The 57671-nt window shown below is 68.7% G+C and carries 52 protein-coding genes and 2 tRNA genes (2 of these 54 cut by a window edge); 12 read left to right on the forward strand and 42 right to left on the reverse strand.

Translation table 11 applies throughout. The features are described from left to right. From ACQP2E_RS35415 to ACQP2E_RS35425, 3 genes are all read right to left on the reverse strand, one after another. Positions 1–94 carry the 5' portion of a roadblock/LC7 domain-containing protein gene (locus tag ACQP2E_RS35415; protein WP_014447580.1) on the reverse strand. The gene continues 311 nt to the left of window position 1, outside the view, so 94 of the gene's 405 nt are visible here — the first part of the coding sequence; it begins with the start codon at positions 92–94; its stop codon lies beyond the left edge, outside the window. Beyond that, a complete protein-coding gene (locus tag ACQP2E_RS35420) occupies positions 91–3687 on the reverse strand; it encodes a sensor histidine kinase (RefSeq protein ID WP_433827317.1) in 3597 nt (1198 codons plus the stop codon). The genes ACQP2E_RS35415 and ACQP2E_RS35420 overlap by 4 nt, the downstream gene beginning before the upstream one ends. A gap of 483 nt (positions 3688–4170) precedes the next feature. Further along, positions 4171–5244 (reverse strand): adenosine deaminase, encoded by a 1074-nt coding sequence (locus ACQP2E_RS35425; protein ID WP_433827318.1) that lies wholly within the window; start codon positions 5242–5244, stop codon positions 4171–4173. A gap of 26 nt (positions 5245–5270) precedes the next feature. Here ACQP2E_RS35425 and ACQP2E_RS35430 point away from each other — a divergent pair, with 26 nt between their 5' ends. Beyond that, positions 5271–6077, forward strand: a complete 807-nt coding sequence (locus ACQP2E_RS35430) for a putative RNA methyltransferase (RefSeq protein ID WP_433827319.1) — start codon at positions 5271–5273, stop codon at positions 6075–6077. Positions 6078–6089: 12 nt separating this feature from the next. On the opposite strand, the gene ACQP2E_RS35435 is transcribed toward ACQP2E_RS35430, so the two are convergent. From ACQP2E_RS35435 to trpS, 12 genes are all read right to left on the reverse strand, one after another. After that, positions 6090–6770 carry a DUF4272 domain-containing protein gene (locus tag ACQP2E_RS35435; RefSeq protein ID WP_433827320.1) on the reverse strand — a complete coding sequence of 227 codons (681 nt, stop codon included), beginning with the start codon at positions 6768–6770 and terminating at the stop codon, positions 6090–6092. Positions 6771–6776: 6 nt separating this feature from the next. Beyond that, complete coding sequence (locus ACQP2E_RS35440) at positions 6777–8054, reverse strand: thymidine phosphorylase (protein WP_433827321.1); 1278 nt, start codon at positions 8052–8054, stop codon at positions 6777–6779. Then, a complete protein-coding gene (locus ACQP2E_RS35445; RefSeq protein WP_433827322.1) occupies positions 8051–8764 on the reverse strand; it encodes a cytidine deaminase in 714 nt (237 codons plus the stop codon). Before ACQP2E_RS35445 ends, ACQP2E_RS35440 begins: the two co-directional genes overlap by 4 nt. 41 nt (positions 8765–8805) lie before the next feature. Further along, positions 8806–10074 carry an ABC transporter permease gene (locus tag ACQP2E_RS35450; RefSeq protein ID WP_433827323.1) on the reverse strand — a complete coding sequence of 423 codons (1269 nt, stop codon included), beginning with the start codon at positions 10072–10074 and terminating at the stop codon, positions 8806–8808. Positions 10075–10077: 3 nt separating this feature from the next. Then, positions 10078–11334 (reverse strand): ABC transporter permease, encoded by a 1257-nt coding sequence (locus tag ACQP2E_RS35455; protein ID WP_433827324.1) that lies wholly within the window; start codon positions 11332–11334, stop codon positions 10078–10080. Continuing rightward, positions 11331–12902 (reverse strand): ABC transporter ATP-binding protein, encoded by a 1572-nt coding sequence (locus tag ACQP2E_RS35460; RefSeq protein WP_433827325.1) that lies wholly within the window; start codon positions 12900–12902, stop codon positions 11331–11333. Before ACQP2E_RS35460 ends, ACQP2E_RS35455 begins: the two co-directional genes overlap by 4 nt. Before the next feature lie 72 nt (positions 12903–12974). Next, positions 12975–14087: a BMP family lipoprotein gene (locus ACQP2E_RS35465; protein WP_433827326.1), complete on the reverse strand. Its 1113-nt coding sequence runs from the start codon at positions 14085–14087 to the stop codon at positions 12975–12977. 206 nt (positions 14088–14293) lie between these two features. Continuing rightward, positions 14294–14518 (reverse strand): SCO4848 family membrane protein, encoded by a 225-nt coding sequence (locus ACQP2E_RS35470; RefSeq protein ID WP_433834194.1) that lies wholly within the window; start codon positions 14516–14518, stop codon positions 14294–14296. Then, the gene (locus tag ACQP2E_RS35475; RefSeq protein WP_433827327.1) at positions 14518–14877 is read right to left on the reverse strand and encodes a hypothetical protein; all 360 of its coding nucleotides are present in this window, start codon (positions 14875–14877) and stop codon (positions 14518–14520) included. The genes ACQP2E_RS35470 and ACQP2E_RS35475 overlap by 1 nt, the downstream gene beginning before the upstream one ends. Positions 14878–14902: 25 nt before the next feature. After that, positions 14903–15823, reverse strand: a complete 921-nt coding sequence (locus tag ACQP2E_RS35480) for a YihY/virulence factor BrkB family protein (RefSeq protein ID WP_433827328.1) — start codon at positions 15821–15823, stop codon at positions 14903–14905. A gap of 21 nt (positions 15824–15844) precedes the next feature. Continuing rightward, complete coding sequence (locus ACQP2E_RS35485) at positions 15845–16375, reverse strand: 2'-5' RNA ligase family protein (protein ID WP_433827329.1); 531 nt, start codon at positions 16373–16375, stop codon at positions 15845–15847. A gap of 4 nt (positions 16376–16379) precedes the next feature. Continuing rightward, on the reverse strand, positions 16380–17405 hold the full coding sequence (trpS, locus tag ACQP2E_RS35490; RefSeq protein ID WP_433827330.1) for a tryptophan--tRNA ligase: 1026 nt from the start codon (positions 17403–17405) through the stop codon (positions 16380–16382). 135 nt (positions 17406–17540) lie between these two features. Here trpS and galE point away from each other — a divergent pair, with 135 nt between their 5' ends. From galE to ACQP2E_RS35505, 3 genes are all read left to right on the forward strand, one after another. Then, positions 17541–18515 (forward strand): UDP-glucose 4-epimerase GalE, encoded by a 975-nt coding sequence (gene galE / locus ACQP2E_RS35495; RefSeq protein WP_433827331.1) that lies wholly within the window; start codon positions 17541–17543, stop codon positions 18513–18515. After that, the gene (gene galK, locus ACQP2E_RS35500) at positions 18512–19642 is read left to right on the forward strand and encodes a galactokinase (RefSeq protein WP_433827332.1); all 1131 of its coding nucleotides are present in this window, start codon (positions 18512–18514) and stop codon (positions 19640–19642) included. Before galE ends, galK begins: the two co-directional genes overlap by 4 nt. A gap of 151 nt (positions 19643–19793) precedes the next feature. Further along, on the forward strand, positions 19794–20621 hold the full coding sequence (locus tag ACQP2E_RS35505; protein ID WP_433827333.1) for an ATP-binding protein: 828 nt from the start codon (positions 19794–19796) through the stop codon (positions 20619–20621). Here ACQP2E_RS35505 and cysN read toward each other — a convergent pair. From cysN to ACQP2E_RS35555, 10 genes are all read right to left on the reverse strand, one after another. Beyond that, positions 20605–21903, reverse strand: a complete 1299-nt coding sequence (gene cysN, locus ACQP2E_RS35510; protein WP_433827334.1) for a sulfate adenylyltransferase subunit CysN — start codon at positions 21901–21903, stop codon at positions 20605–20607. The two genes, ACQP2E_RS35505 and cysN, sit on opposite strands and share 17 nt — an antisense overlap. Next, on the reverse strand, positions 21903–22814 hold the full coding sequence (gene cysD, locus ACQP2E_RS35515; protein ID WP_433827335.1) for a sulfate adenylyltransferase subunit CysD: 912 nt from the start codon (positions 22812–22814) through the stop codon (positions 21903–21905). The genes cysN and cysD overlap by 1 nt, the downstream gene beginning before the upstream one ends. An 84-nt stretch (positions 22815–22898) precedes the next feature. Further along, positions 22899–23780 carry a 3'(2'),5'-bisphosphate nucleotidase CysQ gene (locus ACQP2E_RS35520; protein ID WP_433827336.1) on the reverse strand — a complete coding sequence of 294 codons (882 nt, stop codon included), beginning with the start codon at positions 23778–23780 and terminating at the stop codon, positions 22899–22901. 59 nt (positions 23781–23839) lie between these two features. Next, a complete protein-coding gene (locus ACQP2E_RS35525) occupies positions 23840–25498 on the reverse strand; it encodes a sugar transferase (protein WP_433827337.1) in 1659 nt (552 codons plus the stop codon). A 136-nt stretch (positions 25499–25634) separates the two neighbouring features. Next, complete coding sequence (pth, locus tag ACQP2E_RS35530; RefSeq protein WP_433827338.1) at positions 25635–26222, reverse strand: aminoacyl-tRNA hydrolase; 588 nt, start codon at positions 26220–26222, stop codon at positions 25635–25637. 98 nt (positions 26223–26320) lie between these two features. Continuing rightward, the gene (locus ACQP2E_RS35535; protein ID WP_433827339.1) at positions 26321–26920 is read right to left on the reverse strand and encodes a 50S ribosomal protein L25/general stress protein Ctc; all 600 of its coding nucleotides are present in this window, start codon (positions 26918–26920) and stop codon (positions 26321–26323) included. Between the two features lie 367 nt (positions 26921–27287). Next, positions 27288–28268 carry a ribose-phosphate diphosphokinase gene (locus ACQP2E_RS35540; RefSeq protein WP_433827340.1) on the reverse strand — a complete coding sequence of 327 codons (981 nt, stop codon included), beginning with the start codon at positions 28266–28268 and terminating at the stop codon, positions 27288–27290. Between the two features lie 111 nt (positions 28269–28379). Continuing rightward, positions 28380–29822 carry a bifunctional UDP-N-acetylglucosamine diphosphorylase/glucosamine-1-phosphate N-acetyltransferase GlmU gene (gene glmU / locus ACQP2E_RS35545; RefSeq protein ID WP_433827341.1) on the reverse strand — a complete coding sequence of 481 codons (1443 nt, stop codon included), beginning with the start codon at positions 29820–29822 and terminating at the stop codon, positions 28380–28382. 77 nt (positions 29823–29899) lie between these two features. Then, positions 29900–29970: transfer RNA gene (locus ACQP2E_RS35550), tRNA-Gln, on the reverse strand. Between the two features lie 37 nt (positions 29971–30007). Beyond that, positions 30008–30754, reverse strand: coding sequence for a resolvase (locus ACQP2E_RS35555; RefSeq protein WP_433827342.1), 747 nt, complete (start codon positions 30752–30754; stop codon positions 30008–30010). Between the two features lie 115 nt (positions 30755–30869). Between ACQP2E_RS35555 and ACQP2E_RS35560 the strand changes: the two genes are divergently transcribed. Beyond that, on the forward strand, positions 30870–31472 hold the full coding sequence (locus ACQP2E_RS35560; RefSeq protein ID WP_433834196.1) for a TetR/AcrR family transcriptional regulator: 603 nt from the start codon (positions 30870–30872) through the stop codon (positions 31470–31472). A 25-nt stretch (positions 31473–31497) separates the two neighbouring features. On the opposite strand, the gene ACQP2E_RS35565 is transcribed toward ACQP2E_RS35560, so the two are convergent. The 6 genes from ACQP2E_RS35565 to ACQP2E_RS35590 form a co-directional block, all read right to left on the reverse strand. Continuing rightward, positions 31498–31962 carry a DUF4383 domain-containing protein gene (locus ACQP2E_RS35565; protein ID WP_433827343.1) on the reverse strand — a complete coding sequence of 155 codons (465 nt, stop codon included), beginning with the start codon at positions 31960–31962 and terminating at the stop codon, positions 31498–31500. Between the two features lie 77 nt (positions 31963–32039). Continuing rightward, positions 32040–33836, reverse strand: a complete 1797-nt coding sequence (locus ACQP2E_RS35570; protein WP_433827344.1) for an ABC-F family ATP-binding cassette domain-containing protein — start codon at positions 33834–33836, stop codon at positions 32040–32042. Between the two features lie 7 nt (positions 33837–33843). Continuing rightward, the gene (locus ACQP2E_RS35575) at positions 33844–34791 is read right to left on the reverse strand and encodes a 4-(cytidine 5'-diphospho)-2-C-methyl-D-erythritol kinase (protein ID WP_433827345.1); all 948 of its coding nucleotides are present in this window, start codon (positions 34789–34791) and stop codon (positions 33844–33846) included. Then, positions 34788–35363: a Uma2 family endonuclease gene (locus ACQP2E_RS35580; RefSeq protein WP_433827346.1), complete on the reverse strand. Its 576-nt coding sequence runs from the start codon at positions 35361–35363 to the stop codon at positions 34788–34790. Before ACQP2E_RS35580 ends, ACQP2E_RS35575 begins: the two co-directional genes overlap by 4 nt. Further along, positions 35360–36247, reverse strand: coding sequence for a 16S rRNA (adenine(1518)-N(6)/adenine(1519)-N(6))-dimethyltransferase RsmA (gene rsmA / locus ACQP2E_RS35585; RefSeq protein WP_433827347.1), 888 nt, complete (start codon positions 36245–36247; stop codon positions 35360–35362). Before rsmA ends, ACQP2E_RS35580 begins: the two co-directional genes overlap by 4 nt. A 23-nt stretch (positions 36248–36270) precedes the next feature. Further along, positions 36271–37182, reverse strand: coding sequence for a TatD family hydrolase (locus ACQP2E_RS35590; protein WP_433827348.1), 912 nt, complete (start codon positions 37180–37182; stop codon positions 36271–36273). Between the two features lie 70 nt (positions 37183–37252). Here ACQP2E_RS35590 and ACQP2E_RS35595 point away from each other — a divergent pair, with 70 nt between their 5' ends. Then, the gene (locus ACQP2E_RS35595) at positions 37253–38287 is read left to right on the forward strand and encodes a hypothetical protein (RefSeq protein WP_433827349.1); all 1035 of its coding nucleotides are present in this window, start codon (positions 37253–37255) and stop codon (positions 38285–38287) included. 45 nt (positions 38288–38332) lie between these two features. On the opposite strand, the gene ACQP2E_RS35600 is transcribed toward ACQP2E_RS35595, so the two are convergent. Further along, a complete protein-coding gene (locus ACQP2E_RS35600; RefSeq protein ID WP_433827350.1) occupies positions 38333–39649 on the reverse strand; it encodes a hypothetical protein in 1317 nt (438 codons plus the stop codon). A gap of 144 nt (positions 39650–39793) precedes the next feature. Further along, entirely contained in the window at positions 39794–40741 is a 948-nt protein-coding gene (locus ACQP2E_RS35605; protein ID WP_433827351.1) for a hypothetical protein, read from the reverse strand. Between ACQP2E_RS35605 and ACQP2E_RS35610 the strand changes: the two genes are divergently transcribed. Further along, the gene (locus ACQP2E_RS35610; RefSeq protein ID WP_433827352.1) at positions 40710–41159 is read left to right on the forward strand and encodes a hypothetical protein; all 450 of its coding nucleotides are present in this window, start codon (positions 40710–40712) and stop codon (positions 41157–41159) included. The genes ACQP2E_RS35605 and ACQP2E_RS35610 overlap by 32 nt on opposite strands. A gap of 56 nt (positions 41160–41215) precedes the next feature. On the opposite strand, the gene metG is transcribed toward ACQP2E_RS35610, so the two are convergent. Next, positions 41216–43018, reverse strand: a complete 1803-nt coding sequence (gene metG / locus ACQP2E_RS35615; RefSeq protein ID WP_433827353.1) for a methionine--tRNA ligase — start codon at positions 43016–43018, stop codon at positions 41216–41218. Positions 43019–43150: 132 nt separating this feature from the next. Here metG and ACQP2E_RS35620 point away from each other — a divergent pair, with 132 nt between their 5' ends. Further along, positions 43151–44038: a hypothetical protein gene (locus ACQP2E_RS35620; protein WP_433827354.1), complete on the forward strand. Its 888-nt coding sequence runs from the start codon at positions 43151–43153 to the stop codon at positions 44036–44038. Positions 44039–44135: 97 nt separating this feature from the next. Here the strand turns inward: ACQP2E_RS35620 and rsmI are convergent, their stop codons facing one another. Beyond that, on the reverse strand, positions 44136–44987 hold the full coding sequence (gene rsmI / locus ACQP2E_RS35625; RefSeq protein ID WP_433827355.1) for a 16S rRNA (cytidine(1402)-2'-O)-methyltransferase: 852 nt from the start codon (positions 44985–44987) through the stop codon (positions 44136–44138). A gap of 75 nt (positions 44988–45062) precedes the next feature. Here rsmI and ACQP2E_RS35630 point away from each other — a divergent pair, with 75 nt between their 5' ends. The 3 genes from ACQP2E_RS35630 to ACQP2E_RS35640 all read left to right on the forward strand — a co-directional run bounded on the left by ACQP2E_RS35630 (position 45063) and on the right by ACQP2E_RS35640 (position 50885). Beyond that, entirely contained in the window at positions 45063–46646 is a 1584-nt protein-coding gene (locus ACQP2E_RS35630) for a dolichyl-phosphate-mannose--protein mannosyltransferase (protein ID WP_433827356.1), read from the forward strand. Between the two features lie 877 nt (positions 46647–47523). Continuing rightward, on the forward strand, positions 47524–48444 hold the full coding sequence (locus ACQP2E_RS35635) for a hypothetical protein (RefSeq protein WP_433827357.1): 921 nt from the start codon (positions 47524–47526) through the stop codon (positions 48442–48444). Next, entirely contained in the window at positions 48441–50885 is a 2445-nt protein-coding gene (locus tag ACQP2E_RS35640; RefSeq protein ID WP_433827358.1) for a bifunctional polysaccharide deacetylase/glycosyltransferase family 2 protein, read from the forward strand. Before ACQP2E_RS35635 ends, ACQP2E_RS35640 begins: the two co-directional genes overlap by 4 nt. Positions 50886–50977: 92 nt before the next feature. Here the strand turns inward: ACQP2E_RS35640 and ACQP2E_RS35645 are convergent, their stop codons facing one another. Further along, entirely contained in the window at positions 50978–52237 is a 1260-nt protein-coding gene (locus ACQP2E_RS35645) for a GAF domain-containing sensor histidine kinase (protein ID WP_433827359.1), read from the reverse strand. Between the two features lie 133 nt (positions 52238–52370). Between ACQP2E_RS35645 and ACQP2E_RS35650 the strand changes: the two genes are divergently transcribed. After that, complete coding sequence (locus ACQP2E_RS35650) at positions 52371–52892, forward strand: DUF2199 domain-containing protein (protein ID WP_433827360.1); 522 nt, start codon at positions 52371–52373, stop codon at positions 52890–52892. Between the two features lie 144 nt (positions 52893–53036). Here the strand turns inward: ACQP2E_RS35650 and ACQP2E_RS35655 are convergent. The 6 genes from ACQP2E_RS35655 to ACQP2E_RS35680 form a co-directional block, all read right to left on the reverse strand. Next, positions 53037–53110 (reverse strand) — tRNA-Ala (locus tag ACQP2E_RS35655). Between the two features lie 80 nt (positions 53111–53190). Beyond that, positions 53191–53949, reverse strand: coding sequence for a divisome protein SepX/GlpR (gene sepX, locus ACQP2E_RS35660; RefSeq protein ID WP_433827361.1), 759 nt, complete (start codon positions 53947–53949; stop codon positions 53191–53193). Positions 53950–54049: 100 nt separating this feature from the next. Continuing rightward, positions 54050–54685: a GNAT family N-acetyltransferase gene (locus ACQP2E_RS35665; protein ID WP_433827362.1), complete on the reverse strand. Its 636-nt coding sequence runs from the start codon at positions 54683–54685 to the stop codon at positions 54050–54052. Continuing rightward, entirely contained in the window at positions 54686–55999 is a 1314-nt protein-coding gene (locus ACQP2E_RS35670) for a molybdopterin molybdotransferase MoeA (protein WP_433827363.1), read from the reverse strand. Further along, positions 55996–56898, reverse strand: a complete 903-nt coding sequence (locus ACQP2E_RS35675; protein ID WP_433827364.1) for a UTP--glucose-1-phosphate uridylyltransferase — start codon at positions 56896–56898, stop codon at positions 55996–55998. The genes ACQP2E_RS35670 and ACQP2E_RS35675 overlap by 4 nt, the downstream gene beginning before the upstream one ends. Positions 56899–56944: 46 nt before the next feature. Next, on the reverse strand, positions 56945–57671 hold the final stretch of the coding sequence (locus ACQP2E_RS35680) for a diguanylate cyclase (protein WP_433827365.1). Its footprint extends 1247 nt past the window's final position; the window shows 727 of its 1974 coding nt (coding positions 1248–1974); the start codon falls outside the window, past its right edge — the gene reads right to left on this strand; it ends in the stop codon at positions 56945–56947.

Genomic DNA, 57671 nt, shown 5'->3' on the forward strand with positions numbered 1-57671 from the left:
GGCCGTCGGCGGAGACCGCGATCGCGTGCGCAACCCCGGGAACGCGGTCGGCGAAGTTGGCCAGGAGCCAACCGAGATCCTGCGTAGATGTCATGCCTCATGCTCCTTGCCAGCCTGCGAGGGCTGCTGCCCTCCCGGAGTCTCCTCCAGGTTGGTCGATTGTTCCTTGGTGCGACCGCGCGCCACACCCCGGTGGTACGCGGACAGCAGACCGCGGACCCCCTCGGGCGTACGGCGCTGGACGGAGTTACCGCCCCGGTCAACACCGCCGGGGACGAGTTGCGCCATCGGCGTGCGCTTGGGAAGGCCCGCCGTGGTGGTGATGTCGACCGGAGCCTCGGCTGCCGCACGGGCGGCCTGCCAGCCTTCATCGGCTGCGGTCTGCCACGGGTTGGACGCCGGAGCGCCGTTCCCGTTGCCGTAGGAGCCACCGGCCGCCGCGGATGCGCCGACCGAGGCCGTGTCGAAATCACGCGACTCGGGTGAGACAGCCTGCTGCGGCACACCGGCCGTGCGGGTCGGCTCGCCGGTGGGGATCCGGCGGGTAAGAACAACCGACTCGTCGCCAGGGGCCGGACCGGAGGAAACGGGCTTGGCCGCCTGGGCCGGGGGCATCTCGTTCGGGTGGGCCGTGGTGAACCACGCCGACTCGAGCTCCCGGAAGATCGGCAGTTCCATGGTCTCGTCCGCGAACGGGACCGCACCCTCACGCTGACGCGCCGAGGACTGCGCTGCCGCGATCTGCGCGGCTGCGGTGGCCTGAGCCTCCGCGGCCTGTGCGGCAGCTGCCTCGTGCCCGGCGCGGGCCGCAACAGCGGACGCGTCGTCGGCCACCGGGGCCGGCGGCGCCGAGGAGGGCACCGGAGCCATTTGCGGGTTGGTCGGCCGGGCCACCTGCGGCTGCGGCTCGAAGTTCTCCGGGCGGTAACGCGGAATCTCGGCCGTCATGTCGAGCGCGGCAGCCAGGTTTTCCGGCACGTGCGGAGTAGCGGGCTGCTCCCGGTCCGCGGCAACCGGCGGCCAAGCCGGCGGCGCTGCGGAGAACGGAGCAACAGGCGGTGCCGAGTACGGCGCTGCCGAGATCGGCTCGGCCGGAGGCGCGCTGATCGGCGCCGCGTACGACGGACCGGCGGGCATCGGAGGAGCCGAGACCGGAGGAGCCGAGACCGGCGGAACCGGAGGCGCGGAGACCGGCGGCATGACCGGTCCACGGCTCAGGTTTTCCGGGTTGGCCGGCAGCTGGCGCGGGATGGCCGCACCGAAGCCGTTGTGCTCCACCTCGGGACGCGTGAAGTCCGTGTTGCGGCGCTGCGCGAGCTCGTCGAGCCCGGCGAAGCCCTGCGGACCGGACGGCAGCGGCGGGATGACCTCGTTGCTGCGCGGGCCGTGGAAGCCGTTGGCGAAACCGTTGCCGTTGGCTGATCCACCGTTGCCGTTGCCGTTGAGGCCACCGAACCCGGTGGGCGCGGCGCCGGTCAGATCGGACCAGGCGGGAACGGAACCGTTCGTACCGTTGGCCGGCTCGAACGGACGGCCACCGCCGCCGTTGAACCCGCCACCGCCACCACCGTTGAAGCCCCCGCCGCCGTTGTAGCCGCCTCGGCCGCTTTCCAGCGCGAGGGGCTCACCGAAGGACGGCATCGCCGGAGGCGGGCCGGAGTCGAAGCCGGTGACCGACTGCACCCGGGCGGACGCGGTCGCGGCCAGGACCGAGGCGGGCAGGCCGACCTCGGCCACGGTGCCGCGCTCGCGGTCGGCGGGACGGAGCTCGACGCGGACGGCGTGGCGGTTGGCCAGCCGGGCGACCACGACGAGGCCCATCATCCGGGAGACCGCGACGTCCACCGTCGGCGGGTTCGCGAGACGCTCGTTGAGGTCGCGCAGCTGCTCCCGGCTGATGCCGATGCCGTGATCCTCGACGGTCAGAACGGAGTTTTCACCGATCTTGCGCGCCTCGACCACGACGTTCGAGTTCGGCGGGGAGAACGCGGTCGCGTTGTCGAAGAGCTCGGCGACCAGGTGGACCATGTCGTTGACGGCGTGCGCCGCCACCTCGATGTCCCGGTCGATCATGCCGAACTCGATGCGGGTGTAGTGCTCGACCTCGGACTGCGCGGCACGCAGCACGTCGATCAGAGCGGCCGGTTCCCGCTGCACACGAGTGGAGTCCGCGCCGGCGAGAACCAGGAGGTTTTCGTCGTTACGGCGCATTCGGGTGGCGAGGTGGTCGAGCTGGAAGAGCTCGGCCAGCCGGTCCGGGTCCTCCTCGCCGCGCTCCAGGCGGTCCAGGTGACCGATGAGCCGGTCGACCAGGATCTGGGAGCGGCGGGCGAGGTTGACGAACATCGTCGCAACCGACGCACGCAGCGCGGCCTGCTCGGCAGCGGTACGCACAGCCTCAAGGTGAACCGCGTTGAACGCCTCGGTCACCTGGCCGAACTCGTCACGGCTGCGAACCGGCAGCGGTTCGGCGATCTGGTCGGCGACCTGTGCCGGTGTGAGCGACGCGGAGAGCGCCGGGTCACGCAGCCGGCTAACCGCGTGCGGCAGGCCGAACTGAGCGACCGCGAGGGCGCCCTGACGCAGTTCACGCAGCGAGCGCGCCATCGAGCGGGCGACCAACCAGGCGAACAGGATGCCGAGCAGGAGCAGGGCGAGCAGCAGGCTGGTCTCGAGGAAGACTCGCTGGTTCGTGTCGTCGCGCAGATCGGTCGCGCTGGCCACGATGTCCTTGTCGAACTCGATCTCGACCTGACGGAACAGCTCGTTGTAACCCTGCATCGCCTCCTCCCAGGAGGCGGTGGTGAAGGGGATGTTCCCGACGTTGGTGCCCTGCAGCGCCATCAGCGGGGTGGTCAGGTTCGTCGCGGCCTGAGCCTTGAGACCACTGACCGTGTTGTCGAAGAGCTGCTTCTCACCGTCGGTGCCGGTGGCCTGCAGCGTCTTGATCGCGAGCTGGTAACCGGTCTGGGTGCTCAGGAACGCCTGACGCAGGGTGTTGTCCAGCGAGCCCTTGTTGAGGATCTCGTGACCGATGAACCGCTGCTGGGCGATGTAGTCCTTCGCCTCGGCGACCGCGGCCACCGCGCGCAGGTGATCGCTCAGGCTCGGGTCGCTGGCAAGCTGCGCCGATGAGTCACGGACCTGGAGGAGGTCGTCGATGAGGCGGTTGTACGCCTCCTTGACGTCGCTCTCGTCCACCTGGCCGTTCGCCACCTTGCTGCGGAACGCCGGAAGGTCCTCAAGGTTGTTGTCGAGGCGCAGCAGGAGTGTGCCGACGTTTGCCGGGACATCCTCCAGAGCGCCCTTCTGCTGAACGTATGGCGTCTTGGCGGTGTCCACCGAGTCGTGTTCACCGTTGTAGAGCTCGACGGCCGCATCAGCGGCCTTGTTGTTACGAGCGTCCTTGGCGAGCGCCACCATGATGCCGTAGGTCCGCTCGGACTGAAGGTGGTCGACAAGACCACCAGCAGCCTCGGACAGCACCGAGAGGGTCCGAGCACGCTCAGCGTTGCTCGCCTCATCGATGTGGTCCACGAGGCCTTGGACGCCGACGATGATCGTCGCCACCGTGGGCACCAGCATGATCAGGCCGAGTTTCGACCAGATCGGTAGGTCTCGCAGTCGACCAGCCGGTCGACGCAGACGCGACATGACGCCGTTCGCCGCATTGGGGCGCTTGCTCACGTCACCGTCCTCCTGATTCGGGCCCCGGCATTCGGCTCGCCGGCACCACGCACGACCGACTCGCCGGGTCGGGCCCCCGAGATTCCATCACGACAAGTGTCAAAGAGAAAGGGCAGGCGGACACGGACCGGTTGTGTGACGCGATGTTGCAACTTGGTAGTTGGACATCGCCGGTCCAATATCACTGGGTGTAGAGCTGCCTATCTCTCAAGGTCACTCACACGGCCGGCTGCATTTGGGGGGTGGGGCGCAGACCGGCCGGGTCCCGATCGTAGTCGATCGCAACAGAAGTGACGATGGCTCGCTTCGTCGCGAACGGCAAGGCGAGATGCCGGATTCTGCCGTGTTTGCAGGCGGCAGTCTAGCCGAACGGCGGACGCCGCAAGCCTGACCGTCGATTTCTTTTGACGTACGTTCGTCCGTTTCCGAGAAAAGGGCGAAAAGCCGGACTTGCCCGGCGGTGCGCACCGCCGGGCCCCGGTCTCAGCCGAGCAACTTCGCGTACGCCGGCTTGATCACCTCATTGATCAGCACCAGTCGCTCGTCGTACGGGATGAACGCCGACTTCATCGCGTTGATGGTGAGCCACTGAAGCTCCGCCCACCCCCAGCCGAACGACTCGGCGAGCAGAGTCATCTCGCGTGTCATCGATGTCCCGCTCATCAACCGGTTGTCGGTGTTGACAGTGACCCGGAACCGCAGATCGTGCAGCAGCTTGATCGGGTGCTCGGCGATCGACGCCGCGGCGCCGGTCTGCACGTTTGACGACGGGCAGAGTTCCAGCGGGATCCGCTTGTCCCGCACGTAGGCCGCGAGCCGTCCCAGCTCCGGCGGCGTACCAACAATGTCGTCGACGATGCGGACCCCGTGACCCAGCCGGTCGGCGCCGCACCACTGGATCGCTTCCCAGATCGACGGCAGGCCGAACGCCTCGCCCGCGTGGATGGTGAAGTGGAAGTTCTCCCGCTGCAGGTACTCGAAGGCGTCCAGGTGCCGGGTGGGCGGAAAACCCGCCTCCGCGCCGGCGATGTCGAAACCGACCACCCCGGTGTCCCGGTAACGGACCGCCAGCTCGGCGATCTCCTGCGAGCGCGCCGCGTGCCGCATCGCGGTCAGCAGGGTGCCGATCCGAATCGGGCGGCCGAGCGCCGCGGCCTCGGCGCAGCCCTCGCGGAAACCGGCGTGCACGGCGTCGACCACCTCGTCGAGGGTGAGGCCGCGTTCCAGGTGCTGTTCCGGGGCGTACCGGATCTCCGCGTAGACGACGCCGTCGGCGGCCAGGTCGAGCGCGCACTCCTTGGCGACCCGGTGCAGGCCTTCCACGGTCTGCATGACCGCGACGGTGTGGGCGAAGGTCTCCAGGTACCGTTCCAGCGAACCGGAGTCGGCCGCCGCGACGAACCACGCGCCGAGCCGTTCCGAATCTTGAGCGGGAAGTTCGTGGCCGACTGCTGCGGCGAGCTCGACGATGGTGGCCGGCCGTAATCCGCCGTCCAAGTGATCGTGGAGCAGAACCTTCGGTGCCTTGACGATGTCCGAGTGTGTGATGCCAGCCATCAGAAGAGCCTAGAGGGAAGCGCCCGATGATCGACGGAGCAATTCCGTTTCTGCGATGCCCGGTGTGCCGGGAGCCACTCGCCCGTCACGAGCGCACGCTGCGCTGCGCCCGCGGGCACAGCTTCGACATGGCGAAGCAGGGGTACGCGGACCTGAGCGCCGGACGGCTCCCGCACACCGGCGACACCGCCGAGATGGTCGCCGACCGGGCTGCCTTCCTGACCGCCGGGCACTACGGATTCATCGCCGACGCGCTGGCCGAACACCGTACCGAAGGCTTTGTTCTTGATGCCGGAACCGGGACCGGCGACTATCTGGCCCGGTTCCTGGATGCCTCTCCGGCCGCGACCGGACTGGGCCTGGATGTCTCCAAGGCGGCTCTGCGCCGGGCCGCGCGGGCGCACGAGCGCGCCGCCGCGGTGCTGGCCGACCTGTGGCGCCCGCTGCCGGTCGCGGACCACTCGGCCACCGTGATCCTCGATGTCTTCGCACCGCGCAACGGACCGGAGTTCCACCGGGTGCTGCGTCCGGACGGCGTGCTGCTGGTGGTCACCCCGGCCGCCGACCACCTGGCCGAGCTGATTGCCACGCACGGTCTGATCCACGTCGATCCGGACAAGGCCGCCCGCGTGACGAACAGCCTCGGCGAGCACTTCGAGCAGGTCTCGGCGACCACGCACCGCCGCGAACTGACGCTCTCCGCGACCGAGGTGCGCACCCTGATCGGGATGACGCCGAGCGCCCGCCACGTCGATCTCACGACCTTCGAACCGACAATGGTCACCGCAGGCGTCGACCTCACGGTCTACAAGCCCTTCTCGGGTACGCGCTGACGACGCCCGTTCTCAGACCGAGAGATCGACCTCTTCCCATTCCGGGGGCGCCTCGTGGTACGGCCCGGTGAAGGTGACCGCCCACTCCAGTGCCCACCGCCGCTGCCCGATCGCGTTGCTGTCCACCTCGCCGGGCAGTATCCGGCCGGCCTGCTCGGCCTCCTGGAACGCCCAGTCCAGGCAGTAGTAGAGATCAAGCAGCACGGCGGCCTCGGCCGCGTCCCGGGCCGCGACCAGCGAGCGTGAGCGCCACCGGCCGAACGTCTCACCGGCCGGCAGGTCCGGCATCTGTGTCATCAGGCCGTCGTCCGGCGGGACGGTCGGATCCAGATGCCGGCTCAGCCCGAGCAGCCAGGCCAGCGCGAAGACCGCGTCGTGATGCAGCACGAAGGACCGGTGGTCGCCCTTGGCCCCGATCACGAACTGCCACTCCGGCGGGGTGACGAGGTCGACCAGGTGGGAGCCGAGCAACCAGCTCATCGCCGCTTCGGTGGGCATGCCGAAACAGCGGGCGACGACGACGTGCAGCACCGCGGCCCGCGCCTCGATCTCGGCGACCGGGCGCAGCTCGACCATGTCGCCGGGCTCCCAGACCAGTGGGAACGCCAGCGGCGGCAGGGGCAGGCCCAGTCGCGCGAGCTCGTCGAGGCTGGCTTCGCGGACCGCGCGGGGATCGGGGGCGGCCTTCGTCATGGTCGGTCAGGCTATGCGGTCGAGGAGCAGCCCGGGAGAGGTGGGCGGCTCGGAGCCGATCCGGATCGCCTCGGCGGCCTCGTCCCGCGCCACCGGAATCCGGGACTCATCGTCCGCGCGCAGCTCCAGCAGCACGTCACCGGCCTTCACCCGGGCGCCGGGACGCACCTTGAGCTGGATGCCGGCGCCGAAGCTGACCGGGTCCTCCTTGCGCGCCCGCCCGGCGCCGAGACGCCAGGCCGCGATGCCGATCCCGTACGCGTCCAGCGAAGTGACCACGCCGTCCTGGGTCGCACGCAACACCTCGGTGTGCGCCGCGGTGGGCAGGGCCGCATCCGGGTCGCCGCCCTGTGCGCGGATCATCGCCCGCCAGGTGTCCATGGCCGCGCCGGACGCCAGCGCCTTTTCCGGGTCGGCGTCCACGCCGGCTGCCTCGAGCATCTCCCGGGCCAGGGCCAGAGTGAGTTCCACCACATCGGCCGGGCCGCCGCCGGCGAGCACCTCGACCGACTCGGCGACCTCGTTGGCGTTGCCGACCGCCAGGCCGAGCGGCGTGTTCATGTCGGTGAGCAGGGCGACCGTGGTGACCCCGCTGTCCTTGCCCAGCTGGACCATGGTGCGGGCCAGCTCACGGGCCATCTCCAGGTCCTTCATGAAGGCGCCGGAGCCGACCTTCACGTCCAGCACCAGCGCGCCGGTGCCCTCCGCGATCTTCTTGCTCATGATCGAGCTGGCGATCAGCGGAACGGCCTCGACAGTGCCGGTCACGTCGCGCAGCGCGTAGAGCTTGCGGTCGGCCGGCGCCAGGCCGTCACCTGCCGCGCAGATGACCGCGCCGATGTCCTGGAGCTGCTTCTTGAAGGCGTCGTTGGAGAGCCGGGCCTGCCAGCCGGGGATCGACTCCAGCTTGTCCAGCGTGCCTCCGGTGTGCCCGAGGCCACGGCCGGAGAGCTGCGGCACGGCCACCCCGCACGCCGCGACCAGCGGGGTCAGCGGCAGCGTGATCTTGTCGCCGACGCCGCCGGTGGAGTGCTTGTCGGCGGTCGGCCGGGAAACCGAGGAGAGGTCCAGTCGCTCACCGCTGGCGATCATCGCGGCGGTCCACCGGGCGATCTCACGCGGCGTCATGCCGCGCAGCAGGATCGCCATGGCGAGAGCCGACATCTGCTCGTCCGCCACGACACCCTTGGTGTACGCGTCGACGACCCAGTCGATCTGAGCGTCGCTCAGCTGGTGCCCGTCCCGCTTGGCCCGGATCACGTCGACAGCTGCGAACCCACTCATGAATTTTCCTCCCACCGCTGGGCGATGCCCTCCGGCGTCTCACCCTCGCCGGCCCAGGAAAGGCCGCCTTCGGCGTCCACAACCACAACCCTTGGGGTACGCACGAGGCCCCACGCCACCGCGGCGGACGCGACCGGGAAGTTCGGGCCCTCCTCCAGGATGCCCTTTTCCTCGGCACTGCCGGGCTCACCCGACGAACGTTCCCAGTACGCGGTCCAGATCGTCTCGCCACCGGAGATGTCCGGGTGGACGAAGACCGAGCCACGGCCCCGCCACTTCGCCAGCTCGGGCGGAACCTCCGCGCCGCTGGCGCCGCCGGTGACGCGTTCCATGTCCTCGTACCCGAACGCGTGCGGGAGCAGCTCGGTCATCCGCAGCGGCCGGGGCAGCGCCTCGACCAGCAGTTCCGGGCCACCGTGCTCCCAGAGCAGCTGACGGCAGCGGCCGCACGGCATCAGGGGCGCACCGGTGGCGTCCACGCAGGAGATCGCCACCAGACGACCGCCGCCACTCGCGTGCAGCGAGCTGACCAGCCCGCACTCGGCGCACAGGGTCATCCCGATGGACGCGTTCTCCACGTTGCAGCCCACGATCACCCGGCCGTCGTCGACCAGCCCGGCAACTCCGACCGGGAAGTCGGAAATCGGCACGTATGCGCGACGCATCGTTTCGATGGCGGTGGCGCGCAGCCCCGCCCAGTCGATTTCCATGATTTTGATTCTGCCTGACTGTTTCGCTCTTGATGTACGGGTCAGCTCTTGATGTAGGGCACACCGTCGGCTGCCGGCGCACGAACCCGGCCGACCAGACCCGCTACCGCGATGATGGTCGCGATGTACGGCAGCATGTTCAGGAACTGACTGGGAACCGGGCTGCCGACCGCGCTCAGGTACGTCGCCAGCTTCTGGGCGAAGCCGAAGAAGAGTGCCGCGCCCAGGGCGCCGAACGGCGTGAACCGGCCGAAGATCAGCGCGGCGAGCGCGATGAAGCCGGCGCCGGCCGTCATGTTCTTGGTGAAGCTGCCGGTCGCCACCAGCGTGAAGTACGCGCCACCGAGACCGGCGACGACTCCACCGAGCAGCACGTTCATGTACCGCAGGCCACGAACCCGGATACCGACCGTGTCAGCCGCCGTCGGGTGCTCACCGACCGCGCGGGTACGCAGACCCCAGCGCGTCCGGGTGAGACCGAAGTGGATCAGGACGACCAGGCCGAGCGCGACCCAGACCAGCAGGTTGGTGTCGAAGAGGACCGTGCCGACCACCGGGATGTCGGCGAGGCCGGGGATCCGCCACTCGGGCAGCCGGGGCGGCTCGTTGTACTTGCTCGCGTCGTTCTGCATCAGCCGCTCGTAGAGGAAGCCGGTGACGCCGAGCGCGAACAGGTTGAGCACGATGCCGACCACGGTCTGGTCGACCAGGTACCGGATGGAGAGCACCGCCAGGATCGCCGCGATGATGACGCCGCCGACGGCCGCGCTGATCAGACCCACCCAGACGCTTGTCGCCATCGTGCCGACCAGGGCGCCGGCGAAGGCGCCCATCAGGAACTGGCCCTCGATCGCCACGTTCACCACGCCCGAGCGCTCACCCAGCACCCCGGCCAGCGCGCCCAGGATCAGCGGGAGCGCCAGCTGCAGCGTGCCGCTGGTGGTGTCCACGAGCGGCAGGAACTTGCCGGCCACCTGCCAGCAGAGGAACGACAGGACGAAGGTGAGGATGCCGAGCGAGAGCAGCAGGTTCTGCCAGCGCTTGGCGAAGCTGGTGAAGAGCAGGCCGCCGGTGATGATCGTCACGATGCCGAAGAGGACCGCGCCGAACTGGCCGTTGATCGACAGTGCCGCGCCCTCGGCGTCCTCGCTGAGGGTGAACCGGGCTGCCTCGCTCGGCGCGAGCGAGCCGAAGAGGGCCGCGGCCAGGACACCGATCAGGACGAGAGCGACGCCGAGGCGGCGCTGCCGGGTCCAGAACGGCTCTGGCGCCGTGACCTCGCCGATCTCCTCCACTGTTGCCGTCGACATGTCTCAGCCCTTCGCCAGCGAGGCGCCCGGCCGCACGAGGCGGGTGGCGCGAAGTCGGAAGATCGCCTTAACCAGGGCGGGGGCGGCGATGAAGATGACGATCAGCGCCTGCAGCACGGTGACCAGTTCGAGCGAGATGCCGGAGTACGACTGCATCCGGTTGCCGCCGGCCCGCAACGCGCCGAAGAGCAGGGCGGCCCACAGGGTCCCCCACGGCTTGTTGCGGCCGAGCAGAGCGACCAGCAGGCCGTCGAACCCGATGTTGCCGGCCACCGAGGGGGTCAGCGCGTACGCCGTACCGAGGACCTGTGTCGCGCCACCGAGTCCGGCCAGACCACCGGCGACGGCCATGAGCAGCGCGTACGTCTTGGCGACGCTGATGCCCGCGGTCTTGGCCGCGTGCTGGTTGGCGCCGACGGCCCGCAGCTCGAAGCCGAACGACGAGCGGTTCAGCAGCCAGGCCACACCGGCCGTGACCGCCACCGCGAGCAGGATGCCCAGGTGGACGCGGAGCACGCCGCCGAACGACGGCAGCTTGGCCGACTCGGCGACCGCCTTGCTGATCGCGTCGGTGCGCTCCGGGTCCTGGATGCCCTTCTGCAGCACCAGCCAGGAGAGGAAGAGCGCGGCCGTGTAGTTGAGCATGATCGTGGTGATCACCTCGTGCGCGCCGGTACGTGCCTTGAGGATGCCGGGGATGAAACCCCAGAGCGCGCCACCGATGGCGCCGGCCACGATCGCCACCACCAGGTTCAGCACGATCGGCAGGCCGAACGTGAAGCCGGCGATGCCGGCCGTGATGCAGCCGATGACGGCCTGGCCCTGCGCGCCGATGTTGAACAGGCCGCCACGGAACGCCAGCGCCACCGAGAGCCCGGTGAAGACCAGCGGCGCGGCGTAGGTGAGCGTCTCGGAGATCGGCGAGAACGCGTCCTGCCAGGTGCCGGTGCCGGCGAACCAGGCGGAGAACGCCTCCGGGTCACCGAACGCGCCCTTGAGCAGGTCGGAGTACGCGGTGCTGATCAGCTGCCAGCTCGCGGTCAGCGCGTCACCCGGGCGGGCCGTGAAGTACGCGAACTTCTCCAGCACTTCGGAGTCGGAGACGACGATCAGGACCGCGCCGATGACGAACGCCAGTACGATCGAGAGGAACGTGACCGTGACGGTGTTTGAGGACCAGAGGTTGCGGGTGAAAACGCTGAGGAAGGACTCCTCTTCCGGCTTCTCGGCTTCCTTCTTGGCCGGCGCTTCGGTGGTCACTCGGTCTCCTCTTCCCGGGCGTTTCCGGTGATTCCGGCCATCAGCAGGCCCAGCTCCTCGCGCGGGGTGTCCGGCGAGACGATGGCCAGCACCCGGCCGCGGTACATCACGGCGATCCGGTCGGCCAGGCCGACCACCTCGTCCAGCTCGCTGGAGACCACCAGCACCGCGGTGCCCTGGTCACGCTCGTGGATGATCCGGCCGTGGATGAACTCGATCGAGCCGACGTCCACACCGCGGGTCGGCTGCGAGGCGATCAGCAGGCGCAGCGGGCGGGACATCTCCCGGGCCACCACGACTTTCTGCTGATTGCCGCCGGAGAGCGTGCCGACCGCGTTGTCCGGCGACAGGCACCGGATGTCGAACTGCTCGACCCGTTCCTTGGCATTGGTGCCGACGCTGCCGAGGTCGATCTTGAACGCGTTGCCGAAGGGCGGCCGGTCGTACATGTCGAGGATCAGGTTCTCCGCGATGGAGAACTCCTTGACCACACCGTCGTGGCTGCGGTCCTCGGGCACGTAACCGACGCCGGAGCGCAGGATCCGCTTGGTGCTCAGCGAGGCGAGGCTCTCGTTGTCCAGCTCGACCGTGCCGGCCCGCAGCTCACGAAGACCCATCACGGCCTCGACCAGCTCGGTCTGCCCGTTGCCCTGCACGCCCGCGATGCCGAGGACCTCGCCGGCCCGGACCTCCAGGTCGACGCCGTCCACAGCGCGGACGCCCCGGTCGTCGTCGACCACCAGGCCGGAAAGCTTGAGCACGCTGCGACCGGGTTCCGCCGGAGTCTTCGAGACCTCCAGGCTCACCGCGCGGCCGACCATCAGGGCCGCGAGCTCTTCCTCGCTGGTGTCCGGTGAAGCGGTGCCGACGATCTTTCCGCGGCGGACCACGGTGATCCGGTCGGCGATCGCCTTCACCTCTTTGAGTTTGTGGGTGATGAAGACGATCGACTTGCCCATCGCGGTGAGCGAGCGCATCACGGCAAGAAGCTCTTGGGTTTCCTGGGGCGTGAGCACGGCGGTCGGCTCGTCCAGGATCAGCAGGTCGACGTCGCGGGTCAGCGCCTTCACGATCTCGACGCGCTGCTGCGCGCCGACCGGCAGGTCCTCGACCAGCGCGTCCGGGTCGACCGGCAGGCCGTACCGTTCGGAGGTCTCGATGACGTCGCGGCGTGAGCGGCGGCGGTCCAGCCAGCCGAGCGGGCCGCCCCGGGTCTCCTCGCTGCCGAGCGCGATGTTCTCCGCCACGGTGAACACCGGCACGAGCATGAAGTGCTGATGCACCATGCCGATCCCGGCCGCGATGGCGTCGCGCGGGCTGCGGAAGACGAGTGGCTCGTCGTTGACGAGGATCTGGCCCTCGTCCGGTTGGAGCAGGCCGTACAGCTGATTCATCAGCGTCGACTTGCCCGCGCCGTTCTCGCCGAGCAGGGCGTGTACCTCGCCGGGCTCGACCGTGATGTCGATGTGGTCGTTGGCCACCAGGTCGCCGAAGCGCTTGGTGATGCCGCGCAGTTCGAGTTTCAGCGGAATCTCCCGGATTCGGTAAGGCCAACTGAGGGACTTCAAGACGAGCCGCCGCTCAGCCGCAGGTGTTTACCCGCGGCTGGGCGGCGGCCGAGATGCTACCTAACGTGTTGATCAGGCCGGGGCGCTGGCCGACTCGACCTTCACGGTGCCGGCGATGATGTCCGCCTTCAGCTTGTCGACCTCCGCCTTGAGGGCGGCGTCAACCTTGGAGTCGAACTGGTTGTACGGCGCGATGCCGACGCCGTCGTTCTCCAGGGTGCCGATGTAACCCGGGCTGGCGGCGAGCGCCTCACCCTTGGCGCCGGTGACGACGGCGGTCTTGACCGCGTCCTCGATGTTCTTGACAACGGTGGTCAGGAACACGTCGCAGTACTGCTCGGCCGACTTGCAGCCGTCCTGGTCGACCCAGATGACCGAGGTCTTGCCGGCCGAGTCCTTGGCGACCTGGGCGGTGCCCAGGCCGGTGCCGCCGGCAACCGGCATGACGATGTCGGCGCCCTGCGAGACCAGGGTCTGCGTGATGCTCTTGCCCTTGTTCTGGTCGACGAAGCTCTCGGCGAAGGTGCCGTTCTGCTTCGCCTTGTCCCAGCCCAGGACCTCGACCTTGGTGCCCTTGGCGGTGTTGTGGTACGCCACGCCGTCAGCGAAGCCGTCCATGAAGATGGTGACCGGCGGGATCTTCAGACCGCCGTACGTCGCGACCTTGCCGGACTTGGTGTAACCCGCGGCCAGGTAGCCGGCGAGGAACGCGGCCTGCTGGGTGGCGAACTGCATCGGGAAGACGTTGGTGTTGCCGCTGCCGCTGTCGACGATGCCGAACTGCGAGTCGGCGCTCTCCTTGGCAACCTTGGTGGTGGCGTCGCCCATGAGGCCGCCGACCGCCAGGATGAAGTCACACTTCTGGCTCACGAAGCTGCGCAGGCCCGGCTCGTAGTCGGCCTCGGAGGAGGACGCCACGTACTTCGGGTCGACGTTGCTGGCCTCGGCCTTGGCGGCCTCCAGGCCGGCCCAGGCGGAAGCGTTGAACGACTTGTCGTCGATGCCACCGGTGTCGGTGACCATGCAAGCCTTGTAGGCGGCGGCCGCGGCGCTGCTGGAGCCGCCGGCCGGGGTCTCGTCAGGTGCGTCGCCACAAGCGGCGGCAGCGAGCGTCAGCCCACCTGCCGCGAGAATCGCCAGGATCCGCTTCCCACGTACTGGGCGCAAGACGCCCTCCTTCTTCATGTGCGCACCGACCCGCTCGGTGAACCTAAGGACGGCAGCGTAGCCGGGGCTAAACGCCCCGTCAGGAGATCGTTCCGGACTGTTCGTTGTCCGTTACCTGGTTGCAATCCCGGATCCCGTTCGGCCCGTTTCTGTATCACGTTGTTACGGCCAGAAACGGGCATCTGGGGTGGTCAGAGGCGATCCGAATTTACATACGGAATCTTTTACGGCTTTACCGCTCGCCAGGCCCGCACGCCGAGGACGCCCACGACGGTACCAATTGTGAGCGAGGCCACGATCAACAAGGCATGCACCCACAGAAAGGACGTGGCCGTCCCGTCCGTGAAGGACCGGTCGTCCTTCCAGATCGCGACGCCGAACCTCGGCCAGATCACCCAGGTCCACACGCCGACCCCGACGAGGAAGGCCGCCCAACGCTTGCTGATCATCACGGGTCGAGTATTCCAGCGGCCATCCGGCGCCAGGCGGCCCGTACCTCGGCCGGCCCCGGCGCCTCGGCGGGCACCGCGCCACCGGAACCCGGCTCGCTCGGCACGTCGCTGAAGTCAGCCGTCCGGGCCATTTCGACCTCCCGGCGGATCGCGTCCACCCCGTCCAGCGGCTGCAACGGCTCCACGACCGCCATCAGGTCGTCGTCGGCCACCACGGCGCGAGCCAGGGCCAGGGCGTGGCCGCGTTCGTACGGGCCGCAGACCACCGGGTCCCAGTCGTCGGCGGAACCACCGAGAGCGCCGATGGTGACCACCCACGGCAGGTCCGCGATCGGCGAACCGGGTGGCAGCTGCATAGTCACAAGAGTGCCCACCGGAACATCATCGTGGGCGGGTGTGCCGAATCCAGGCGTTTTGCCCCACCGGGGCGGTTTTATCGTCAGCCGACAGGTCCACGACCCGGCCGTGCGGGCTGGTCGCTGCCCACGCCGCACCGAAGAGCAGCAGCTGGTTGAAGACGTACAGATAAACCAGTGCGCCGACCGCGGAACCGACAAGGGCGTACGCCGGGTTGCGCTCGACGATCGCCACGAACGACTTGCCCACCGTGTTGAGCAGCATCAGCCCGACGCCGACCTGCAGCACCGGCGGGGCCATCCGGCGCGCTGTCATCTTGAGTCGCGGCACCCCGGTCAGCAGGGCTGCCGCCAGCAGCATGTTCACCCCGAAGGTGAGCAGCAGGCTGACCACCGAGAGCGTGGTGGCGAAGCCCCCGCCGGCCAGCCAGTGCAGCAGCCGCTCCAGGCCGTAGACGGCCATCTGGGTGAGTGCGATCAGCAGCAGGAGCCCGATCAGCACCAGCAGGTCGACGGCCTGGCGTACGCCGATGTACCCGGGCTGCTCGCGCAGTTTCCAGATCAGCCGCTGCGACGAGCGGATCGACTCGACCCAGCCGATGCCGGTGAAGGTGAGACCGAGGATGCCGACGATGCCGACCGTCTTGGTGCTGTCCAGGATGGCCTGCACGTTGAGGAACGGCAGGTTGTTCTCCAGGAAGTCGTGCACCAGCTCGAAGAGTTCGATGTTGTTGTTCAGCAGGAAGCCGAAGACCGAGTAACCGATGAGCAGCAGCGCGAAGATCGCGAAGAACCCGTAGTACGCGATCGCCGCCGCCAGCCGGCCGCCCTGGACGTCCTCGTAACGCAGGATGGCCCGGCAGAAATGATCGAAGTAAGGCGACCAGTATCGCCACTGCATGATCCGGGCTTCGGCGGCGTCGTACGCCCGGTCGATCGGGTTCACCGGCAGACCGTAACCGAGTTGTCAGCGCCCGAGTGGGAAGTCCCGCCGTGGCCGCCAAGGTCCCTCGCCGCCGTGCGAAAAAAGGGTGAAGGAAGCGACAGCGAAACTGGCCGAGAAATCGGCGAGCTCCTCGAAGACGGCGTCCAGCGCCTCCGGCGACACGTCCTGCGCCACGGTGACGTGCGGGTGGTACGGGAACCGGGTGTCCCGCCGCACGTCCTGCGACCGTGTGATCGCCTCTGCCAACAGCTCACACTCGCTGATGCCCTTGGCCAGGGTCACGAAAACCACTTCGGTTATCGGCCGGAAGGTACCGGTGCCGCGGAGGTGGATGGTGAACGGCGGCTGAGCAGCGGCGATCGCTTCCAGATGCTTCTCCACAGCCGGCAGCGCGTCACCGTCCACCTCGGTCGGGCCGAGGAGGGTGACGTGCGCCGGGGTGTAGGCGGCCTGGGGGTCGCCCGCTTCGGCGCGGCGGCGGGTCAGCAGGGAACCCCAGGGCTCCGGGATGTCGATCGCCACACCGATGCGGGTGCGTGCCGGCTCGGACACTGGCTCAGGCTCCGCGAGCGGGCGCTACGAAACCCACATTCTGGTACGCCCGGGCGAGGGTGTCCGCGGAGACGGCACGGGCTTTCTCCGCGCCGATCGCGAGGATCTTGTCGAGCTGGCCGGGGTCGTCGAGGTACGCCCGGGTGCGCTCCTGGATCGGCTTGACGAACTCGACGAGCACCTCGGCCAGGTCCTTCTTCAGGTCGCCGTAACCGCGTCCGTCGTACTGTTCGAGCAGGTCGTCGATGGTGCGCTTGGTGAGCGCCGCGTAGATCGTCAGCAGGTTGCTGACGCCCGGCTTGTTCTCCTCGTCGAAGAGGATCTCGCGGCCGGTGTCGGTGACCGCCGACTTGATCTTCTTGGCCGAGCGGGCCGGGTCCTCCAGCAGCTCGATGATGCCGTTCGGCGAGGAGGCCGACTTCGACATCTTGCTCGTCGGGTCCTGCAGGTCGGTGATCTTCGCGGTGTCCTTCACGATGTACGCCGAGGGAATGGTGAAGGTCTTGCCGAACCGGGTGTTGAACCGCTGCGCGAGGTCACGGGTGAGTTCGAGGTGCTGCCGCTGGTCCTCGCCCACCGGGACCTGGTCGGCCTGGTAGAGCAGGATGTCGGCGGCCTGCAGGATCGGGTACGTGAAGAGGCCGACGGTGGTGCTGTCCTGGCCGGCTTTCGCGGACTTGTCCTTGAACTGCACCATGCGGCCGGCCTCGCCGAAACCGGTGATGCAGCTCAGCACCCAGCCGAGCTGCGCGTGCTCGGGAACGTGCGACTGCACGAAGAGGGTGCAGAGATCCGGGTCCAGGCCGAGCGCGAGCAACTGCGCCACCGAGACCCGAGTACGGTTCCGCAGGACCGCCGGGTCGTGGCCCATGGTGATCGCGTGCAGGTCGACGACGCAGTAGAAGGCGTCGTGCGTGGTCTGCATGGCCACCCAGTTGCGCACGGCGCCCAGATAGTTGCCGAGGTGGAAGGAGTCGGCGGTCGGCTGAATGCCGGAAAGCACACGCGGGCGGCGGGCAACGTCGGACATGAGCGCCATTGTGTCAGCCTCGGCCGGGGAACCGCGAATCCCCTACCGGGTATCGGCAATGTTTGAAACTGTTGACTTATGATCGATTATGGAGAATTCTATGGTCGTCGTGCTTATCGAGAAGGGCCTGGGCAAATGAAGTTGCTCGTCACCGGCGGCGCCGGCTACGTCGGCAGCGTGACCAGCAGGCTACTGCTGGACGCCGGCCATGAGGTGGTCGTCCTCGACAACCTCCGCACCGGCTTCCGCGAGGCGATCGCCCCGGACGCCACCTTCGTCGAGGCGGACATCGCCGACGCCGGGCAGGTCCTGACGCCGGACGCCGGCTTCGACGCCGTTCTGCACTTCGCCGGCCTGATCGCGGCCGGCGAGTCGATGGCCAAGCCGGAGCTGTACTGGCACGAGAACGTGGTGAAATCGCTCGCCCTGCTCGACGCCATCCGCGCCGCGAAGGTGCCCCGGGTGATCTTCTCGTCCACCGCTGCGGTTTACGGCAACCCGGTCGAGCTGCCCATCACCGAGTCCGCGGTCAAGGCCCCGACCAGCACGTACGGGTCGACGAAGCTCACCTTCGACCTGGCGCTGACCTCGGAGACCTTCGCGCACGGCCTGGCCGCCGTCTCCCTGCGGTACTTCAACGTGGCCGGGGCGTACATCACCGACGAGCACGAGATCGGCGAGCGGCACGACCCGGAGACCCACCTGATCCCGATCACGCTGCAGGCCGCCGCCGGCAAGCGGGAGAAACTTCAGCTCTTCGGTGACGACTACCCCACCACCGACGGCACCTGTGTGCGTGACTACATCCACGTCGAGGACCTGGCCCGGGCGCACCTGCTGGCGCTGGACGCCGCGGTCGCCGGCGAGCACAAGATCTACAACCTGGGCAACGGCAACGGCTTCTCCAACAAGCAGGTCGTCGAGGCCGCCCGCGAGGTCACCGGCGCCGAGATCCCGACCGAGATCGCCCCGCGCCGCGACGGCGACCCGGCGACCCTGGTGGCCGGCTCGGACCGCGCTCGCGACGAGCTCGGCTGGGTCCCGCGGAAAAACACGCTGCAGGACATGATCGGCGACGCCTGGACCTTCTACCGGAAGCACGTGGCATGAGCGTCGCTGAGGTCTTCACCTCCGCCTACGGCACCGAGCCGGCCGGCCTCTGGGCCGCGCCCGGCCGGGTCAACCTGATCGGCGAGCACACCGACTACAACGACGGCTTCGTCCTACCGTTCGCCCTGCCGCAGCGCACCGTCGCGGCGGCCGGCCCGTCGCCGGACGGCCAGTGGCACGTCTGCTCCACGCTCATCCCCGAGCCGGTGACCTTCGGAAACACCGCTCCCGGTGAGGTCACCGGCTGGGGCGCCTACGTGGCCGGCATCGTCTGGGCACTGCAGGACGCCGGCTTCGAGGTCCCGCCGGCGCGCATCGCGATCGACTCGGACGTGCCGCTCGGCTCCGGGCTCTCCTCCTCGGCCGCGCTCGAGTCGGCGGTGCTCACCGCGCTGATCGACCTCGGTGGCCTGGACCTGCCACTGGAGAAGCGGCCGGCGCTCGCCCAGCGTGCCGAGAACGTCTACGTCGGCGCGCCCACCGGCATCATGGACCAGTCCGCCTCGATCCGCTGTCAGGACGGCAAGGCCCTGTTCCTGGACTGCCGGTCCTACGAGGTCGAGCAGATCCCGTTCGACCTGGCCGCCGAGGGTCTCGCCATCCTGGTGATCAACAGCAACGCCCCGCACCAGCACGTCGACGGCGAGTACGGCGCACGCCGCAAGAGCTGTGAGGCCGCGGCCGCCACGCTCGGCGTCCGGGCACTGCGCGACGTCGCGGTGGCCGATCTGCCGGAGGCGCTCGGCAAGCTCGGCGACGACGTGCTGGTCCGCCGCGCCCGGCACATCGTCACCGAGAACCAGCGGGTCCTCGACACCGTCACCCTGCTGGGTGAAGGCCGGGTCCGCGAGGTCGGCCCGCTGCTGACCGCCTCGCACGCCTCGATGCGCGACGACTTCGAGATCACCGTGGCCCAGGTCGACGTGGCCGTCGAGACGGCGCTGGCGGCCGGCGCGTACGGCGCCCGGATGACCGGCGGCGGCTTCGGAGGCTGCGTGCTCGCCCTGATCGACGCCGACCGCGCCGAGGCGACCGCGGCCGCGGTCGCGGTCGCGTACGAGAAGCACGGCTTCACCGCCCCCACCAGCTGGGTGGCAGTGGCCGGCCCCGGCGCCGCCCGGCTGTAAGACGTCCTGCGGCGGGTGAATCCCGCCGCAGGACCTACCCCGGCACCCGATCGGCCCACCCGATCGAGGGGGTCTTTCGGCCTTTCAGCCGATCACCCGCAGGAGCGAGACCAGGGGTTCAACGGGCAGCCGCGCGACTAACGTGTGCCGCATGGGGGTCAGCCCACCGTTTCTCTCCGATGACACCGAGCAAGATGACACCGAGCAAAGTGTCACCATCAGCATCGACGCCGAGGCTGATGCCGCGATCTCTCTTCTCACGGTCCGCGGCCCCTGGGACGACCAGCTGCGGTACAACGCCACTGCATCGCTGCGCCGATGCTTCACCGAGCATCCCGACGCACTGATCCTGGATCTGTCCGGCCTGCTCGACCCGCGCAGCGAGAGCGCGCCGACCTGGGTCACCGCGCAGCACGCCGCGGCGGCTCTGATGCCGCCGGTGCCGCTGGCGCTCTGCGTGCCGCCGGACCTCCCGCTCGCCCACCGCATGCAGGGTCTGGGCGCGGGGCGGTTCCTGCCTGTGTACGCGAAGATGCGGCAGGCCCGGGTTGCGGTGGCCGGTCGGATCCCCGGCATCGAGCGGCTCTCGATCACTCTGGAGCCGGACACCGACGCGCCGAGTACCGCGCGCAACCTGGTCAGCGACGCCTGCCTGTCCTGGGGGCTGGTCCATCTGCTGCATCCCAGCCGGCTCGTGATGTGCGAGCTGGTGATGAACGCTGTCGAGCACGCCGGCACCGAGATCCGCGTGATGGTGACCCGGCGCGGTGCCGGGCTGCATCTGGCGGTCGCCGACGATGATCCGCGGCTGCCGGAGGTGATGGCCCGTCCGGCCCGTCCGCGCCCCGACCTTCCGCTCGACGAGCGGGGCCGGGGCTTGCGGACGGTGCAGGACCTGGCGGCGACGTGGGGCAGCCTGCCCACCGATACCGGCAAGATCGTCTGGGCGACGATAAAGGCCGCTAGCGCGCCTCGATGATCATTCCAGCGCCGACCGTACGGTTGGTGCTCTCGTCGACCAGGATGAAGCCGCCGGTGGTCCGGTTGCGGCGGTACTCGTCGGCCAGCAGCGGCACGGTGGTCCGCAGTTTCACCCGGCCGATCTCGTTGAGCCCGAGCTCGCCGGCCGACTCGTCGCGGTGCAGCGTGTTCACGTCGAGCCGGTACTGGAGGCCGCGCACCACGGTCCGGGCCGTCCGGGTGGTGTGCTTGATCGTGTACTTGCCGCCGATCCGCAGCGGAGCCGTCTCGTCCATCCAGCAGATCATCGCTTCGAGGTCCTGAGCGACGGCCGGTGCGTTGTTCGGACGGCAGATCATGTCACCGCGCGAGATGTCGATCTCGTCGGTCAGCCGGACCGTCACCGACATCGGAGGGAACGCCTCCTCGACCGGGCCGTCGGCCGTGTCGATCGACGCGATCTTGCTGGTCAGGCCGGAGGGCAGGACCATCACGTCGTCGCCCGGCTTGAGGATGCCGGAGGCGACCTGACCGGCGTAACCGCGGTAGTCGGTCACCGTTGTCGACTGCGGGCGGATCACGTACTGCACCGGGAAACGGACGTCGACCAGGTTGCGGTCGCTCGCGATGTGCACGTGCTCCAGGTGGTGCAGCAGCGACGGACCCTCGTACCAAGGGCTCTTGTCCGAGCGGGACGCGATGTTGTCACCGTTGAGCGCCGAGATCGGGATGATCGTCAGGTCGGGGGCGTCCAGTTTCGCGGCGAACGAGGTGAACTCGTCGGCGATCTTGTCGTAGACCGCCTTGTCCCAGTCGACCAGGTCCATCTTGTTCACGCACAGGACCAGGTGCGGCACCCGCAGCAGCGACGTGAGGAACGCGTGCCGCCGGGACTGCTCGACCAGACCCTTGCGGGCGTCGACCAGGATCAGCGCCAGGTCGGCGGTGGAGGCGCCGGTGACCATGTTCCGGGTGTACTGGATGTGCCCCGGGGTGTCCGCGATGATGAACTTGCGGCGCGGCGTCGCGAAGTACCGGTACGCCACGTCGATGGTGATGCCCTGCTCCCGCTCCGCCCGCAGGCCGTCGGTGAGCAGCGCGAGGTTCGTGTATTCGTCGCCACGGGACGCGCTGGCGGTCTCCACGGCCTCGAGCTGGTCTTCGAAGATCGTCTTGGTGTCGAAGAGCAGCCGGCCGATGAGCGTCGACTTGCCGTCGTCCACGCTTCCGGCGGTGGCGAACCTCAGCAGGTCCATGCCCCGCGCCGCGGCGGAGTCCGGCTCCAGAACTGCCTGGCTCATCAGAAGTAACCCTCTCGCTTACGGTCTTCCATCGCGGCCTCGGAGACCCTGTCGTCGCCACGGGTGGCGCCGCGCTCGGTGATCCGGGTGGCGGCGACCTCGTCGATCACCTTGTCCACGGTGTCCGCGTCGGAGAGCACCGCCGCGGTCTGCGAGGCGTCACCGACCGTGCGGTAACGCACCTGCCGGACCTCGGAGGTCTCGCCGTCACGGAGCTTGATGAACTCGTTGACCGCGTAGAACATCCCGCTGCGCTCGACGACCTCGCGGTCATGGGCGTAATAGATGCTCGGGAGTTCGATCTTTTCCTTGGCGATGTAGTGCCAGACGTCCAGCTCGGTCCAGTTGGAGAGCGGGAAGACACGGATCGACTCACCGGGGTGGTGCCGCCCGTTGTACAGCGACCAGAGCTCGGGGCGCTGGTTTTTCGGGTCCCACTGGCCGAACTCGTCGCGGAAGCTGAACATCCGCTCCTTGGCCCGCGCTTTCTCCTCGTCGCGGCGGGCGCCGCCGAAGAGGGCGTCGAAGCGGTATTTCTCCACAGCGGCGAGCAGGACCGGGGTCTGGATCCGGTTGCGGGTGCCGTCCGGCAGCTCGCGGACCAGACCGGTGTCGATCGCTTCCTGGACGCTGGCGATCACCAGGTTGAGGCCGAGCGTGGCCACCCGGCGATCGCGGTACTCCAGAACCTCAGGGAAGTTGTGACCGGTGTCGATGTGCATCACCGGGAACGGGATGCGCGCCGGCGCGAACGCCTTCTCCGCGAGGCGCAGCATCACGATCGAGTCCTTGCCGCCTGAGAAGAGCAGCACGGGGCGCTCGAACTCGGCCATGACCTCTCGCATCACGAAGATGCTCTCGGCTTCGAGAGCATCCAGATGCGAGACGCGATAGGGCTTCGTCTGGCTCATGAGTGCAGTCCCCCAGACCTTTCTCCGGTGTCGGCCGGGCAGGGCATCGTCACCCTGCGATTTTGCACGGTCGGTGCCGGGTCGTCATTGTGTCGGAAGATGCTTCTGCAATGCAGCTAGCAACCGAGGAGCGAGATCCTTACGACAAACGACCAGGTCAGGTAACTTCGGGTCGCCCTGGTTATAGGCCAGCGGGGACCCGTCGATACGGGATGCGTGCAGTCCCGTGGCCAACGCCACAGCCACCGGCGCGGCCGAGTCCCACTCGTACTGTCCGCCGGCGTGGACGTACGCGTCGGCCTCACCGCTGATCACCGCGGCGATCTTGACGCCGGCCGAGCCCATCGGGACCAGCTCGGCGCCGATCTCCTCGGCAAGGGTGGTCACGAACGCGGGCGGACGGGTACGGCTCGCCGCGATCCGGATCGCACCGCCGGTCGCCGACTCCAGCGGCATCGGCGGGTACGCCGGAGGCTTGTCGGTCGCGTACGTACGGTGCTGGGCCGGCATCGCCACCGCACCGGCCGACAGGCAGGCCAGGTTCGACGAGTCGGCGGTCCAGAGCGCCACGTGCACGGCCCAGTCGGTGCGGCCCTCCTCGGAGAACTCACGGGTGCCGTCCAGCGGGTCGACGATCCAGACCCGCGAGGCGCTGAGCCGGTCCGGCCGGGCCAGACCCTCCTGCCAGGCCACCCGCGCGTGCTCGTCCTCCTCGGAGAGCACCGCGTCGGCGGGGCGCCAGCGGGCCAGCTCGGACCGGAGAAGTTCGTGTGCGGCCTGGTCGCCGGCGGCCTTCAGTGCCTTCGGGTCGGCGTACCCAATCTCTTGCCTGACCTGGAGAAGCACCTGGCCGGCGCGGTCCGCGAGCCAGCGGGCGAAGGCCGCGTCGATGACCGGTGGCGTTCCGCTCTCGGCTGCGTCCCGCGGCCCTGCAATGCGTGCCGACGCCTTCGTCTGCTCGCCCATCGTCTCGCTCCTCCTCGGCTTTCGCCCAGCGCCGGCCCTGCCGTTGAGCAGGCCCGGCTTCAGTACGCTCCGGACGACCGCACGACCGCGGTCACGGTCCTGAGCAGGATCACCAGATCGAGGCTCAGGGACCAGTTCTCGACATAGCGCAGGTCGAGTCGGACCGCCTCCTCCCAGGAGAGGTCCGAGCGCCCGGACACCTGCCACAGACCGGTCATGCCGGGCTTGACGGCCAGGCGTCGCCGAACGTCGTCGGCGTAAGCGGCGACCTCTGTCGGAAGCGGGGGTCGCGGGCCGACCAGCGACATCTGCCCCAGGAGGACGTTGAGCAGCTGCGGCATCTCATCGAGCGAGAACCGGCGCAGCCACCGTCCGACCGGGGTGACCCGCGGATCGTCGCGCATTTTGAAGAGCACACCATCGTGCTCGTTGAGGTGCCTCAGCTCGGCCAGGCGAGCCTCGGCGTCGAGGTACATGCTGCGGAACTTGAAGATCCGGAACTCTCGTCCATCCCGTCCCACGCGCACTTGCCGAAAGAGTACCGGGCCACGTGACGAGAGTCCCACGCAGAGCGCCACGCTCAGCAGCACCGGGCCGGAAACGATCAGTAATGCGAGTGCGCCTAAACGATCGAACACGTCCTTGACCAGGCGCGATCCGCCATGCAGCCGGGGATGCTCGACGTGCAGCATCGGTAGTCCATCGAACGGGCGAATCGTGGTCCGCGCACCGGCCACATCGACGAGGGCACTGGCGACCACGAGATCGACCTCGTCACGCTCCAGCTGCCAGGCGAGCCGGCGTACCGCGGCACCGTCCAATTCGGGGCAACTGAGCACTACCACGGTGTCCGCGTCGGCCTGCTCTACCGCGCTCGCCACCTCGTCGAACGTGCCGTAGACGGTCAGACCGTCGACGCCTATCCCGTCGGCTTCCGGCGGCAGGCAGGCCCCGACCACCTCCAGACCGTGGTACCGCTCGCGGCGCAGTTGCCGGGTGATTCCGATCACGGACAGCTCGTGTCCGACAACGATCACTCGTCGGAGGTTCTCTCCGCGTGCTCGGGCGAGGTGCAGCCGTTTGCGGAGGAGGAAGCGCAACACCACTGCCGCGGCGACGGCGGCCGGGAGCGCGACGAGGACGTAGGAGCGCGCGAGATCCAGATTCAAGGCGTACGAGACGACGGCCGAGCCGGCGATCAGCCCGACACCGCCGCGGATGACCCGCTGGTACTCGTCACTGCCGACGAACAGGTACCGCCGCTCGTAGGCCCGGGAGATCGCGAGCACCACCAGCAGCAGGATCGGAAGCAGCGCTGAATAGAAGGTGTAGGCGCGGTTGTACTGGGTCACCGCGTCGCCGAAGCGGACCATGAACGTCGCCACCCCGGCGGCCACACCGGCGGTCAGGTCGGAGAGGACCAGCGACCAGACGTACCGGCGCTCCCAGAGCTGACGCCGGGACATCGCGGCGTGCCGGCCGCGGTTGCGGACGAACGGACGATTCGCCGGGCGCACGGCCTGGGACCGGCTGGGCCGAGGCGACCAGTGCCGCTCCATGGCGTTGTTGCTCGTCGCAGCCCCGGCCGGCGGTGGGCTCAGAGGCACCACCGGGCCGGGGATCTTGGTGTTCCGGCTCCGGGCGGCTGAGCGGCGTGGTCCCCGGTTGGGTGAGCCGGTCGACGCGTCCGCTCGCCCCTCGGACACGTCCTGAGACATCCCCCGACCCTCCTGTCACCGCAATCGCACCGGTTGCGTGCGTTCGTGTGACCAACGGACGGACGGCAGAGCGCGTCACGGTGTGGCTAGGTAGACAAAGGGCCATCAAGCGCCTTTTTGTTACCGGCCCGGAATGTCAGCTTCCGTGATATTTGTTCTGCGCCCACTCCACGCCCTCGAGGACGATCGCCTCGGTGACGTCGGCCGCCCGGTCCACCAGGAAGTCCAACTCCTTGCGCTCCGCCGACGAGAAGTCGGCGAGCACGTAATCGGCCGGCTCCTGCCGCCCCGGCGGCCGCCCGATCCCGAATCGCACCCGCGCGTACTCCTTGCTTGCCAGCGATTTCGACATCGAGCGCAGTCCGTTGTGACCGCCCTCACCGCCGCCTCGTTTGGCACGCACCTGCCCGTACGGCACATCAAGCTCATCATGCACCGCGATCACATTGTCCACAGGAACTTTGAAGAACTGTGACAGAGCCACCACCGGGGCACCGGACAGGTTCATAAAGGTCAGGGGCTTGACCAGGATCAGTTTCGGACCACCGAAGCCGAGCCTTCCCTCGGCCACCTCGGCCTGGGTCCGCCTCGCCCGGCCGAACTTGCCGCCCGTGCGGGAGGCCAGCAACTCGGCCACCATGAAGCCGACGTTGTGCCGGTTACCGGCGTACTCCTTGCCGGGGTTGCCCAGGCCGACCACCAGAAAGGGTGCCTCGTCGCTCAACCTTGCCTCCGCGGGGGATGACGAACGCTGGATACAGATCAGGGAAAGTGCGTCACGCACTTTCCCTGATCAGTGGTTTACCGCTGCGACAGACTTACTTACTCCGCGCTTTCGGCGGCCTCAGCCTCGGCGGCGGCGTCCTCAGCCTGCGTGGTGCTCTGCGCCGCGCTGATGACCGCGAGGACCAGGTCGGCCTCGACCGCGAGCTCGGTGCCCTTCGGCAGCTTCACGTCGCCGGCGGTGATGCGCGTGCCGGCCTCGAGGCCCTCGATCGAAACCTCGAGCTCGGACGGGAGGTGCAGCGCCTCGGCGACCACGGAGACCGTGTTCGACTCGTGGACGATCAGGGTGTTCTTGGCGGCCTCGCCGACAAGCGTCACCGGGATGTCGACCTGGATCTTCTCGCCGCGCTTCACGATGAGCAGGTCGATGTGCTCGTAGGTGTCCTTGATCGGGTCACGCTGGATCGCCTTCGGCAGGGCCAGCGTCGCGGTACCCGCGATGTCGATCGTGAAAATCTGGTTCAGGCCACCGTGCCGGATGGCAGCGGCGAACTCACGGGCCGGCAGCGCGATGTGCTGCGGCGCCTCGCCGTGACCGTAGAGCACTGCGGGAACCAGACCGGCACGGCGCGTGCGGCGGGCACCACCCTTGCCGAACTCGGTGCGGGGCTCGGCGCTGATCTTTACCTCGGACACGGGGAAACTCCTGAAACTCTTCGAAGCGGGCTGCGGCTAAGTCTGCGGCTGCGGTATCCGGCAGTGCTGCGGTGATCGCCGCCGACGGCACTGGGGCCGTCGCCGGCGCTGCCGGGCAAGGGGCGCGCTGGGCACAGGCCCGGAGCACCGCGTCGATGACGGCACCTCGAGTGGACTGCGAACCTCAGCAGACCACGAGGCACCCTCGCCGTGGCAACCGGCCTAGCTTACCTGCCGCGATCGCGCATTGCTCAGCGGGTCCGCACCAGGTGATGGTGTCTGCGAAAAAATCACCCTGCTGACGCAACTCGCACCACATGAGAAAACGCCCGTCACAGACGGGCGTTTCCCAAGGACGTGAAACGGATCAGCTGAGTCCACCGAACAAAGTGGTCACCGAGCCGTCGTCGAACACCTCACGGATGGCCCGGGCCAGCAGCGGCGCGATCGACAACACAGTGATCTTGTCGAGCTGCTTCTCCGGCGAGAGCGGCAGCGTGTTCGTCACCACCAGCTCGCTGATCCGGCTGTTCTTCAGCCGCTCGGTCGCCGGGTCGGACAGCAGGGCGTGGGTGGAGGCGACGATCACGTCGGCAGCACCCTCCTCGAAGAGGATGTCCGCCGCCTTGGTGATCGTGCCGCCCGTGTCGATCATGTCGTCCACGATCAGGCAGACCCGGCCCTCGACCTCACCGACCACGCGGTTCGCCACCACCTGGTTCGGCTTCAGCGGGTCACGGGTCTTGTGGATGAAGGCCAGCGGGCAACCGCCGAGACGGTCGGTCCACCGCTCGGCGACACGCACCCGGCCGGAGTCCGGCGCGACCACTGTCATCGGCCGGCCGGCGAACTTCTTCTGCACGTAGTCGGCGAGGATGTCCATCGCGAACAGGTGGTCAACCGGTCCGTCGAAGAAGCCCTGGATCTGCGCGGTGTGCAGGTCGACCGTGAGAATCCGGTTCGCACCGGCGGTCTTCAGCAGGTCCGCCACCAGCCGGGCGGAGATCGGCTCCCGGCCGCGGTGCTTCTTGTCCTGCCTCGAGTACGGGTAGAACGGCAGGACCACGGTGATCCGCTTCGCAGATCCACGCTTGAGCGCGTCGATCATGATCAGCGTTTCCATGACCCAGCGGTTCACTCCTTCGGTGACCGACTGCACCACGAAGGCGTCGGATCCACGAACGGAGTCCTTGAAGCGGACGAAGATTTCCCCGTTTGCGAACTCGTACGAGTCAGACGGCGTCGGCGCCACGCCGAGCACCTGGCCGATCTCCTCAGCCAACTCGGGGAAACCCCGGCCGGTGAAGAGCATCAAACTCTTACGGTTCTCGGCGACGATGCTGCCCATCGGATCGCTGCTCCCGTTGATTAGGGGGTGGGTTCGCAGTGAAGTATCCCTTGCGACAACGTAACTTCCACGTTTCGTGGCCGCCGGGTGGGATGGCTCACCCCCGCTGGATCAGTCCTGCTCAGGGGTGATATTCGAAGCTTCGGCCGCGGCCTTGGCCGAGACGGTTCCGGGACGGCGCCGCTGTGTCCAGCCTTCCACGTTGCGCTGCGGCGCGCGGGTCACTCCGAGGTCACCGGCCGGTACGTCTTTGGCGATGGCACTTCCAGCCGCCACATAGGCCCCAGGACCGATCTCCACCGGCGCGATCAGGACCGTGTCCGAACCGACGAAAGCAGCATCGCCGACCGTGGTCCGGCTCTTCTTGACCCCGTCGTAGTTCGCGAAGATCGTGCCGGCGCCGATGTTCGCGCTCGCCCCGATCGTCGCGTCACCCACGTACGACAGGTGCGGCACCTTGGCGCCCTCACCCAACTCGGCGTTCTTCGTCTCGACGAACCCGCCGACCTTGGACTTGCGCGCCAGCTTCGTTCCCGGCCGCAGGTACGAGAACGGGCCGACGGTCGCCGACGGGCCGATCTCCGCACCGATCGAGTGAGTCCGCAGCATCGTGGCGCCCTCGGACACCACCGTGTCGACAAGCGTGGTGTCCGGCCCGATCACCGCGCCGGTCGCCACCGAGCTGGTGCCGAGGATCTGCGAGTTCTGGTCGACCACGGCGTCCGGCGACAGCGTCGCGGTCACGTCGATCCAGGTGGTCGCCGGGTCGAGCAGCAGCACGCCGGACCGCATCCAGGCTTCGTTGACCCGGTCGCGCATCAGCACCCGCAGGCGGGACAGCTCGGCCCGGTCGTTGCAGCCCAGCGTCTCGTACGCGAACTCGGCGATCTCCACCGCGACCGGGTGACCCAGGCCCGCCAGAATGCCGAAGACGTCCGTCAGGTACTCCTCGCCCTGCGCGTTGTCGGTCGACAGCTTGCCGAGCGCTTCGCGCAGCAGGACCGCGTCGAACGCGTAGATCCCCGAGTTGATCTCCCGCAGGGCGAGCTGCTCGGCGTTGGCGTCCTTCTGCTCGACGATCCGCTCCAGGTTGCCGCCGGCGTCCCGCACGAGCCGGCCGAGACCGGTCGGGTCGGTGACCTCGGCGCCCAGCACGGTCGCTGCGGCGCCGGCCCGCTCGTGGGTGGCGAGCAGCGCCTCCACGGTCTCCGGGCGCAGCAACGGCACGTCACCGCTGAGCACCACAACGGTGCCGGTCAGCTCGGGCACCGCGTCGAGGGCGATCCGCACAGCGTGGCCGGTGCCGTTCTGCTCGGCCTGAAGCACCGGGGTCGCGTCCGGCGCGGCCTCGGCGAGAAACGCACCGACCTGGTCGGCCTTGTGCCCCACCACGACCACGGTGCGGTCGGTGTGAATGGCTGAGGCGACCGAGAGGACGTGCCCGAGCAGCGTGCGGCCGAGCAACGGCTGCAACACCTTGGGCGTCGCGGATTTCATCCGCTTCCCCTCACCGGCGGCAAGAACGACAACGGTACGGCTGGGGGCCTGGCTCACGCGTGAACTCCAAGTTCGCAGTAGGCAAAGTTGGCTGACGCTTCAACCCGGCGTCAGCCCGACCGCAGGCGCAAAAGCTCCCGGAAGAGGATTCGAACCCCTATAAACGGCACCAAAAGCCGTGGTCCTACCATTAGACGATCCGGGAATCATTTCGGACATTTCCCTAGGGCCATGTCCGCTCGTCACATGATAGCGGGCGCGCTCTGATCTTCACTCAGGGCGATCCCCTCCATGACCGCTTCCACCTCCCAGTAGAGACGCGCGGACTTGAGCACGTTGATGACGAGGCATCCGCGGTACGCCTCCCCCACGTTCCGCCGGACGGTGGCGGGGTTGTGCCTTTTCAGAGTGGGCCGCTGAAAGACCTCGACCGGGACGCCGAGAAGTCCCGCCCACCACGAGGTCGCCTCACCCACATCCGCCGACTCGTGGATGCTCAGGCGGTATCTGAGGCTCTCCGGGCCGGCACCCAGCAAGACCACGTATCGCCGAAAGAGCAGGATCAGGCGCGGGTCACTGTTGATGAACTGGAGTCCGTTCGCGCCCGGCCGCCACGGTTTCGCCTTGGTGCCCTCACACCAGTAGGTGACCGCACCCAGAAGGATGACCTCTCGGTCCGAAAGCTCGCCGACCCACCCCGACACTCGAGCCCTGGTGACTTCACGCTCCTGGTCACGCGCCTGCCGGTATGGCGCCCACCGGGCCTCGGCAACGCGCCTGGAATGACGGCTGCGACGGGCCGCCGCTTCCTCCGGTGTCGCATCGAGAGGCATGTCCCTGGTCCACAGGTAGGCCGACGACTTCGACGCACCCAGCTCCGCCGCGATCTCCGGAACCGTCCATCCCGCGCCCCGTAATGCTCGCGCGCGCTCTCGTCGATCGGCAATCGCCACTGTCGTGTGCCCAGTTGCTTTATCACTACTGGTCATAAAGCAATGATCGGTCGCGGCGCATCCACCTGCAAGGCTCAGGAGATGCCATTCCTGTCAGGATGGGCAGGTGAAAGATCAGACGGAAAGCGGCGACAGACCCCCACGCGTCCGGATGCCCGCCGCGCAGCGCCGGGAACAGCTGATCACGATCGGCCGCCAGCTTTTCGCCGAGCGCGGCTTCGACGCCACCAGCGTCGAGGAGGTCGCGGCCCGCGCGAAAGTCTCCAAGCCGATCATCTACGAACACTTCGGCGGCAAAGAGGGGCTGTACGCGGTGGTCGTCGACCGCGAGGTTCGTTCGCTGCTCGACCGGATTGCCGCGGCACTGACCGCGGGGCATCCCCGGGAGCTGCTGGAACAGGCCGCGCTCGCGCTGCTCGATTACATCGAGGCGGAACCGCACGGGTTCCGGGTGCTGGTCCGCGAGTCGCCGGTGCTCTCCGCGGCCGGAAACCTCTCCAGCGTCATGAACGACATCGCCCACCAGGTCGAACACATCCTGGCCGCGGAGTTCAAGAGCCGGGGCATCGACCCGAAGTTCGCCGAGCTCTACTCGCAGGCGCTGGTCGGGATGGTGGCGCTGGTCGGGCAGTGGTGGCGCGAGGCGCAGCGGCCCAAGAAGGAAATGGTCGCCGCGCACCTGGTCAATCTGGCCTGGAACGGCCTGTCCCACCTGGACACCAAGCCGACCCTGCTGACCCGCAAGGTGCGGTGAGCCGCACCTCGCGGTAACAGGTTTCTCAGGCGGTGCGTCCCTCGCGGACCTGGCGCGGCGCGCCGGCCCGGGACTCCGGGACGACCTTGCTGTACAGGCTGACCGTGATCAGCAGCAGACCGGCAAGGTAGGTGACGACGACGGTCGAGATGCTGTAACCGAAGAAGTTGGCGTCGGTCCGGATGGTCGCCAGCGCGTAGCTGCCCACCACCAGGAGCGCCCATCCGAGGTACTTGTCGATCGCGACGTCGAGGTTCTTGCCGATCGCGGTGCCGATCAGCACGAGGGCGCCGACCGCGATGTGGATCAGCGAGGAGAGCATGTTGGTCTCCTGGCCGAGGACCCGGATGCCCGTCTCGTTCGCGAACGGCTCACCGGCGGTCTGGATCGCGCCCAGCACGCCGAAGACCACCAGATAGGCGCCAACGACGAAGCCGACGATCCGGTAGATCGCCCGCAGGGGATGGTTGACCGGAATGTGCGAGGCCATTTATCCGTCTCCAAGGTCAGGTGTAGTCGTACTGATTCTCGCGTATTGGTGACAAGGGCGCAGGCACACCCCCCGGATCAGTTGTCGGACACCTGTTCCGCGAGCGCCAGCCACTCCAACTCGGCCTGCTCCTTCTCCTCGCGCACCGCTTTGAGCTGTGACTCGAACTCGACGATCTTGTCGTAGTCGCTGCCGTGCTCGGCCAGCTTCTCGTTGATCTTGGCTTCTTTCTCGGAGAGCTTGTCCATCTGCCGCTCCAGCCGGGAAAGATCCTTGCGAGCCTGCCGCAACTCACCCGCCGAGAGGCCAGGCGCGCCCTGCGGCGCTCCAGGTTCCTTCCCGGGTACGCCCGGAGCACCGCCCACTGACACCCGCGAAAGATATTCGTCGATGCCGCCCGGAAGGTGCACGAGTTTTCCGTCGCCGAACATGCCGTAGGCCGTCTCGGTGACCCGCTCCACCAGGTAACGGTCGTGGCTGGCCACCACCATCGTGCCCGGCCACGAGTCGAGCAGGTCCTCGAGGGAGGCCAGGGTGTCGGTGTCCAGGTCGTTCGTCGGTTCGTCGAGCAGCAGCACGTTCGGCTCGGTGGCGAGCAGGCGCAGCAGCTGCAGGCGCCGGCGCTCACCGCCGGAGAGGTCGCTGACCGGCGTCCAGATCCGCTTGTCGGTGAAGCCGAACACCTCGGCGAGCTGACCGGCCGAGAGCTCCCGGTCGCCCAGCTTGACCCGCTTGGCGACCTCTTCCACCGCCTCCAGCAGGCGCAGATGCCCGGGCAGCTCCTTGAGCTCCTGGGAGAGGAACGCGGGACGAACCGTCGAGCCGGTGACCAGGCGACCGCCGTCCGGCTTGGTGACGCCGGCCAGCAGCCGCAGCAGGGTCGTCTTGCCCGCGCCGTTGGCGCCGAGGATGGCGATCCGGTCGCCCGGGCCGACCTGCCAGGTGAGGTTCTTGAAGATCGGCTTGGGACCGGCGTTCAGCTCGATCTGCTCCAGGTCGTAGACCTGCTTGCCGAGCCGGGTGGTGGCGAGGCGCTGAAGGCTGACCGTGTCACGCACCGGCGGGATGTCGGCGATCAGCTCGTTGGCCGCGTCGATCCGGAATTTCGGCTTCGAGGTCCGGGCCGGCGGGCCGCGGCGCAGCCAGGCGATCTCCTTGCGGAGAAGGTTTTGCCGGCGGGACTCGACCGCAACGGCGACCCGCTGTCGTTCCGCCCGGGCCAGCGTCCAGGCGGCGTAACCGCCCTCGTAGATGTGCACCTGCTGGTCCACGACCTCCCAGGTCGCGGTGCAGACCTCGTCGAGGAACCAGCGATCGTGGGTGACCACGACCAGTGCACCGCGCCGGGTGACCAGGTGCTTGGCGAGCCAGTCGACGCCGGCCACGTCCAGATGGTTGGTGGGCTCGTCGAGGATCAGCAGGTCGCTCTCGCGGACCAGCAGCGCGGCGAGCGCGACCCGGCGGCGCTCGCCACCGGACATCGGCCCGACCGGGGTGTCCAGGCCGAGGTAACCCATGCCGAGGCCGTCGAGGATCGTGCGGACACCGGCGTCGCCGGCCCACTCGTGCTCGGCGCCCATGCTCTCGGTGAGCCAGCCGGTACCGAGGACGACGTCACGGACGGTCGCGTCGGCAGCCAGTGTGAGGCTCTGCGGCAGGTTTGCCACCCGGAGGTCACGACGGTGGGTGACCCGGCCGTCGTCCGGTTCCTCGATCTTGGCGAGCATGCGTAGGAGGGTGGATTTGCCGGCCCCGTTCAAACCGACGATGCCGATGCGGGCGTCGTCGTCAAGGCCGAGCGACACGTCGGTGAGCAGCTGACCGGCGGCGCCGTAACCCTTGTTGACCCGGTCCAGGTTGATGATGTTGGCCACGATGCCTCTAGGTTACCCGCGCGCCCGGCTGCGGCCCGCGCGCGGTGACCGCCTCCAGGCAGACCCCGGCCGCGTCCAGCCCGGCTGCGATCTCCTGGGCGTGCCCGGCGTCGGCGGCGAGGAAGACACAGGTGGGGCCGGAACCGGAGACGATGCCGGCGATCGCGCCCGCCTCGTGACCGGCTTTCAGCACGTCGGCGAGCTGCGGGCGCAGCGACAGGGCGGCTGCCTGAAGATCGTTGCCGAGCGCGGCACCGAGCACCTCCGGGTCACGCTGGCGCAGCGCGGCCATCAGCTGGTCGGGGCCCTCCAGCGGGGGCGGCGGCCAGGAGCTGTCCCGCAGGGTGTCCAGCTCGCGGTAGACGGCCGGGGTGGACAGGCCGCCGTCGGCGATCGCGACCACCCAGTGCCACGCGGTCGGCCGGGCCAGGATCGGGCTGACCGCCTCACCGTGGCCGGTGCCGAGCGCGGTGCCGCCGTGCAGCAGGAACGGCACGTCCGAGCCGAGCTGCGCGCCAACCTCGGCGAGCTGGTCACGGGACATGCCGAGACCCCAGAGCATGTCGCAGGCGATCAGGGCGGCGGCCGCGTCAGCGCTGCCACCGGCCAGCCCACCGGCGAGCGGGATCGACTTGCGCAGGTGCAGCCGTGCGTACGCCGGGACGCGCGCGTGCGCGGCAAGCGCCCGGGCGGCCCGGATGATCAGATTGGTCTCGTCGAGCGCCAGCTCCCCGGTGCCGACACCCTCCATGGTCAGGGTGAGCGTGTCGCCCCGGCGAGCGGTCAGCTCATCGAAGATCCCGATCGCGTGATAGACCGTGTTGAGCTCGTGGTAACCGTCCGGCCGCAGCGGACCGACACCGAGATGCAGATTGATCTTGGCAGGCACCCGGACACGCACCGGACCAGGATGCGGACGCGGCCCCTCGTCGTCCGGCCCCCACGCCTCGGTCACGGAGCGATGTCCCGGATCGGCAACCGAATCTCAAACGGCGCGCTCAACACCAGCTCCTCAGCCGAATCAGCGACCAGCCGGTAATCGCCGTTCACCAACTCGTAGGCGAACACATGGAGCGGGCTCTGCTCGATTCTCCAGTAATGCGGAATGCCCGCAGCGGCATAGAGACTGGGCTTCTCCAGCCGATCGCGTCGCTTCGTGCCGGGAGAAACAACCTCGACGACAAGCGTGACCTGCTCGGGCCGAGCGTAGTGCCGAGAACCCACGATCGCCGCCTCCACCAGAACCACGTCGGGCTCCAGAGTCGCGTCGAGCGACAGGGCGACACCGGTCTCGAAGCTCGCCCTGTATTGCTTCGGCGCATGCCGCCGCAGCCAGCTCCACAGGAGCCCGATGATGTCCTGGTGATCATAAGTTGGGGAGGGAACCACGATCATGACTCCATCGCGGAGTTCGACGCGAGGGGCGTCATCGGGAAGGGAAAGGACGTCCTCGACGGTGAAGGCGGCGAGCCTCTGCATCATGGGATCGGGTGACCACATGAGCTGACCTGCTGGTTCGGCTGTCATGAGTCCACCTCCTCGGGTTCCACATCAGTGGGGGTGAGCTTACCGCCGGGCACCGACACTTTGGCTGCCGCCGCGATCGCCGCGAACTCGCCCACCGTGAGAGCCTCGCCCCGGGCCTGCGGACTCACGCCGGCGGCACGTAACACCTGCTCAGCGCGGTCCGCGCCGCCGGCCCAGCCGGCCAGCGCGGCGCGCAGCGTCTTGCGGCGTTGCGCGAACGCCGCGTCGATCACCGCGAAGACATCGGTACGCACAGCGCCTGCCGGAGGCTCGCGCCGGGTGAACGCGACAAGCCCGGAATCCACGTTGGGCACCGGCCAGAACACCGCCGGTGGGACCTTGCCGGCCGACTTCGCCTCGGCGTACCAGGCCAGTTTCACCGACGGCACGCCGTACACCTTCGAGCCGGGACCGGCGACCAGCCGGTCCGCGACCTCCTTCTGCACCATGACCAGGCCGCCGCGCAGTGTCGGCAGCTCGGCGAGCAGGTGCAGGACCACCGGCACCGCCACGTTGTAGGGCAGGTTCGCGACAAGCATGGTCGGCGCCGGGTCGAACCGGTCGCCGCGGACCCGGAGCGCGTCGGCCTGGTGCACGGTGAGGTGCGGCACGGTGACCGTCTCCGGCAGCGCCACGGCCAGCGTCGGGTCGATCTCCACGGCGTGCACGTGCCGGACCGCGCCGACCAGGCCCAGCGTCAGCGAGCCGAGCCCGGGACCGACCTCCAGGGCCACGTCGTCGGCGCGCAGCCCGGCCGCCGCCACGATCCGCCGGATGGTGTTCGGATCGTGCAGGAAGTTCTGGCCGAGCTTCTTGGTCGGCGCGACGCCGAGGCGCGCGGCGAGTTCCCGGATCTCCGCCGGGCCGAGAAGTGTGTCAGCCATGGGATGAGCCTAGAGCGGGCCTTTCACCACGGGCCGAAGACCCGCTCCCCGGTGACGGAGATCGTCGCGCACAGCTCGTCGACGTCCACACCCCGGGCCGCGGCCAGTGCCCGCACCGTGATCGGGATCAGGTACGACGCGTTCGGCCGGCCCCGGTACGGAACCGGGGTGAGGTACGGCGCATCGGTCTCCACCATCATCTGCTCCGGCGGGGTGAGAGCCGCGGCCTCGCGCAGGTTGGCCGCGTTCGCGAAGGTGACCGTCCCGGCGAAGCTCAGGTAGAAACCCCGGCGTACGCACTCGGCGGCGAACACCGCGTCGCCGGAGAAGCAGTGCAGCACCACGGTGTCCGGCGCGCCCTCGGAGTCGAGGATCCGCAGCACGTCGTCGTGGGCCTCCCGATCGTGGATGATCAGCGCCTTGCCGTGCCGCTTCGCGATCGCGATGTGCGCCCGGAAGCTCTCCTCCTGCGCGACCCGGCCCTCCTCGCCGGTACGAAAGGTGTCCATCCCGGTCTCGCCGATGCCACGCACCCGGGGCCGGGCGGCCAGCGCCTCGATCTCCCGCAGAGCCTCGTCCAGATCGGACAGCCGGGGCGCCTCGTTCGGGTGCAGCGCGACCGCGGCGAGCACCGAGCCGTACTTCTCGGCGGCGTCGGCGCCCCAGCGCGACGAGTCGACGTCCACTCCTACCTGCACGAGCCGATCCACTCCGGCCTTCGCGGCGGCGTCGATCAAGGCCTGGACCGGGTCACCTGCACCCGGGGCGAAGGACGACAAGGAGCCGCCCTCCTGCACGGTCAAATCCAGGTGGGTGTGGCTGTCGAAGACGGGGATCGCGAGCGCTTCAGGTGCCGGGGGGAACTCGCCCGCCCGCCGTGCGGCTTTCGCCGTGCGGGACTCGGAAGGCGAAGAGGGAGTAGACATGTGAGACATTGTGCACGTCGCTATTTCCGGTAACCGGGCGTTCATCCGATATCCACCGGGATCACTTAGGTTGCGGCCCGTGACCGTGACCGGTGAGGACAGTGAGCTGGGCTACGACCCGCTCGACCCACCCCTGATGGCACCGCTGCGCCGCGACTTGAGCTGGCAGCAGGTTCAGCTCATGAGCCAGTCGGTGTCCTACCGGGAAGACCCCGGTCTGCGCCGGATCCGGGCCACGGCAGCGATCCGGCGCGGCACCCGGATGACCAAGATCCTCTCCGCGGCACAGGTCGCCGGCCATCTCGGCGGCTGGCTTCCGTACGGGTTCTGCTACCGCGCCTGCGACATCGAGCACCTGCGCGAGCCGGACCAGTTCGGGCTGCTGCGTACCGACGGCACGGCCGACTCGGACGTCACGTTCGCGCTGCGCTGGCGTGCCACCGACCCGATCGACTACGAGGTGCCGGCCAGCCCGTCCCAGCCCGGCCTGACGGCGTTGCCGTCGCACTCCCGGGTCGGCGCGATGGTTCTCGGCACCGGGTTCGGCCCGAGCACCGACGAGCTGATCCCGGAATACATCACGGCCGGGTTCGCTGATCTTCCGATCCCGGCGAACGCGCAGCTCCTGGCGCACGTGCCGGGCGGCGAAGAGGTGATTCTCTACACCTACCAGCCGGAGCAGAACGGGTGGCTGCGGCTGGCCGGACCACGCTGGCGGAGCCTGCTCGGTGAGATCCCCGGCGCCAGCCCGGACCGGGAGTACGTGCCGTGCACCGGCGCGGCCTCGGCACGGCTGGTCGGCCGGATCGACGACAAGGAGTACGAGGCCGTCGCCGATCCGCCCGGCGAGTTCCGGGTGCGGGCGCTGACCCGCGCGGCCCGTTATCCGGTGCAGACCCTGAGCCGCCGGGCCGAGCAGGCGCTCTGGCGCGGCACACCGGTCTGGGTGCTCCAGCGGGACGAGACCTGGGCGCGGCTGCGCCTGATCAAGCCCGAGGCCGACGTGATCAACGCGACCGGGGCCCGCTGTTACGAGCGCGGGGTGTACGAGGCCTGGGCGCCGGTCGACGAGCTGGCCGACCACCACATCGCCGATATCGCGTACCAACTCTGATCGTGAAAGCGGAAGGGACCGGCCTGGGCCGGCCCCTTCCGGGTCTTACTTCCTGGTGAGCTTCGCCTCACGGTTCTTGCCGGCGTAGTTGTGGGCCCAGTCGAACGTCCAGGCCAGAACCACGATCTGTCCCTTGGTGACACCGGCCGGAACCTTCATCGACCAGTTGCCCTTCTTGGACGGCTTGATCTCGACACCGTTGTTGCCGCAGTGCTTCATGAACTGCGCCTCGGTGGTGTACCGCTTCCACTTCTTCTTCTGGGTCAGGCAGTAGAGCTTGCCCGAGGTGGTCACCCGGATGATGGTGACCCGGGCGACCGTGACGCCGGCGCCCTTGTCGGTGAGGGTGCCCTTGATGGTCTTCCAAGAACTGATCTTGTTGGGGTTCTTCGGCTTGGTGACCGTCAGCTTCGGCTTCCACGTGTCCTTGAGGACGTTGACCGTGGCGAGCGGGAGCCAGCCGGTCCAGCCGTTCTTGTTGGTGAAGGCGATCCGCATCTTCACCTTGCCGCTGATCTTGGTATCGGTGTTCTTGCGGTACAGGATCGTGCCGGCGAACTTCTGGTCCCGGCCACCGAGGGTGTCGATCCAGCCGTCACCCCAGTCGACGTGGATCTTGTCGGTTCCGGCGGGAACCTTGGAGATCGCCACCTCGAACCGAGCGCCCTGGTAGATCGTGTACCGGCTCAGCTTCCACGTGGCCGGGACCGTCACCGAGACGACCTTGGCCGCGGTGGTGGCCCGGTTGCCGCTGCGGTCGGTCAGCGTCTCGGTGACGGTGAACCGGCCGGCCCGGGTGTACTGCTTCGCGTAGGACGTGGCGTTCGCGGCCAGCGTGGTGCTGGTGCCGTCACCCCAGCTGATCTTCCGGCTGATGGCGGAGTCCGGGTCGCGGTCGTCCTTGTACTCGGCCGCGGTCTGGCTGAAGGTGACCTTCTGGCCGGTCCAGATCGAGGTTGCGCTCAGCCGGAAGGACCCGGTCGGCGCCTTGATGTCCTTGGGAGCCGGCGTGGTCGTCTTGACCGGTGCCGGCGAGGTGGTCGTCTTGACCGGCGCGGCCGAGGTCGTCGTCTGCACCGGCGCGGCCGAGGTCGTGGTCTGCACCGGCGCGGCCGAGGTGGTGGTCTCGACCGGAGCGGCCGAGGTGGTCGTCTCGACCGGAGCCGCCGAGGTCGTCGTCTCCTCCGGGTCGGCCGTCGGGGAACCCGACGTCTCGGTCGGATCAGGTGTATCGGTGGCGGCCGCGGCCGGGGTCACGATCGGACCGGCTGCCAGGACAGGTGCCGCGTAGACGGCCCCACCCGCGACGATCGCGCCGCTCACGAACGCCGCCAGAAGCGGGCGCGACAAGCGTGATTTCACAAAAGCTCCTTCATAGATCTCGTCCACGAAGGAGCGCACACGTCATCGAGGTTCAAGTCGCGCCCCGACCGAACCTATGAATCACTCACGTCCCCCGTGGTGGCGAGACGCTACCGGATCGACGTGAGAATGATCAATACGATTTCACTTCTTGGTGATGGTCGCCTGGCGGGTCGCTTCGCCGTAGTTCTCGGCCCAGTCCCAGGTCCACGCCCAGGCGAGCAGGTAACCCTTGCCGACGCCGGCGGGCACCTTCAGCGACCACTTGCCCTTGCTCACCGCGAGCTTCACGCCCTTGTCGGCGCAGTAAGTCATCAGCTGCTTGTCGGTGGCGTACCGCTTCCACTTCCGGTCCGGGGTGAGGCAGTACGTCGTACCCGCCGAGTTGGCCCACAGGACGGTCGCGTAGACGTTCTGCACACCGGACTGGGTCTCGGCGACCGTGCCGGTGATCGTGCGCCAGGAACTCGCCCGGCTCGGCTTGGCCGGCTTGTTGACCTTCACGACCGGCTTGGTCGTGTCGGACAGCACCTTCATCGTGCCGACCGGCTGGTAGGAGCTGTAGCCGTAGGTGTTCTGGAAAGCGATCTTGATCGGGAGGTTCCCGCTGACCCGCTTGCCGGTCTTCGGGTTCTTCAGGAAGTAGTAGCCGATCGCGCCGTTCCGGCCGGCGTGCCCGGTCACCGTGCCGTCGCCCCAGTTCACGATGATGCTCTTGGTGCCGACCGGAACGTTCGACACGTTCACGCTGAACTGCACGCCCTGGTAGACCGTGGTCCGGCTGAGCTTGTAGGTGCCCGGGACGGTGACCGTGACCGTCTTGGCGATCTTGAAGACGTTCTTGGCCTCGTCGGTGAGCGTCTCGGTGATCGTGAACCGGCCGGCCCGGGTGTACTGCTTCGTCTGCGCCTCGGCGGCCGCGCCGAGCGTGACAGTGGTGCCGTCACCCCAGTCCACCCGCCGGGTGATCTTCGAGTCCGCCGAGATCGCGTCGCCGAAGTCGGTCGCGCGCTGGCTCAGCGTGATCCACTGACCGGCCCAGAGTGCCGTGGTGTTCAGCTTGAACGTCCCGGACGGCGCGGTCCGGTCCACCGGCTTGGCAGGCGAAGGGCTGGCCGGACCCGACGTAGGCGCCGACGAAGAGGAAGCCGACGACGAAGGAGCAACCGGGCTGGGCGACGAGGAACTGGGCGCGGCCGAACTGGGCACCCCCGAACTGGGCGCAACCGGACTGGGCGCGGCCGAGCTGGGCTCAGCGACCGGCGACTCCACACTGGGCTCAGGACTCGCCGATTCCGATGAGGGCGCGGGCTCCGACGAATCGCTCTCGGTGGGAGAGGGCGAGGCAGATGCCGACTCGTCGTCGATCAACACCCGCTGCGGAGAAACGGCCAGGACCGGCGACGCGGCAACCGCGCCCCCCGCGACGACAACACCGCTGATGATCGACACGAGCAACCGGCGCGACAGTCCTGACTTCACGGGCCGGAACGGTACCGGATCATCGTAACTTCGATCAACACGGAGAAATACGCCGGCGTCCAAGGACGCCGGCGAATCAACTGGTCAGGAGCCCTCGCCCAGGCGAGCCAGTTCCTCCTCGACCACTGTCGGCTCCAGCTTGCGGAACACCGGCTTGGGCGCCGCGAGAGGCGTACCCGCGACCAGCGGGACCGACTCCCAGCGGGTGCCCACCGTGTAGTCACCCATCAGAACCGGGTAACCCGGGCCGCCGTCCAGGTCCTCGACCTCGACGATCTCCGGCATCGGCGCGTGCACCCCGGAGTTGCCGAGCAGCTCGAACACCTTCTGCGCGGAGTGCGGCAGGAACGGGGTGAGCAGCGTGTTCGCGTCGCTCACCACCTGGAGCGCGACGTGCAGGATGGTGCCCTGCCGCTCCTTCTCCTCGTCCGACTTCAGTTTCCACGGGGCCTGCTCGGACAGGTACTTGTTGGCCTCCGCCACCACCCGCATGGCCTCTCCGATAGCGGCCTTCTGCCGGTGTTTGCCGATCAGCTCGCCGACCGTCGCGAACCCGGTCCGGGCAACATCGAGCAAGGCGAGATCTTCCGGAGTCAGGTCGACCGCCGGGGGGATCACCCCGAAGTTCTTCGCTGCCATCGAGACCGACCGGTTCACCAGGTTGCCCCAGCCGGCCACCAGCTCGTCGTTGTTACGCCGGACGAACTCGGCCCAGGTGAAGTCGGTGTCGTTCGACTCCGGACCGGCCGCCGCGATGAAGTACCGCAGGGCGTCGGCGTCGTAGCGCTCCAGGAAGTCCCGCACGTAGATGACCACGCGGCGCGACGAGGAGAACTTCTTGCCCTCCATCGTCAGGTACTCGCTGGAGACCACCTCGGTCGGCAGGTTCAGCTTGCCGAGGTCGCCGGGCTGGCCGCCCTTGTCGCCCTCACCGGAGTAACCGAGCAGCAGCGCCGGCCAGATCACCGAGTGGAAGACGATGTTGTCCTTGCCCATGAAGTAATAGGCCGACGCGTCCTTGCCCTCGGCGTCCGCCGACCACCACTTGCGCCAGGCCTGCGGGTCGCCGGTGCGCCGGGCCCACTCGATGGACGCCGACAGGTAACCGATGACCGCGTCGAACCAGACGTAGATGCGCTTGTCGTTGCGGTCACGCCAGCCGTCGAGCGGGATCGGTACGCCCCACTCCAGGTCACGGGTGATCGCCCGGGGCTGAAGGTCGTCAAGCAGGTTGCGGGAGAACTTCAGGACGTTGGGCCGCCAGTTCTCCCGCTGGTCCAGCCAGTGCCCGATCGCCTCGGCGAAGGCCGGCAGGTCCAGGAAGAAGTGCTCGGTCTCGACGAACTGCGGGGTCTCCCCGTTGATCCGCGAGCGCGGGTTGATCAGCTGCTCCGGGTCGAGCTGGTTGCCGCAGTTGTCGCATTGGTCGCCGCGAGCGCCCTCGTAACCGCAGATCGGGCAGGTGCCCTCGATGTAGCGGTCGGGCAGCGTGCGGCCGGTGGACGGCGAGATCGCGCCCAGCGTCGTACGCGCAACGATGTACCCGTTCGAGTGAAGGCCCTCGAACAGGTCCTGCACGACGGCGTAGTGGTTACGCGTCGTGGTGCGGGTGAAGAGGTCGTAGGAGAGGCCCAGCCCGTGCAGGTCCTCGACGATCACCCGGTTGTACCGATCGGCGAGTTCACGCGGGGTCACACCGTCCGCGTCGGCCTGCACCTGGATCGGCGTGCCGTGCTCGTCGGTCCCGGAGACCATGAGCACGTCGTGTCCGGCCATCCGCATGTACCGGCTGAAGACGTCGGACGGCACCCCGAAGCCGGAAACATGACCGATGTGGCGCGGGCCGTTGGCGTAGGGCCAGGCAACCGCGGCGAGAACGTGACTCATGAAGTACAAGGGTAGTGACCGCCTCCGCTGCGCCGCCAACGGATAAGCACTTGACGCGCCGCGCGCCCGATTTGTCACGACACGCCCGATCAGTGACGTGATCCGAACCGGTCTCAGGCGTTCAATGATCTAGTGACCGGAGACGCGCCGCAGCCCGGAGAAGCACCCCGCGACCAGGCCAATCCTTGGACCCTCGCCGAACCCGAACCCGGATGGTGGCAGGGCGAGCACGATCGAGAGCCGCAGGACCTCACCGAGGGCTCACGGTTCGCCACCGCCGGCGAGCTGATGATCATCGAGCCGGACGGAGGTGAGCCCGCCGGTCCTGACGAGACCGACCGAAACCGGCCAACCGTGGTGCTCAACCCGCAACGGCCGCTACCCGACGTACCGGTGTCGCCCGAGGTCGAGGCGCGTCTGGAGCGGCTGGAGAATTCACCGTTCTGGATGAATGAATCGGAACGCGCCGCGGCCGAGGCATCCCGTCCCGCACACGCACGGCCGCCCGCGCCACGCCGGACCGCCGCGCACAATCCGGTCGGCCCGCTAGTCGCGCTGGTCATGCTGAGCCTGCTCGCGGCATTCTTCGGCTGGGTCAGCGCCGAGCCGTTCTGGCTGGCCACCGGCCACGGCGACGACGGCTGGGCGACCACTTCACAATGCCGCGGCGACGGACTCACCCAGCGCTGCTCCGGACAATTCACCACCGAAGACGGCGCCTTCACCGCCTCCCGGGTCACCCTCCTCGGCATCTCCGGCGAAAGCCGCACAACAGGCGCGATCACCCCGGCCCGAATGGTCAGCCCCGGCAGCGAGCAAGCCTATGCCGGACCCGCCGGAACCCTCATGCACCTGCGCTGGTCACTCGGCTTCACCCTGGTCCTGATCTGCGGTTACGGCATCGCCCAAACCACCGGCGCCAACCGCCTCGAATCCGGCATGAAACGCCGCCGAGCCGTCCTCCTCAGCTTCGCCGCCCCCGTCCTGCTCCAGCTGGGATTCCTGGTCGCCGCCTTCTAAAACCCTTTTTGATACGCACAACCGCAGAGCACCGTCAGCCCGAGGCGGCTGACGACCCTCCCGCCGGCGCGCTCCGCCGCCGGCCCCGGAGATCCGTTCAGCTATGCACGATGTTGTAGACGTCGCGTTTCTTCATGCCGAACTCGGTCGCCACCGACTGAATGGCATCGCGCCGGGTCTCGCCGCCGGCTTCCCGCTCGGCGACGGCGGCCCGCAGCTCGTCGTCCTCCGGCACGACCGCGGCCACCACCGGCGCGCCGCCGACCACCACGGTGATCTCACCGCGCGGCTCGTTCGCGGAAGCCCACGCGGCCAGCTCGGCAAGCGTGCCCCGCCGCACCTCTTCGTACGTCTTGGTCAGCTCGCGGCAGACCGCGGCCGGCCGATCCGCGCCGAGTACAGCCGCCAGGTCCTCCAGCGAGCTCTTGATCCGGTGTGGTGCCTCGAAGAGGACGAGAGTGCGCGGTTCCGCCGCCAGCTCCCGCAGCCGGGACCGTCGCCCCGAACCGGTGCGCGGCAGGAACCCCTCGAAGCAGAACCGGTCACTGGGCAGCCCGGAGAGCGCCAGCGCGGTGGTCACGGCGCTCGGGCCGGGTGCCGCGGTCACCGGGTACCCGGCGTCCAGCGCGGCCCGGACCAACCGGTACCCCGGATCGGAAACGCTCGGCATGCCGCCGTCGGTCACGACGGCGACGACCGAGCCGGCCGCGAGCGCCTCGACAAGTTCCGGGGTACGACGTTCGTCGTTGCCCTCGAAGTACGACACGATGCGGCCGCTGACCGTGATGCCGAGGTCGCGGGCGAGCCGGTTCAGCCGCCGGGTGTCCTCGGCCGCGATCACGTCAGCCGAGGTCAGAACCTCGCGAAGCCGGGCCGAGGCGTCGCCGATGTTGCCAAGTGGGGCGCCCGCCAGCACGACCCGTCCGCCGCCGTTCTCTTCTCCAGCCATCCGAAAAGTCCACCACACGACAGGACGCGGCGACGGCGGGCATCACTTCTCAGTCGCACGGCCTACGATCGCGGGGTGACGACGGCGGCCACCGCAGAGAATGACCTCACCACCCCGGACTCCCCCACCGGGGCGGAGCAGCCCACGGGAGTGCGTGCTGTCCCAGAGATCGTCCGGCGTCGGTTGTCGACGCTGGACCAGCGCTTCAACCCGTACTCATGGATCGTCACCGCGATCATCGTGGTGATCGCCGCGATCCTGCGGTTCTCCGGGTTGAGCCGGCCGAAGGGCTACATCTTCGACGAGGTGTACTACCCGACGGACGCCTGGGACATGCTCCAGCACGGCGTGGAGTGGGACGAGAAGACAAACGGCCCGGCGTACGTGGTGCACCCGCCGCTGGGCAAGTGGCTGATCGCGTTCGGCGAGCACTTCTTCGGCAACACCGAGCTGGGCTGGCGGTTCTCCACGGCGGTCGCCGGCACGCTGATGATCCTGGTCCTGATCCGGGTGGCGTACCGGTTGTTCCACTCCATCGTGCTGGCCGGCACGGCAGGTCTGCTGATGACGCTCGACGGGTTCCAGCTGGTGCTGTCGCGGACCTCGCTGCTCGACATCTTCCTCGGCCTGTTCATCCTGCTGACCTTCGCGGCGATGGTCCTGGACCGCGATCACTACCGGCGCAGCTGGCAGCGGCATCTGGACTCCGGTTACGACCCGGCCACCACGCCGCGCCTGCCGCTGATCGTGCCGTGGTGGCTGCTGGTCGCCGGCGTGACCTTCGGGATGGCCTGCGGGGTCAAGTGGAGCGCCCTGTTCTTCGCGCCGTTCTTCGCCGCCCTGGTGATCGTCTGGCGGGTGCAGGCGCGCCGCTCGGCCGGCATCCGCGGCCCGATCATCGCCGGCATCCTCGGTGACCTCGGCTGGCTGGTGCTCGCGTTCGTCCTGACGTTCCTGGTCTACCTCGCGTCCTGGACGGGCTGGTTCGTCACCGACACCGGATACTTCCGGCACTACCGGGAGGCGAACGGGATGAGCGAGCCGCCGATCATCGGCGCGCTGCTCAACCTCGCGCACTACCACTCCGAGGCGTACAACTTCCACAGCGGACTGACCGAGAAGCACACGTACCAGTCATGGCCGTGGCAGTGGCTGCTGCTCGGTCGCCCGGTGGCGTTCTACTGGAACGGCAACGGCGACTGCGGCGCCTCCAACTGCGCGGCCGAGATCCTGCTGCTCGGCACGCCGATCCTCTGGTGGTCGTTCCTGCCGGCACTGGGCGCCCTGGTCTGGTTCGGCATCGCCCGGCGCGACTGGCGTGCCTACGCGATCTTCACGGGCGCCGTGGCCGGCCTGCTGCCGTGGTTCTACTTCGCGGTCGCCGACGGCCGGACGATGTTCTCGTTCTACGTCCTGCCGGCCCTGCCGTTCCTGATCCTGGCCGTGGTCTACGTCCTCGGCGCGATCATGACCCCACCAACAGGCCTGGTGGCCGGCCCGTCCCGCTCCGACAGACAGCTCATCGGCACAGTCGTGCTGACCACGTTCGTTGTCCTGGTGGCCCTCTGCTTCGCCTACTTCTACCCGGTCTTCGTAGGCACCCTGATGCCATACGACGACTGGTCGGTGCGAATGTGGCTCGGAAGCCGCTGGATCTAACCCAGGGGGCCGCCAGATCCAGCCCCGGGCCCGCCCGTTCGCCACAGATCTTGTGAGTTTCGGCCATCCGGTCGACCGCAAACTCACGAGTTTCGCTGAGCACCGGCCGGCTGGTCTCGTCCGTGTCAGGCCGCGGCGACGTCCTGGAGATCGTGAGTTTGTGGTCGACCGGACGGCTGAACCGCACAAGATCTGCGCAACGCCTCGCACGCACCCGAGCAAACTGCCGCCGTCCATGAGCCCGCGCGGACTGCTGCCATCCATGAGCCCGCGCGGACTGCTGCCATCCATGAGCCCGCACGGAGCTGAAGTCGACACGTACGTCGCGAACAATGCCGTTGTGTCGATTTGGGGCGCGATCCACAGCGCGATCCGCACCCCAAATCGACACGCGGTCAGCTTGACTGGGTCTCGCCGCGAGCGGGCCCTGCGGTTTCGTGGGCGTTGCGGCTCCAAATAGGGCGCGCCCCGATCGTCTGCCACGGGGGAAGCGGACGATAGGGGCGCGCAAGATGGAGCTTAACGAGGTCGGTTGACCTGCACAACGGGTGGCCACACAAGATTGCTCTGGCGCAAACACCTTGCCGCAATTCGGACATTATGCTCTAATAACTCTTAACGGTTTTATCGATTCGTGAATAAAGCTCGATAATGCGGTCGGGAATGCGACAGCAAATTGAACTCCGAATCGGCGTAACGTCTTTTCGCTATGGCCCTCACTGCTGCTCAGTGAAGGGCGCCCCGGAACCGTTCACACCGGCCACCACCGGTCAAATCTCCGGCCTCATCATTTCGTCCCATTTCGGGGGATCAGTCGACCGTCCCCCTTATGAGTGATGTGTGCCAAGATCGCGATAAATGTTCTTAAGCTCGCCGCGTGACTTCGCAGGAACCGCACAGGCAATCCGACCAAGACGCGCCCGACACGCAGATCATCGCCGTGTCGGAGCCCGCGCCGGTTTTCGTCGACTCCACAGGTCGACGCAGCCGGCTGCTACGGCGCATCGCGTTGGGCTTCGGTGTCCTCGTCGTCGCCTACGGGGGGCTGCTCAGCGTCAGTCTGGCCGGTGGACCGGTCAGTTCCAGCGCGGTACTACCGCTGCCCGGTCTGGACGACGAACGGGACGACAAGAACGACGCAACGCCGCAGCCGCGCCCCACTCCCACGCCGCAGCCGAGCACCACGGCCCGGCCGAGGTACATCATGGAGTCGCTGCAGCGGCGCACCGATTACCCGCCGCGCCGTAGCGTCGCGCCCTCCTCCACCAGACCGTCGGTCAAGCCGTCGGTGAAGGCGAGCGCCAAGCCGGTCACCAAGACCCCGACGCCGACCACGACGAAGACGACGGAGTCGACCACCAAGCCGGTGCCGAGCAAGTCGACAAGCCCGAGCCCGGCCACCTCGACCAGCAGCCCGGCGACCGGCGGCGGCACCGAGGTACCGCCCGCCCCGCCCGGCTCGGGCACCGGCGGCGGTTCTGGCGAGGGCACCGGCGGCGGCACCGGCGGTGGCGGCCAGGCCGGCGGCGAGGGCGGCGGCCCCGTCACGTCCGAGCCGCAGCCGGCAACCGAACCGGCCGCTCCGAAGCCGCCCGCCGCGCCCGCCGCTCCGAAGCCGCCCGCCGCGCCCGCCGCTCCGAAGCCCCCCGCCACTGAGCCGGCCGCGCCGAAGCCGGCCGCCGAGCCTGCGGCCACCAGCACGAGCAGGCCGACGGTCGCCGCGCCGCCGCCCGCTGCTCCGTCGTTCGAACCCGATCCGGCGGAAACCCCTGCCCCCGAGACCGGGACCACGCCGTGACAACTTCCCCCTCGCCCGCCCCCACCCCCACCCGGCGCTCCCGCGCCCGCGGCCGGAGCCGCCGACGGATCCTGCCGCGCCCCCGCGTCATGCTCGGCACCCTGCTGATCGGCTTCTTCGTCGCGGTGCTGGTGGTGCAGGCGTACATCAATGCCGAGTTCAAAAACGACCATGTGGAGACCGAGGTCGGCGACCAGGCCGGTGTCCCGCTGGCGATCCGCGGCGGCGGCCCGATCATCAACACCACCGGCGGCCAGGAGAGCACCAGCCGGCTGCCGGACCGCACGATCGCGCTGACCTTCGACGACGGCCCGGATCCGGAGTGGACCCCGAAGATCCTGAAGGTGCTGCGCGACAACGACGCACACGGCACGTTCTTCGTGGTCGGCTCGCAGGTGGCCCGCAACCCCGAGATGACCAAGAAGATCGTGGACGACGGCAACGAGCTGGGCGTGCACACGTTCACCCACCCGAACATGCAGCGGCTCGCGCCCTGGCGGCGTCAGCTCGAGCTGTCGCAGACCCAGGTGGCGATCGCCCGTGCCACCGGGGTGAAGACGAACCTGGCCCGGTTCCCGTACTCGTCCAAGAACGCCGCGATCGACGACGTGAACTGGGGACTCGTCAAGGAGGCCGGCCGGCACGGGTACCTGGTCGTGGTCAATGACCTGGACAGCGAGGACTGGCAGCGGCCGGGCGTCGACAAGATCGTCGCGGGTTCGACCCCGGGCGGGGACAGCTCGGCGGTCATCCTGTTCCACGACGCCGGCGGTGAGCGTGCGCAGACCGTCGCGGCACTGGCGAAGTTCATCCCGATGATGAAGGCGCGCGGGTACCGGTTCACCACGGTCACCGAAGGGCTCAACCTCAGCATCGCCGAGCAGGCCGCGAACGCCGGCAACGATCGGGCGGAGAACGCCACGGCGATCACCGCGCTGCCGCTCAACCCGGAAGCGCCAAAGCACGACGAGTGGCGCGGACTGGCCCTGATCTGGACCGTACGGCTGGCGGACGGCCTGGTCACCGTGATCGCCACGCTGTTCGTGGTGGTCGGGCTGCTGACCATCGGGCGTACCGCGCTGTTGCTCCTTCTCGCGACCCGGCACGCCCGGCAGCGCCGCAAGCCGGACTGGAGCTGGGGTCCTCCGGTGACCGAACCGGTCTCGGTGATCGTCCCGGCGTACAACGAGAAGGAGGGCATCGAGGCCGCGGTTCGCTCGCTCGCCACCGGTGACTACCCGGAGATCGAGGTGGTGGTCGTCGACGACGGCTCCACCGACGGCACGGCCGACCTGGTGGAACGCATGGGCCTGCCGAACGTGCGGGTGGTGCGGGTGCCGAACGGCGGCAAACCGAACGCCCTCAACACCGGCGTGGCGATGGCACGGCACGACCTCATCGTCACGGTCGACGGCGACACCATCTTCGAGGACGACTCGATCCGCCGGCTCGTGCAGCCGTTCGCCGACCCGTCGGTCGGCGCGGTCGCCGGCAACGTGAAGGTCGGCAACCGGGCCAGCATGGTCGCGCTCTGGCAGCACATCGAGTACGTGATCGGCTTCAACCTGGACCGGCGGCTCTACGAGACGATGAACTGTATGCCGACCGTGCCCGGCGCGATCGGTGCGTTCCGCCGGGAGGCACTCGCCCAGGTCGGCGGCGTCAGCGACGAGACCTTGGCCGAGGACACCGACGTCACCATGGCGTTGTGCCGGGCCGGGTGGCGGGTCGTGTACGAGGAGAACGCCAAGGCCTGGACCGAGGCGCCGACCACGCTGGAGCAGCTCTACCGGCAGCGGTACCGCTGGAGCTACGGAACCATGCAGGCGATGTGGAAGCACCGCCAGTCGATCTTCGATTCCGGGCCTTCGGGCCGGTTCGGGCGGGTCGGCCTGCCGTTCCTGGCGCTCTTCGGCGTGGCCCTGCCGATGCTCGCGCCGGTCGTCGACATCATGCTGATCTACGGCCTGGTCTTCTGGGAGCTCAGCGAGACCCTGGTCGCCTGGCTCGGAATGCTGACGCTGCAGATGTTCACCGCCGCGGTGGCGTTCCGCTTCGACCGCGAATCGCTACGCCCGCTGCTGCGGCTGCCGTTGCAACAGTTCGCATACCGGCAGCTGATGTACCTGGTGCTGCTGCAATCGGCGACCACCGCGATGACCGGGGGCCGGCTGCGCTGGCACAAGCTGAACAGGGCCGGCCTGGTCGCGCGGACACCGGCACCGGACCCCATCGGGCCGAGTGGCAACGTCGCGCCCGCCGTGGACGGCTGGCCGCCGATCCAGCCGGACTGGACCCCGGCTCCGCGTACGCCCACCGGCCGCGCCGTGGCACCGCCCGCCGTTCCGTCGCAGGCCATGCCCCGCGAGTACTTTCCGGATGAGCTTCCACACGCCGGCTCGCCCCCGGCGGGAGGCTCTGGCCCGGTTCGCGCCGGGTGAGCGCACCGGCCCGTGCCCGGCCGAACTGCAGCCGATCGGGCACGGGCCGGTGACAACCGTTCCCCCCAGGTCCCGCCCTTGTCGGGCCGGTCCTAGGCGACCGCGAGGTCGCGAATCACCTCGGCTGCGGCCGCCTCCGCGTACGGGAAGACCACGTGCAGCGAAGTTCCGTCGCCGGGCCGGTCGGAGAGTGCCACGGTGGCGTGGTGCGCGTCGAGGATCCGCTTCGCCACGGCCAGCCCCCGGTCCGGGCCGGGTATGTCAGCCGGGTTGGCGATGGCGCCGTAGTACAGGTGCGGGAACAGGTCGGGCCGCAGTCCGTCCGGCAGATCCATGTCGTCAAGGCGTACCGTCGGGCCCGATTCCATCTCGGTGCCGACCCGCACGCGGCCGCCCTCCGGGGTGTATTTGACCGCGGCGAAGAGCAGGTGCGTCAGCACCTGTTCGAGCCGGACCGGGTCCGCGATGATCGGCAGCGACGGCCCGCCGGCCTGGTTGAGGATCCAGATGTGCTTGCTGGCGGCGATCGGCCGGACCGCCTCCACCGCCCGCTGCGTCACCCGGGTGAGGTCGCACTGCCGCATGTGCAGGCTGTCCCCGCCGAGACCGGCATCGGCCATCGAGGTGAGATGGTCGATGAGGTCACGGAACCCGCGTACGTGTGCCGACGTGGCACGGCCCACCAGCTCGGCCAGCTCCGCGTCGTGGAAGCCGGTGTCGCCGAGCCTGTCCAGGTACGACGACATGAGCCGCAGCGACGAGCGCAGCTCACCGCCGACCAGGCCGGCCAGGTCGTCCTTACGACGCTCCAGCTCCTGAAGCCGGGCCGTCGTGTTGGCCAGGGCGAACGCGTACCGGCGCAGCTCCAGCTGGGCGGTGACCTGGCGGGCCAGAGCTCGCATGGCCTGCTGCTGCTCGTTGTCGAGCCGCCGGGGCACGGTGTCGAGTACGCAGAGCGTCCCGAGCGCGAAGCCGTCGGTGGTCATCAGGGGAGCTCCGGCGTAGAACCGGACGCCGCCCTCGGCCGTCACCGACGGGTTGTCGGCGAACCGGGCGTCCTCGCGGGCGTCCGGCACGATCAGCAGATCTCGGCTGAGGATGGCATGGGCGCAGAACGACACGTCCCGCGCGGTCTCCGCCAGCGCGCTTCCGGCCGGTGCGGCGCCGGTGCTGGCCTTGGCCCACTGCCGGTCGGCGTCGACCAGGCTGACCATGGCTACCGGGGCCTCACAGACGCTGGCGGCCAGGGCGACGATGTCGTCGAAATCCTTTTCCGGTGGACTGTCGAGGATGTCGAGGGAGTAGAGCGCGGCCAGCCGCTCGATTTCGTTGTCGGGCAGTGGAGCTTTCATGAATCGTCACCTCCGGGACTTGCTCCAGAGATACCACCCAAAAGTAGCTATTTTCATGTTTTGCGCTACCTCTGGTGTGACGTAACACGTGCGACCGCGTAGATCTATTCGGCCGGTCGTATGCTTCGGCCTCGTGAGCACCGAGCACTTCGTCTGCGGCACGTGCGGCGCCGAACACGACGGCCCGCCGCTCAGCTTCGCCGCACCGGCCCCGGATTTCTGGCGTCCGGAGATGGCCGGCCAGGAAGGCTGCCTCCTCGACGCCGACCTCTGCGTCATCGCCGGCGAGCAGTTCTTCGTCCGCGGCCTGATCGAGCTGCCCGTCTGGGACACCGGTGACGTGTTCACGTACAGCATGTGGGTCTCCCTGAGCCGCCCCAACTTCACCCGGGCGGTCGACATCTGGGAGCAGGAGGGCCGCGAGACCGAGCCCCCGCACTTCGGCTGGCTGTCGAACGCCATAGCGGGTTACGACCCGACGACGCTGAACCTGAAGACGAACGTCCACACCAGGCCGGTGGGGCAGCCCCCGTACATCGAGCTGGAGCCGACCGGCCACCCCCTGGCGGTCGAGCAGCGCGCCGGCATCATGATGGCCCAGGTGGAGCAGATCGCCGCATTCCACCTGCACAGGACAGACGAGTTCGCCCCGTAACCCCGTACAAAAGAAGAAGCGCAAGCGAGCCGCCAAGAGCGACCGTCGCAACGCGGGGTGTCCGGGGGCTCGGCCCCCGGAGCAGAAATGACAAGAGCGGCACGGTTCGCGTTTTCCGCGAACACATGCCGCCCATCGCTCTTGTGGAGCTGTGGGGATTTGAACCCCAGACCCCCTCGATGCGAACGAGGTGCGCTACCAGACTGCGCCACAGCCCCTCCATCCCGCGGTGAACTCGTCACCGTGGAACGAAGAAAGACTAACAGGGACTCCAACGGCCTCGCGAACCGGCCCACCCTCACGCGGTGTGGTGCCGGCCGCCGGCCTCGTAGGCCCTGCCTCGCAGGCCGCCACCCTTGCGCCGATAGGAGACCGACCCCCCGTTGGCGACGGCCGGCAGGTCGGAGTCCTCGTGGTCCAGGCCCATCGCCTGTCTCCGGACCGCTTCGCGCTGGGCGGCCAGCTGGCGCTGGGCCTCACGCCGGGCCGCTGCCCGCCGGGCCTGCTCGCGGCGTACCTCGGCCTGGCGTGCGGCGAGCCAGGCGGCCTCGCGGGCCTGGACCTTGCGGCGGCGGCGGTCGGCGATGGCGCGGTTGCGCAGGTGCACGAGGTAGAGCCCGAGCAGGGCACCGGTCACGGCGAAGCTGATCCAGAAGCCGGGGCCGACCGCCAGAACGCCGACCAGCTCGATCGCGTTCAGAAGGACGAGCGCGGCGAAAACCCGGCGGCGGCGGACCACCGCCGGAGTTCCACGACGCTTGGGTACGCGACGCGCAGGCCTACGTCCAGTGACAAGGCGCAACCGGCGTTCCGGTGGCGTCCCGGAATCACCCGATGGGGCGGGTACCGTAACCGTCACCTGCCGGGCGGGGTTGATCGGTCGTTGTCCGGGCACGGTGCGATGACGGCGCTGGCGTTGTAACACCCGCGCCGTCGACGACGCCCGCTCCGCGGCGAGTCGCTCGGTAGCGTCGTACCGGCGCACCAGCGCCGGGGCGAGGGCGAGCAGCCCGGCCGCGGCGAGGACGGCGAGGAGCACCGATGTCGGCACCCTCACCCCTCCGTTCCGCCACGGAAAAAGACACGACGTTTGCGAGGTTACGGGCGGTAGCCGTGATATTTCGCGCGCCGCGCCGACAACAGTGACGCAGCCAAGATCATTTAGAGGCGCGTACGCGTTTCCAGCGCGATAACAGCCCGCCCTCGGCGACCACTTCTTCGCTGGTCATGGCGTATCCGAGATGATCGCGCCAGCCGCCGTCGATGTGCATGTATCGCTGGTGGTACGCCTCTTCGCGAAATCCGAGCTTCTCCACGACACGCCGGCTCGGAACGTTCTCCGGCCGAATGTTGACCTCTATCCGGTGCAATCCACCGGGTCCGAAAGCGTGATCCACGGCGAGCGCCAGCGCTGTCGGTATGACGCCCCGGCCGGCCACCCGATAGTCCACCCAGTAACCCGCGTACGCCGACGCGAACGCCCGGCGCACTATGTTGCCCAGGTTCACGTGGCCGACCAGCCGTTCCCGGCCTCCGTCGACAAGGCAGACGGCGAACGGCATGCTGTCGCCACGCCGGGCGGCCCGTTTCATGTCGCGGTACACGTACCCGAAGGCGCGGGACGAGTTCATCTCGGACCACGGCCCCGGCGGCGCCGACTCCCAGGGCGCCAGCCAGGCCTGATTGGCGATCCGCACCTCGGACCAGGACCGGGCGTCGCCGCGCTTGTACGGCCGCAGCAGAACGGGACCATCCGCCAGGACGGCTGGCCATCCAGGCGTGGCCCCGAGCATTCATCGCCTCCGGTCGAGCAGCAGAACGTCAACGGTCGATCCGGCGGCCGCCGTGGTGACCCGTTCCCCGAGGACGAGCAGACCGTTTGCCTCGGACAAACCGGAGAGAGTGTACGGCCCACCGGCGAGTGGCTGCACCGTGTAACCGCCGCCGCGTCGTTCCGCGACGTGCGCCGGCCGGAACTCGCGCAGCCCACCCGGCGACGAGACCGTCTCCAGCAGGTGTGCCTTGACGCTGTGCCGGAACACCGGCTCGGCACCGGCCAGCAGCTGGATCACCGGCCAGGCCAGCACCTCGAAGCCGATCAGGGCGGCGCCCGGCTCACCGGGCAGGCAGACCACCGGCACCTCTTCGCCGCCGACCGTACCGAAGCCGAGTGAGGTACCCGGTGAGAGCGCGACGTCGGTGAAATCGACAGTGCCCCGGCCGGTCCCCGGACGTGACAGGACCCGGCGCAACATGTCGCCGGGTCCGGTGCCGGTACCTCCGGTGGTGATGATCAGGTCGGCGCGCAGCGTCTGGTCCTCCAGGAGGCCGCGCAACCCTTCCGGGTCGTCGTCGCAGATGCCTATCCGGTACGCGAGAGCACCGGCCTCCACAGCGGCGGCGGTCAACGCATGCGAATTCGCGTCGACCACCTGCCCTGGCTGGCTCGGGCGGCCGACGTCGACGAGTTCGTCGCCGGTGGCCACCACGACCACCCGCGGACTCGGCCGGACCATGACGTGACCGATGCCGGAGGCGGCGAACGTGGCGACCATCGGCGGGGAGACGTACGTCCCAGCGCGGGCGAGCACCTGGCCGACCGAGATCTCCTCGCCGGCCCGGCGTACCCCGGAGCCCCGTTTCGGCGCGTGCAGGATCTCCACGGCGGCCATGCCCTGGTCGGTCCAGTGCACCGGGACGACGACGTCCGCCCCGATCGGCAGCGGCGCCCCGGCCGCCACCGAGAAGCACGTGCCGGGGGTGAGCCGCACCGGACGCCAGCTGGCGGCTCCCAGGTCACCGACCACGTTGAGGCGTACCGTGCGGCTCTTGTTGTCGAACTTCGGAAGCGACGACGGGTGCGACCCGATGCGCCCGGCGCTGGCCAGGTCTTCCCATCGGGCCGCGTAACCGTCGATCGCTGCCTGGTCGAACGCCGGGAACGGATGCGGCGCGATCACGTCGGCCGCAAGCACGTTCCCGTGCGCTTGAGTCAGGTCGAGGTCGAGCGGAGGCAGCGCCCGCAACCTGCGCAGCACGCTGCCCAGGTAATCGGCGAGAGGCATCAGCTCGTTGGCGGCCGCCTCGGCATCGGCCGTCGCGGTCATCCCTTCTGACCACCGACGAAGTCGGTCAGCCAGGCACGGAATTCTTCGCCCAGGTCGGGGCGCTGAACCGCGAGCTGAACGACAGCCTGGAGGTAACCGAGCGGCATGCCGGTGTCGTACCGGTGACCTCGGTAGATGATGCCGTGCACCGGAACGCCCTCGGCCAGCAGCGTCGCCATCGCGTCGGTCAGCTGAATCTCGCCACCGGCGCCCGGCTTGGTGTCCTTGATCGTCTCGAAGATCCGCCCGGGAAGGACGTAACGACCGAGCACCGCGAGGTTGCTCGGCGACTCTTCCGGCTTCGGCTTCTCGACAAGGCCGGTGATCCGCACGACGTCTTCTTTGTCGGACTTCTCCACCGAGGCGATGCCGTAGCGCGAGGTCTCCGAAGGGTCGACCTCCATCAGAGCCAGCACGATGCCGCCGGTCTCAGCCTGGAGATCGAGCATGTCCGGCAGCAGCGGCTTGGATTCCTCGACGAACTCGTCACCCAGAAGAACCGCGAACGCGTTCTCCGCACCCACGTGCGACGCCGCGGTGCCGACCGCGTGGCCGAGGCCGAGCGGCTCACCCTGGCGGACCGTATAGATGTCGGCCAGCTCGCTGGTGCGGCGCACCGCTTCGAGCCGAACCGTGTCGCCCTTGTCCGCGAGCCGCTGCTCCACGTCCGGACGGCGGTCGAAGTGGTCCACCATCGAGGTCTTGCCACGGCCGGTCACGAGCAGGACATCGGTGATGCCGGCGGCGGCCGCCTCCTCGACGATGTATTGCAGCACCGGACGGTCGACCACCGGCAGCAATTCCTTCGGAACGGCCTTGGTGGCCGGCAGGAATCGAGTGGCGAGACCTGCCGCCGGAATCACTGCCTTGACCGCGCGCCCCTGCGCGTTCGTCGTCATTGCGTCACCGCACCTTCGCTGGATCGTGCCCGGATATGCCGCGAGACTATCGGCCACGGGCTTGCCGCGGCGGCTGTGGCCCACCACTGGTGGCCGCAGCGGGATCGAAAGATCCCCGTTCGGCCAGTCGGTACGTATCTCTACCCGCGTTCTTCGCGGCGTAAAGCGCTTCGTCCGCGGCGTCCAGCACCTCCTGCGCGGTGTTGCCGTGTTCCGGGAAGACCGCGATGCCGATCGAGACGGTGATCGAGACTCGGTCGTCGAGGCCGGGGCGGCGCGGGTCGATCGGAACCGGCCACTCACGAACTGCCGCACCCAGCCGCTCGGCCACGATCACACCACCGTACGCGTCGGTCTCCGGCAGCAGCACGACGAATTCCTCCCCGCCCTGCCGGAATGCTACGTCGACCTCGCGGAGTCCGATCCGGATCCGCCGGGCGAACTCGCCGAGCACCAGGTCGCCGGCGGTGTGCCCGTACGTGTCGTTGACGTGCTTGAAGTGGTCCAGGTCGAGAACGAGCACGGTGAGCATCCGGCCGAACCGGCTTGCCCGCTCCACCTCGCGCCGCAGCACCTCGCGCAGGTACCGGTAGTTCCACAGGCCGGTGAGCGGATCGGTGAGCGACAGCCGCTGCGCCTCCTCGTGCACCCGCACGTTGTGCACTGCCACGCCGGCCTGCCCGGCGAACGTACGCAGGGTCATCAGATCGGTGTCCTCGAAGCCCGGGCCGCCGAGCCTGTCGTAGAGGGCGAGCACACCGAGCGTTCCCGGC

This window comes from Actinoplanes sp. CA-015351 (genome assembly GCF_050955685.1).
Taxonomy (GTDB): domain Bacteria; phylum Actinomycetota; class Actinomycetes; order Mycobacteriales; family Micromonosporaceae; genus Actinoplanes.

Excerpts from the sequence above, each read along its gene's own strand:
- ACQP2E_RS35425 (WP_433827318.1), bottom strand. The coding sequence starts at position 5,244 with ATGGCTGGCATCACACACTCGGACATCGTCAAGGCACCGAAGGTTCTG.
- ACQP2E_RS35430 (WP_433827319.1), top strand. The coding sequence starts at position 5,271 with ATGATCGACGGAGCAATTCCGTTTCTGCGATGCCCGGTGTGCCGGGAG.
- ACQP2E_RS35435 (WP_433827320.1), bottom strand. The coding sequence starts at position 6,770 with ATGACGAAGGCCGCCCCCGATCCCCGCGCGGTCCGCGAAGCCAGCCTC.
- ACQP2E_RS35440 (WP_433827321.1), bottom strand. The coding sequence starts at position 8,054 with ATGAGTGGGTTCGCAGCTGTCGACGTGATCCGGGCCAAGCGGGACGGG.
- ACQP2E_RS35445 (WP_433827322.1), bottom strand. The coding sequence starts at position 8,764 with ATGGAAATCGACTGGGCGGGGCTGCGCGCCACCGCCATCGAAACGATG.
- ACQP2E_RS35450 (WP_433827323.1), bottom strand. The coding sequence starts at position 10,074 with ATGTCGACGGCAACAGTGGAGGAGATCGGCGAGGTCACGGCGCCAGAG.
- ACQP2E_RS35465 (WP_433827326.1), bottom strand. The coding sequence starts at position 14,087 with ATGAAGAAGGAGGGCGTCTTGCGCCCAGTACGTGGGAAGCGGATCCTG.
- ACQP2E_RS35470 (WP_433834194.1), bottom strand. The coding sequence starts at position 14,518 with ATGATCAGCAAGCGTTGGGCGGCCTTCCTCGTCGGGGTCGGCGTGTGG.
- ACQP2E_RS35475 (WP_433827327.1), bottom strand. The coding sequence starts at position 14,877 with ATGCAGCTGCCACCCGGTTCGCCGATCGCGGACCTGCCGTGGGTGGTC.
- trpS (WP_433827330.1), bottom strand. The coding sequence starts at position 17,405 with ATGTCCGACGTTGCCCGCCGCCCGCGTGTGCTTTCCGGCATTCAGCCG.
- galE (WP_433827331.1), top strand. The coding sequence starts at position 17,541 with ATGAAGTTGCTCGTCACCGGCGGCGCCGGCTACGTCGGCAGCGTGACC.
- galK (WP_433827332.1), top strand. The coding sequence starts at position 18,512 with ATGAGCGTCGCTGAGGTCTTCACCTCCGCCTACGGCACCGAGCCGGCC.
- ACQP2E_RS35505 (WP_433827333.1), top strand. The coding sequence starts at position 19,794 with ATGGGGGTCAGCCCACCGTTTCTCTCCGATGACACCGAGCAAGATGAC.
- cysN (WP_433827334.1), bottom strand. The coding sequence starts at position 21,903 with ATGAGCCAGGCAGTTCTGGAGCCGGACTCCGCCGCGGCGCGGGGCATG.
- cysD (WP_433827335.1), bottom strand. The coding sequence starts at position 22,814 with ATGAGCCAGACGAAGCCCTATCGCGTCTCGCATCTGGATGCTCTCGAA.
- ACQP2E_RS35520 (WP_433827336.1), bottom strand. The coding sequence starts at position 23,780 with ATGGGCGAGCAGACGAAGGCGTCGGCACGCATTGCAGGGCCGCGGGAC.
- ACQP2E_RS35525 (WP_433827337.1), bottom strand. The coding sequence starts at position 25,498 with ATGTCTCAGGACGTGTCCGAGGGGCGAGCGGACGCGTCGACCGGCTCA.
- ACQP2E_RS35540 (WP_433827340.1), bottom strand. The coding sequence starts at position 28,268 with ATGGGCAGCATCGTCGCCGAGAACCGTAAGAGTTTGATGCTCTTCACC.
- ACQP2E_RS35555 (WP_433827342.1), bottom strand. The coding sequence starts at position 30,754 with ATGACCAGTAGTGATAAAGCAACTGGGCACACGACAGTGGCGATTGCC.
- ACQP2E_RS35560 (WP_433834196.1), top strand. The coding sequence starts at position 30,870 with ATGCCCGCCGCGCAGCGCCGGGAACAGCTGATCACGATCGGCCGCCAG.
- ACQP2E_RS35565 (WP_433827343.1), bottom strand. The coding sequence starts at position 31,962 with ATGGCCTCGCACATTCCGGTCAACCATCCCCTGCGGGCGATCTACCGG.
- ACQP2E_RS35580 (WP_433827346.1), bottom strand. The coding sequence starts at position 35,363 with ATGACAGCCGAACCAGCAGGTCAGCTCATGTGGTCACCCGATCCCATG.
- rsmA (WP_433827347.1), bottom strand. The coding sequence starts at position 36,247 with ATGGCTGACACACTTCTCGGCCCGGCGGAGATCCGGGAACTCGCCGCG.
- ACQP2E_RS35590 (WP_433827348.1), bottom strand. The coding sequence starts at position 37,182 with ATGTCTCACATGTCTACTCCCTCTTCGCCTTCCGAGTCCCGCACGGCG.
- metG (WP_433827353.1), bottom strand. The coding sequence starts at position 43,018 with ATGAGTCACGTTCTCGCCGCGGTTGCCTGGCCCTACGCCAACGGCCCG.
- rsmI (WP_433827355.1), bottom strand. The coding sequence starts at position 44,987 with ATGGCTGGAGAAGAGAACGGCGGCGGACGGGTCGTGCTGGCGGGCGCC.
- ACQP2E_RS35645 (WP_433827359.1), bottom strand. The coding sequence starts at position 52,237 with ATGAAAGCTCCACTGCCCGACAACGAAATCGAGCGGCTGGCCGCGCTC.
- ACQP2E_RS35665 (WP_433827362.1), bottom strand. The coding sequence starts at position 54,685 with ATGCTCGGGGCCACGCCTGGATGGCCAGCCGTCCTGGCGGATGGTCCC.
- ACQP2E_RS35670 (WP_433827363.1), bottom strand. The coding sequence starts at position 55,999 with ATGACCGCGACGGCCGATGCCGAGGCGGCCGCCAACGAGCTGATGCCT.
- ACQP2E_RS35675 (WP_433827364.1), bottom strand. The coding sequence starts at position 56,898 with ATGACGACGAACGCGCAGGGGCGCGCGGTCAAGGCAGTGATTCCGGCG.